At 42.4% G+C, this 57671-nt stretch carries 62 protein-coding genes, 3 pseudogenes and 1 riboswitch (1 of these 66 running past the window's edge); of the genes and pseudogenes, 52 read left to right on the top strand and 13 right to left on the bottom strand.

The genetic code is table 11. The annotated features are described in order from the left end of the window. On the bottom strand, positions 1–72 hold the start of the coding sequence (locus DP114_RS14830; RefSeq protein WP_169262923.1) for a hypothetical protein. The gene continues 78 nt to the left of window position 1, outside the view; 72 of the gene's 150 nt are visible here — the first part of the coding sequence; it begins with the start codon at positions 70–72; its stop codon lies off the left edge, out of view. Between the two features lie 299 nt (positions 73–371). Between DP114_RS14830 and DP114_RS14825 the strand changes: the two genes are divergently transcribed. The 4 genes and pseudogenes from DP114_RS14825 to DP114_RS14805 all read left to right on the top strand — a co-directional run bounded on the left by DP114_RS14825 (position 372) and on the right by DP114_RS14805 (position 5705). Continuing rightward, complete coding sequence (locus DP114_RS14825) at positions 372–2552, top strand: cation:proton antiporter (RefSeq protein WP_169262924.1); 2181 nt, start codon at positions 372–374, stop codon at positions 2550–2552. A gap of 109 nt (positions 2553–2661) precedes the next feature. Further along, positions 2662–3180: a hypothetical protein gene (locus DP114_RS14820; RefSeq protein ID WP_171976440.1), complete on the top strand. Its 519-nt coding sequence runs from the start codon at positions 2662–2664 to the stop codon at positions 3178–3180. 559 nt (positions 3181–3739) lie between these two features. After that, a pseudogene (locus DP114_RS34980) lies at positions 3740–4419 on the top strand (IS630 family transposase); the annotation flags it as partial. Positions 4420–4667: 248 nt separating this feature from the next. After that, complete coding sequence (locus DP114_RS14805) at positions 4668–5705, top strand: AMIN domain-containing protein (RefSeq protein ID WP_169265265.1); 1038 nt, start codon at positions 4668–4670, stop codon at positions 5703–5705. Positions 5706–5787: 82 nt separating this feature from the next. Here the strand turns inward: DP114_RS14805 and DP114_RS14800 are convergent, their stop codons facing one another. Further along, a complete protein-coding gene (locus tag DP114_RS14800) occupies positions 5788–6327 on the bottom strand; it encodes a DUF3172 domain-containing protein (protein WP_169265264.1) in 540 nt (179 codons plus the stop codon). A gap of 288 nt (positions 6328–6615) precedes the next feature. On the opposite strand from DP114_RS14800, the gene DP114_RS14795 reads away from it, so the two are divergent. After that, the gene (locus DP114_RS14795; RefSeq protein ID WP_171976439.1) at positions 6616–7443 is read left to right on the top strand and encodes an ABC transporter permease; all 828 of its coding nucleotides are present in this window, start codon (positions 6616–6618) and stop codon (positions 7441–7443) included. A gap of 50 nt (positions 7444–7493) precedes the next feature. Here the strand turns inward: DP114_RS14795 and ndhN are convergent, their stop codons facing one another. Next, positions 7494–7970 carry an NAD(P)H-quinone oxidoreductase subunit N gene (gene ndhN, locus DP114_RS14790; protein ID WP_169265262.1) on the bottom strand — a complete coding sequence of 159 codons (477 nt, stop codon included), beginning with the start codon at positions 7968–7970 and terminating at the stop codon, positions 7494–7496. An 853-nt stretch (positions 7971–8823) separates the two neighbouring features. Here ndhN and rplC point away from each other — a divergent pair. From rplC to rnc, 34 genes and pseudogenes are all read left to right on the top strand, one after another. Continuing rightward, a complete protein-coding gene (gene rplC / locus DP114_RS14785) occupies positions 8824–9468 on the top strand; it encodes a 50S ribosomal protein L3 (protein WP_169265261.1) in 645 nt (214 codons plus the stop codon). Between the two features lie 145 nt (positions 9469–9613). After that, the gene (gene rplD, locus DP114_RS14780; protein ID WP_169265260.1) at positions 9614–10246 is read left to right on the top strand and encodes a 50S ribosomal protein L4; all 633 of its coding nucleotides are present in this window, start codon (positions 9614–9616) and stop codon (positions 10244–10246) included. After that, the gene (locus DP114_RS14775) at positions 10239–10553 is read left to right on the top strand and encodes a 50S ribosomal protein L23 (protein ID WP_169265259.1); all 315 of its coding nucleotides are present in this window, start codon (positions 10239–10241) and stop codon (positions 10551–10553) included. Before rplD ends, DP114_RS14775 begins: the two co-directional genes overlap by 8 nt. A 4-nt stretch (positions 10554–10557) precedes the next feature. Continuing rightward, positions 10558–11421 carry a 50S ribosomal protein L2 gene (gene rplB / locus DP114_RS14770; RefSeq protein WP_169265258.1) on the top strand — a complete coding sequence of 288 codons (864 nt, stop codon included), beginning with the start codon at positions 10558–10560 and terminating at the stop codon, positions 11419–11421. Between the two features lie 120 nt (positions 11422–11541). Then, complete coding sequence (gene rpsS, locus DP114_RS14765) at positions 11542–11820, top strand: 30S ribosomal protein S19 (RefSeq protein ID WP_169265257.1); 279 nt, start codon at positions 11542–11544, stop codon at positions 11818–11820. Between the two features lie 64 nt (positions 11821–11884). Continuing rightward, entirely contained in the window at positions 11885–12247 is a 363-nt protein-coding gene (rplV, locus tag DP114_RS14760; RefSeq protein ID WP_169265256.1) for a 50S ribosomal protein L22, read from the top strand. A 54-nt stretch (positions 12248–12301) separates the two neighbouring features. After that, entirely contained in the window at positions 12302–13093 is a 792-nt protein-coding gene (gene rpsC / locus DP114_RS14755; RefSeq protein WP_169265255.1) for a 30S ribosomal protein S3, read from the top strand. Between the two features lie 68 nt (positions 13094–13161). Then, the gene (rplP, locus tag DP114_RS14750) at positions 13162–13587 is read left to right on the top strand and encodes a 50S ribosomal protein L16 (RefSeq protein WP_171976438.1); all 426 of its coding nucleotides are present in this window, start codon (positions 13162–13164) and stop codon (positions 13585–13587) included. Between the two features lie 3 nt (positions 13588–13590). After that, positions 13591–13821 carry a 50S ribosomal protein L29 gene (gene rpmC / locus DP114_RS14745; RefSeq protein ID WP_169265253.1) on the top strand — a complete coding sequence of 77 codons (231 nt, stop codon included), beginning with the start codon at positions 13591–13593 and terminating at the stop codon, positions 13819–13821. Positions 13822–13827: 6 nt separating this feature from the next. Next, positions 13828–14076 (top strand): 30S ribosomal protein S17, encoded by a 249-nt coding sequence (gene rpsQ / locus DP114_RS14740; protein ID WP_169265252.1) that lies wholly within the window; start codon positions 13828–13830, stop codon positions 14074–14076. 45 nt (positions 14077–14121) lie between these two features. Beyond that, complete coding sequence (rplN, locus tag DP114_RS14735) at positions 14122–14490, top strand: 50S ribosomal protein L14 (protein ID WP_171976437.1); 369 nt, start codon at positions 14122–14124, stop codon at positions 14488–14490. Then, a complete protein-coding gene (gene rplX / locus DP114_RS14730; RefSeq protein WP_169153392.1) occupies positions 14490–14843 on the top strand; it encodes a 50S ribosomal protein L24 in 354 nt (117 codons plus the stop codon). The genes rplN and rplX overlap by 1 nt, the downstream gene beginning before the upstream one ends. A 232-nt stretch (positions 14844–15075) precedes the next feature. After that, complete coding sequence (gene rplE, locus DP114_RS14725) at positions 15076–15624, top strand: 50S ribosomal protein L5 (RefSeq protein WP_171976436.1); 549 nt, start codon at positions 15076–15078, stop codon at positions 15622–15624. A 20-nt stretch (positions 15625–15644) separates the two neighbouring features. Then, positions 15645–16046 (top strand): 30S ribosomal protein S8, encoded by a 402-nt coding sequence (gene rpsH, locus DP114_RS14720; RefSeq protein ID WP_169265249.1) that lies wholly within the window; start codon positions 15645–15647, stop codon positions 16044–16046. A gap of 72 nt (positions 16047–16118) precedes the next feature. Continuing rightward, positions 16119–16667, top strand: a complete 549-nt coding sequence (gene rplF, locus DP114_RS14715; RefSeq protein WP_169265248.1) for a 50S ribosomal protein L6 — start codon at positions 16119–16121, stop codon at positions 16665–16667. A 2-nt stretch (positions 16668–16669) separates the two neighbouring features. Continuing rightward, positions 16670–17032: a 50S ribosomal protein L18 gene (gene rplR / locus DP114_RS14710; protein ID WP_169265247.1), complete on the top strand. Its 363-nt coding sequence runs from the start codon at positions 16670–16672 to the stop codon at positions 17030–17032. 80 nt (positions 17033–17112) lie between these two features. After that, entirely contained in the window at positions 17113–17637 is a 525-nt protein-coding gene (gene rpsE / locus DP114_RS14705) for a 30S ribosomal protein S5 (RefSeq protein ID WP_169265246.1), read from the top strand. 192 nt (positions 17638–17829) lie between these two features. Then, the gene (rplO, locus tag DP114_RS14700; protein ID WP_169265245.1) at positions 17830–18276 is read left to right on the top strand and encodes a 50S ribosomal protein L15; all 447 of its coding nucleotides are present in this window, start codon (positions 17830–17832) and stop codon (positions 18274–18276) included. A 71-nt stretch (positions 18277–18347) separates the two neighbouring features. After that, positions 18348–19655 carry a preprotein translocase subunit SecY gene (gene secY, locus DP114_RS14695; RefSeq protein ID WP_169265244.1) on the top strand — a complete coding sequence of 436 codons (1308 nt, stop codon included), beginning with the start codon at positions 18348–18350 and terminating at the stop codon, positions 19653–19655. Next, positions 19655–20209: an adenylate kinase gene (locus DP114_RS14690; RefSeq protein WP_169265243.1), complete on the top strand. Its 555-nt coding sequence runs from the start codon at positions 19655–19657 to the stop codon at positions 20207–20209. Before secY ends, DP114_RS14690 begins: the two co-directional genes overlap by 1 nt. A gap of 205 nt (positions 20210–20414) precedes the next feature. After that, entirely contained in the window at positions 20415–20639 is a 225-nt protein-coding gene (infA, locus tag DP114_RS14685) for a translation initiation factor IF-1 (protein WP_006276978.1), read from the top strand. Positions 20640–20780: 141 nt separating this feature from the next. Further along, a complete protein-coding gene (gene rpmJ, locus DP114_RS14680) occupies positions 20781–20894 on the top strand; it encodes a 50S ribosomal protein L36 (RefSeq protein ID WP_010998333.1) in 114 nt (37 codons plus the stop codon). 98 nt (positions 20895–20992) lie between these two features. After that, a complete protein-coding gene (gene rpsM / locus DP114_RS14675; protein ID WP_169265242.1) occupies positions 20993–21373 on the top strand; it encodes a 30S ribosomal protein S13 in 381 nt (126 codons plus the stop codon). A gap of 56 nt (positions 21374–21429) precedes the next feature. Continuing rightward, the gene (rpsK, locus tag DP114_RS14670; RefSeq protein ID WP_169265241.1) at positions 21430–21828 is read left to right on the top strand and encodes a 30S ribosomal protein S11; all 399 of its coding nucleotides are present in this window, start codon (positions 21430–21432) and stop codon (positions 21826–21828) included. A 1057-nt stretch (positions 21829–22885) separates the two neighbouring features. Beyond that, positions 22886–23833, top strand: coding sequence for a DNA-directed RNA polymerase subunit alpha (locus DP114_RS14665; RefSeq protein WP_169265240.1), 948 nt, complete (start codon positions 22886–22888; stop codon positions 23831–23833). A gap of 92 nt (positions 23834–23925) precedes the next feature. Next, entirely contained in the window at positions 23926–24276 is a 351-nt protein-coding gene (gene rplQ / locus DP114_RS14660; RefSeq protein WP_169265239.1) for a 50S ribosomal protein L17, read from the top strand. Between the two features lie 73 nt (positions 24277–24349). Then, positions 24350–25177 carry a tRNA pseudouridine(38-40) synthase TruA gene (gene truA / locus DP114_RS14655; RefSeq protein WP_171976435.1) on the top strand — a complete coding sequence of 276 codons (828 nt, stop codon included), beginning with the start codon at positions 24350–24352 and terminating at the stop codon, positions 25175–25177. Positions 25178–25232: 55 nt separating this feature from the next. Beyond that, positions 25233–25694 (top strand): 50S ribosomal protein L13, encoded by a 462-nt coding sequence (gene rplM, locus DP114_RS14650; RefSeq protein ID WP_169265237.1) that lies wholly within the window; start codon positions 25233–25235, stop codon positions 25692–25694. Continuing rightward, entirely contained in the window at positions 25694–26107 is a 414-nt protein-coding gene (gene rpsI, locus DP114_RS14645) for a 30S ribosomal protein S9 (RefSeq protein ID WP_169265236.1), read from the top strand. The genes rplM and rpsI overlap by 1 nt, the downstream gene beginning before the upstream one ends. A 171-nt stretch (positions 26108–26278) precedes the next feature. After that, positions 26279–26518 (top strand): 50S ribosomal protein L31, encoded by a 240-nt coding sequence (rpmE, locus tag DP114_RS14640; RefSeq protein WP_169265235.1) that lies wholly within the window; start codon positions 26279–26281, stop codon positions 26516–26518. 104 nt (positions 26519–26622) lie between these two features. Continuing rightward, positions 26623–27723 (top strand): peptide chain release factor 1, encoded by a 1101-nt coding sequence (gene prfA / locus DP114_RS14635; protein ID WP_169265234.1) that lies wholly within the window; start codon positions 26623–26625, stop codon positions 27721–27723. A gap of 826 nt (positions 27724–28549) precedes the next feature. Beyond that, the gene (locus DP114_RS14630) at positions 28550–29302 is read left to right on the top strand and encodes a phycobilisome rod-core linker polypeptide (RefSeq protein WP_169265233.1); all 753 of its coding nucleotides are present in this window, start codon (positions 28550–28552) and stop codon (positions 29300–29302) included. 393 nt (positions 29303–29695) lie between these two features. After that, a pseudogene (locus DP114_RS34975) lies at positions 29696–30052 on the top strand (Swt1 family HEPN domain-containing protein); the annotation flags it as partial. 114 nt (positions 30053–30166) lie between these two features. Beyond that, positions 30167–30844 carry a ribonuclease III gene (gene rnc / locus DP114_RS34970; protein ID WP_246163308.1) on the top strand — a complete coding sequence of 226 codons (678 nt, stop codon included), beginning with the start codon at positions 30167–30169 and terminating at the stop codon, positions 30842–30844. A 16-nt stretch (positions 30845–30860) separates the two neighbouring features. Here rnc and DP114_RS14620 read toward each other — a convergent pair whose 3' ends face one another. Next, positions 30861–32054: a sensor histidine kinase gene (locus tag DP114_RS14620; protein WP_169265232.1), complete on the bottom strand. Its 1194-nt coding sequence runs from the start codon at positions 32052–32054 to the stop codon at positions 30861–30863. A gap of 252 nt (positions 32055–32306) precedes the next feature. After that, positions 32307–32498, top strand: a riboswitch (cyclic di-AMP (ydaO/yuaA leader). A gap of 96 nt (positions 32499–32594) precedes the next feature. Here DP114_RS14620 and ntrB point away from each other — a divergent pair. The 4 genes from ntrB (at position 32595) to DP114_RS14600 (ending at position 36894) form a co-directional block, all read left to right on the top strand. Then, positions 32595–33446, top strand: a complete 852-nt coding sequence (gene ntrB, locus DP114_RS14615; RefSeq protein ID WP_169265231.1) for a nitrate ABC transporter permease — start codon at positions 32595–32597, stop codon at positions 33444–33446. A 276-nt stretch (positions 33447–33722) separates the two neighbouring features. Continuing rightward, positions 33723–35135, top strand: coding sequence for an ABC transporter substrate-binding protein (locus DP114_RS14610; RefSeq protein ID WP_169265230.1), 1413 nt, complete (start codon positions 33723–33725; stop codon positions 35133–35135). 120 nt (positions 35136–35255) lie between these two features. After that, positions 35256–36092, top strand: coding sequence for an ABC transporter ATP-binding protein (locus tag DP114_RS14605; protein ID WP_169265229.1), 837 nt, complete (start codon positions 35256–35258; stop codon positions 36090–36092). A gap of 115 nt (positions 36093–36207) precedes the next feature. Then, complete coding sequence (locus DP114_RS14600; protein ID WP_169265228.1) at positions 36208–36894, top strand: universal stress protein; 687 nt, start codon at positions 36208–36210, stop codon at positions 36892–36894. A 448-nt stretch (positions 36895–37342) separates the two neighbouring features. On the opposite strand, the gene DP114_RS36305 is transcribed toward DP114_RS14600, so the two are convergent. The 5 genes from DP114_RS36305 to DP114_RS14575 form a co-directional block, all read right to left on the bottom strand. Beyond that, positions 37343–37555 (bottom strand): transposase, encoded by a 213-nt coding sequence (locus DP114_RS36305; protein ID WP_370469284.1) that lies wholly within the window; start codon positions 37553–37555, stop codon positions 37343–37345. A 681-nt stretch (positions 37556–38236) separates the two neighbouring features. Beyond that, the gene (locus DP114_RS14590) at positions 38237–38449 is read right to left on the bottom strand and encodes a chlorophyll a/b-binding protein (protein WP_171976434.1); all 213 of its coding nucleotides are present in this window, start codon (positions 38447–38449) and stop codon (positions 38237–38239) included. Positions 38450–38522: 73 nt separating this feature from the next. Continuing rightward, positions 38523–38735 carry a chlorophyll a/b-binding protein gene (locus DP114_RS14585; protein WP_171976434.1) on the bottom strand — a complete coding sequence of 71 codons (213 nt, stop codon included), beginning with the start codon at positions 38733–38735 and terminating at the stop codon, positions 38523–38525. Positions 38736–38808: 73 nt separating this feature from the next. Then, positions 38809–39021, bottom strand: a complete 213-nt coding sequence (locus DP114_RS14580) for a chlorophyll a/b-binding protein (protein ID WP_171976434.1) — start codon at positions 39019–39021, stop codon at positions 38809–38811. A gap of 73 nt (positions 39022–39094) precedes the next feature. Further along, on the bottom strand, positions 39095–39298 hold the full coding sequence (locus DP114_RS14575; RefSeq protein ID WP_171978198.1) for a chlorophyll a/b-binding protein: 204 nt from the start codon (positions 39296–39298) through the stop codon (positions 39095–39097). 542 nt (positions 39299–39840) lie between these two features. Between DP114_RS14575 and DP114_RS14570 the strand changes: the two genes are divergently transcribed. The 3 genes from DP114_RS14570 (at position 39841) to DP114_RS14560 (ending at position 45962) form a co-directional block, all read left to right on the top strand. Next, positions 39841–42969: an MFS transporter gene (locus DP114_RS14570; protein ID WP_171976433.1), complete on the top strand. Its 3129-nt coding sequence runs from the start codon at positions 39841–39843 to the stop codon at positions 42967–42969. Positions 42970–43099: 130 nt separating this feature from the next. Then, positions 43100–44515, top strand: a complete 1416-nt coding sequence (locus DP114_RS14565; protein WP_216670000.1) for a DHA2 family efflux MFS transporter permease subunit — start codon at positions 43100–43102, stop codon at positions 44513–44515. A 103-nt stretch (positions 44516–44618) separates the two neighbouring features. Next, a complete protein-coding gene (locus DP114_RS14560; RefSeq protein WP_171976432.1) occupies positions 44619–45962 on the top strand; it encodes a flavin monoamine oxidase family protein in 1344 nt (447 codons plus the stop codon). 951 nt (positions 45963–46913) lie between these two features. Here DP114_RS14560 and DP114_RS14555 read toward each other — a convergent pair. Then, on the bottom strand, positions 46914–47750 hold the full coding sequence (locus DP114_RS14555) for a metallophosphoesterase family protein (RefSeq protein ID WP_169265223.1): 837 nt from the start codon (positions 47748–47750) through the stop codon (positions 46914–46916). 633 nt (positions 47751–48383) lie between these two features. Here DP114_RS14555 and DP114_RS14550 point away from each other — a divergent pair. After that, positions 48384–48752 carry a Lin0512 family protein gene (locus tag DP114_RS14550; RefSeq protein ID WP_169265269.1) on the top strand — a complete coding sequence of 123 codons (369 nt, stop codon included), beginning with the start codon at positions 48384–48386 and terminating at the stop codon, positions 48750–48752. A 112-nt stretch (positions 48753–48864) separates the two neighbouring features. Further along, positions 48865–49203, top strand: a complete 339-nt coding sequence (locus tag DP114_RS14545; RefSeq protein WP_171976431.1) for a hypothetical protein — start codon at positions 48865–48867, stop codon at positions 49201–49203. Positions 49204–49342: 139 nt separating this feature from the next. Here the strand turns inward: DP114_RS14545 and DP114_RS14540 are convergent, their stop codons facing one another. Further along, entirely contained in the window at positions 49343–49711 is a 369-nt protein-coding gene (locus DP114_RS14540) for a VOC family protein (protein WP_171976430.1), read from the bottom strand. 58 nt (positions 49712–49769) lie between these two features. On the opposite strand from DP114_RS14540, the gene DP114_RS14535 reads away from it, so the two are divergent. The 4 genes and pseudogenes from DP114_RS14535 (at position 49770) to DP114_RS14520 (ending at position 53482) form a co-directional block, all read left to right on the top strand. Further along, on the top strand, positions 49770–50078 hold the full coding sequence (locus tag DP114_RS14535) for a threonine dehydratase (RefSeq protein ID WP_169265220.1): 309 nt from the start codon (positions 49770–49772) through the stop codon (positions 50076–50078). 181 nt (positions 50079–50259) lie between these two features. After that, positions 50260–50459, top strand: a pseudogene (locus tag DP114_RS14530) (hypothetical protein); the annotation flags it as partial. Between the two features lie 468 nt (positions 50460–50927). Next, positions 50928–51794, top strand: coding sequence for an HIT family protein (locus DP114_RS14525; RefSeq protein WP_171976429.1), 867 nt, complete (start codon positions 50928–50930; stop codon positions 51792–51794). A 1412-nt stretch (positions 51795–53206) separates the two neighbouring features. Then, positions 53207–53482 carry a hypothetical protein gene (locus DP114_RS14520; protein ID WP_169265268.1) on the top strand — a complete coding sequence of 92 codons (276 nt, stop codon included), beginning with the start codon at positions 53207–53209 and terminating at the stop codon, positions 53480–53482. A gap of 857 nt (positions 53483–54339) precedes the next feature. Here DP114_RS14520 and DP114_RS14515 read toward each other — a convergent pair. Both DP114_RS14515 and DP114_RS14510 read right to left on the bottom strand, forming a co-directional pair. Next, complete coding sequence (locus tag DP114_RS14515) at positions 54340–55734, bottom strand: transposase (RefSeq protein ID WP_246162595.1); 1395 nt, start codon at positions 55732–55734, stop codon at positions 54340–54342. 242 nt (positions 55735–55976) lie between these two features. After that, positions 55977–57212, bottom strand: a complete 1236-nt coding sequence (locus DP114_RS14510; RefSeq protein WP_246163183.1) for an HhoA/HhoB/HtrA family serine endopeptidase — start codon at positions 57210–57212, stop codon at positions 55977–55979. Positions 57213–57671: the final 459 nt, after the last annotated feature.

Genomic DNA, 57671 nt, shown 5'->3' with positions numbered 1-57671 from the left:
CCGGTTGAAATTGCCTGCAATATCATTCAAGTTTGCTTTTATGACTCGGTTAACGCGTTCGCTTAATCCCATAGTTTTTCTTTCTTTTTGGCTTATTTAAGCTTTTCTAGCCCTGTCCTTAGTCAACCTTCATGCTCATATCTGATACTTACGCAAAGCGTATGCCACTTTGTTACTTGGTTCATTAGACATTTGATAGAAATAGGTAATGCATACTGATCCATAACGGGCTTTGCAAGCTATAACGGCGCTTGTTAACAACAATTAACACCACGAATTACTATAAGTAAACTAGATAACGTTGACTTGACATATTAAAGGGTTATAAAGAATCATCTTTAGACCACTGGATAGTCGATTGTGAGGAAAACATGCAGACAGTTATTCTCGTTCTCGTTGAAGTGCTAATTGTTATCGGACTGTCACGCCTAGTAGGACTCGCCTTCCGGTGGATTAACCAACCATTAGTCATTGGAGAGATTGTTGCTGGGATAATGCTCGGACCATCTCTTTTTGGTTTGGTTGCTCCAGGATTAGCATCTACCTTATTTCCACCCGAAACAATTCCCTTCCTGAATGTGTTGTCTCAGGTAGGGTTAATTTTCTTCATGTTTTTGATTGGGTTAGAGTTAAACCCGAAATACCTCAGCGGCAATTTAGAGGTAGCAATCTTAACTTCTCACGTCAGTATTTTAGTACCGTTTTCATTAGGAACGCTGCTAGCAGTTCTGCTGTATCCTCTAGTATCCAATGCTAGTGTGTCGTTTACCGCCTTCGCACTGTTTCTGGGAGCAGCAATGTCGATTACTGCTTTTCCAGTATTAGCACGGATTATTACTGAGAACAATTTGCAAAAAACACGTTTGGGAACTTTGGCGCTGACTTGTGCTGCAGTAGATGACGTCACTGCTTGGTGTTTGTTAGCAGTGGCTATTGCTGTTGCACATACTGGTAGTTTTGTCAAAGCTATTCCCACGATTTTATACTCCCTGATCTACATCGGCTTCATGATGACAGTAGGGCGAATTTTCTTGAAACGCCTTGCCAACTACTACCGTCGGACTGGACGCCTCAGCCAATTAGTTCTAGCTTTGATTTACATGGGAGTGGTTGCTTCTGCCCTAATAACTGAACTGATTGGTATTCACCTCATATTTGGGGCATTTTTACTAGGAGCAGCCATGCCAAAGAATGCAGGTTTAGTGCGGGAATTAGCAATAAAAACCGAAGATTTTGTGCTGATATTTCTGCTACCAGTGTTCTTTGCTTATAGTGGTTTGCGGACGGAAATTGGTTTGCTGAATAAACCAGAATTATGGGCACTATGCTTAGCTGTGCTCGCAGTGGCAATCATAGGTAAATACGTCGGAACTTATGTAGCAGCGCGTGTCAGTGGTATAGATAAGCGAGAAGCCTCAGCACTAGGTTGGTTGATGAATACTCGCGGCTTAACTGAGCTGATAGTGCTAAATATTGGTCTGAGTCTTGGAGTCATTTCGCCGCTACTATTTACCATGTTGGTGATAATGGCACTAGTCACAACATTTATGACTTCGCCACTGTTAGAGCTGACTTATCCGAAAAAGCTGATCAAGTTGGATGTGGTTGAGCAAGAACCAGAAGAAAAAGAAACAAGCACCTCTGGTGGTGAAGATTTTTACAATCGTCCTTACGGAATTTTGGTTCCAGTCGCAAATCCCAACAGCCAAAAAGGTTTGATGGAGTTGGCTGTTGCGATCGCAATCAACTATCGACAACCTGCCGTTGTTTACCCACTCAGTTTGATTGAACTGCAAGAAGACTATGGCTTTGAAAGTACTCCACAAGAAGCAGATCGAGTTATTACACAGCGTCGCCAACAGCTAGAAGAATTGATTTCACGTCTAGAACCATCAGAAGCACGCTCCTATATGCATCCTATTGTTTGCACATCGAGCAATGTTGCACGAGAAACAGCACGGATTGCCTTACTTGAGCAAGCTAACTTAATTTTAGTAGGATGGCATCGTCCAGCTTTTAGTAAGAATCGCTTAGGTGGACGAGTTGGTCAAATTCTCACCAATGCACCAGTAGATGTAGCGGTGTTTATAGATCGAGGACAAGAGCGTTTAGAAAGGTTGTTGGTTCCTTATTCTGCAAACATTCATGACGATTTAGCAATGATACTGGCTTTGAGACTGCTAATAAATCGTGATACCTGCCGATTACAGGTTTTACAGGTTGTAGCAGAGAATCAAGTCAGAAATGAACTGAGTTACGAGCTTCACAACGTGATGGAGCAATTGCCTCAAAGTGTACGCGATCGCATTGACATCAAAATAGTGGAAGCTATAGAGCCTATTCAAGCTGTAGTCGCAGCCTCTGAAGCAGTTGATCTGACTATTGCTGGTACGAGTCGCGCTTGGGGTATCGAACGTCAAACCCTGGGAAGATACACAGATCAACTAGCTATTGAGTGTCGCTCCTCACTACTGATTACTCGTCGCCACAGTCAAATTAGTTCTCATATTACTTCCATTCTTGCTAACGATAAATTAGAGATCATCAATTAGCTCAATAGTGAATTCTGAATGATTAATAGAAAAAATATAACGTTTCTTCTGACATCATTCAGGATTCATTATTCTCCTTTGTTTTCTATCACCCTTTATCTTCAGAACCATGAGTCATTTCAATCTTAAATCTTTGACTTTCTACGCTGTGGCAATAAGTTCAGTACTGCTTTTGTTTAAAGTAGTAACTGCTTATGGAGAAAGTAGTCTAAAAGCACCGCTTGAGATTGACAGCAACTATCGCCTCATGTTGAGTGAAAAATTACCCATCTGTGATAAATCGGGTTTTTTGCTCTTAAATCTTCAGCAATCAGGAATTTACTTAAATGGTTTATTAGTGCCAGACAACTCCATAAAAACTTCAAAAGTGTCTAAAAAATCTTCACTTATGGGTAAAATTAAAAATCAACAATTGAATTTATCTGGAACAATTCAAAAGCACATTCTATGTAATACTCCAAATGTTCCAAAACAAACAAACCTTATCCCAGTCAAACTACAAATTCAGTTGGTAAAGAAAGGAGATTTAATAGGCAAAATCAATGTCAGTGATAATTCCAAAACCATTGGATTAACAGCAATCCCACAAAAAACGAAAGAAAAATCTGAGGAGCCAAAGAATCATTGAACGGGAGCATCCCAAAGGTGTAAAATTATCTTATTTTGTAGTGTGGGCAAGATGCCTGCTTCAGTTATAAATTAGGGAGCAAGATGCTCCCAATAGCGTTTTTTGCAAAATTGGGATGCTTTCCATTGAACACCCCCTACTCCCTTAGGTGCAAGATTATCGATCCTCAGATCTTGCATCTAAGGGAGTAATAGCATTTCTATAAATCCGTCCAAAATATAAATGAGGCACAAAAAAGTGGTAGGCGGTGAGGTTATTTCTATGTATCTTCATACTGGAGTTTAGACTAAAGGCAGGCGATCGGTAAACAAAGGAAAGCATGTGTTGTTGGTATAAAATTTTGGGAAAGGCAGTCTGTGATTAACACAGACCCCCTTGGGCAGAAGATGAGAGAAGAACCACCAACTCTCACCTGCCAATATGAAACTTGTCAAACTTCAAGAATTTCGTCAAGCCGCTTACAAGCTTTTAGGCAAAGCCCATGATGCTATAGCAACCGCCAAGGCAGTTAGGACATAAACTAAAGGTGTTATCGTGACCTGCTATCGTCTGCTCAGCCATGGCTAAACCCTATAGTTACGACTTCCGTCAGAAAGTGATCCAAGGCATCGAGTTAGATGGACTCAAGAAACGCGAAGCGAGTGAACTGTTCAATATCAGCCGCAACACTATCAACCTGTGGTTGCAGCGCAAAGCTGAAACAGGAGATGTTCAAGCATTGCCCAACCGCCCCCCCGGTAATAACCACAAAATCACAGACTGGGAGCAGTTTCGGGCGTTTGCCAAGACTCATGGAGATAAAACCCAGGTGGAGATGGCGCAACTGTGGGACAGTGACATCAGCGATTGCCTACGGCAGAGCTGCGCTTAACGCACAATCTCACGGGCTTTGAAGAAAATTGGCTTTACTCGAAAAAAAAGACCTATGGCTACCGTGAGCGGGATGAAGCCAAACGACAGGCGTTCATAGATCAGTTGTCTACATTACCCCCAGATCAGCTCGTGTACTTAGATGAGTCTGGTATGGATAGTCGAGACGAGTATGATTATGGTTGGAATGAAAAAGGGGAGCGCTTCCATGCACTTAAGTCAGGCCGACGCTCTGGGCGGGTTAACATGATTGCCGCGCTATGTAACCAAAAGCTCATAGCTCCCTTTACTGTTGAGGGTGCATGTAATCGAACAATATTTGAAACTTGGCTGGAAACTTGTTTGCTTCCTGTACTCCAAGCAGGACAGGTTGTATAGCAGTCGCCAACTCTATTAGGACATATAGCAGGGAACAGTGAACGCTTAACGCTTAACAGGGTTGAAAATCTCATGATGTCCGTATTTTCTCATTAGTTCATGTCCTCATTTAGCTGGCAACAGCTATAACCCCACATTTGCTGCTCATACTACAATTTGACACCTTTACAAAAAGCAGGTAGTAAAAAAAACAATTGTCTATGACAATTATGGATAGACTTTGTGGAGTCATGAGGAGTATGAACAAGCAATTAAAGAATAAACAGTTTTTCTTATTTTGCAAGTATCTGTTTCGCGTTAGTTTGTTTGCTTTGTGTACAGGGGTGCTTTACAGTAAACCCCCTAGTGTCTATAGCTTTGATGTGGGCAATAGTAATAGCGTAGCCCCATTAGCGAGGCTTGAGGATTGGCGTTTTTACCCAGAAGGATCACAACTAGAAATTTCCCTCTCAGCAGCTGCACAACCTCGATACTTTTACCTTGCCCAACCGTCACGCATTGTTATAGATTTGCCTGGTACTAAATTAGGTAGAATTCCTACCAAACAAAATTTCTATGGAGCCATCCGAAGCATTCGCGTTTCTCAACTCAACGCAGATGTGACTCGTATTGTTATGGATTTAGCTCCAGGAATTTTCATGAATCCAAATCAAATGCAACTGCAACCCGTTTCTAGAGAAAACCCCACCCGTTGGGTTTTACGTCCTTCGCTCACCAGTAACGGTACCTCTTTACCTGGGAATTTTTCATCTACAACTATTTCCCCACCGCTACCAAGCAAAACACCGGGTATCTATACTCCCCCACAACCACCAAGCAACTTAGCACCTAGCGGATACAATAATTCCCCACAGCCGTTTAGTAACTCACCACTGGGTGTTTACAATTCTCCGCAACCTCCAAGCAACTTACCACCTGCGACATATAATGATCTTCCACAAGTTCCTGGCAACCCACCATCAACTACCTATAATCAACAACAAGTACCCGATTTTAGGGTACCGCCACCATTAACAACCCAACCTACAACAAATAACTTTCCACAAGCGCCATCTGTCCAAGTACCGCCTCTCGCGCCGAACAATTCCTCTCAACTCCCTGGTTCTGCTTTTAGCCCGCCCTCTTTTCCACGTCAAGGCAGTAGTTATCCGAACAATAACGCTCCTTCTTTGGGTACGTCGAATTTTCCAGTCCCAAATCTCCCCACTGGTTCACGCAGTTATCCTAATTCTAAAGTGATTGAGTTTGGTGAACCCTTTCCCAACTCTTCAAGATAAAAAGCACACAAAAGTAAAGAAGAACGAGAAAAGAAAGAACAAAGTAATTCTTTTTTCTTCCTTTTCTTGTCTTCGTTGTTTTCTAGAATCTTTGAGTTTCGATTCCTGGAGCTGTTGCTCCTGGTTGGTTAATGAAGAAGTTTTTCGCATCATCGTTCTCGTAAGTGCAGCTAATGTCAGGTTTATCACCGTTCAAGTCACCCGCATAGGCAAAGTTGTTCAAACGATTTTTGCATTCTCTGAGCTGCTCTGATGTTATCAGCTTCTTTTGTTCTAAAATTGTCATGTTACTCGAACGCAGAACACATCCAGGACGCATACTGGGCTGACCAACGTAGACTTTAAAAGGGTTGAGAGTCACAAACAGTCTGGTATCCATCACCATAGCGCTGGCTCCATACTGCACGCAAATATCAGCATTCGGTGCTTTGGTATCAATAAATTCTCGGCTAGCTACGTTATCTGGACTAAACGTAGCCGTGGAGCTAAAAGCAATACCAATCCCAATACCCAATACAAACACCCCTCCCAAGATTGCCATCGTGGTGAAATTAAACATCGGAGACTGGAAGATAGAAGGTTTAGGAGTGGTAGCTGTTCTACCAGTAGATTTTCGTCTCATTGTCGCTTAATCAACTTTACGCTTTGGACAGTAGGGAGTGCATTCAATAGCTCCCCTTATTTCAGTATGCCGATTCTTGAGTCTCATTGTCTGAAACTTTTTCTTTGATGTTCCTACCACCAGGCTAATTCAGCAAACTCGCTAAACATTCAGGTTTCATTTGAGGGATTTTTTGTTTTTAATTTTCTTTTGTGCACACGAAAACTTTTTACTACCAAAGGTTATAAAGGTGTCAAGAAATGTTAACTTAAAAATTAAGAAAAAATTAATACATTAAGTATAAAGAAAGTGGTAAGGTCACGTTCACTGCCATTTGGCAAGAATTTCAAATTTTCAGAATTTCAAACTCTCATAGCGGATAGTTTCACTATCTTCTGGGGAGATTGGCTAGAATTGCGTACAAAGCTTGTACAAATTATTTCTTCAGGATTAATATCTCCACTGATATACATTTTAGCTTTTGGCTTTGGTTTGGGTAGCTCCATCAAACCTGGCTCAGGACTCAGTGGTGACTATAATAACTATTTAGAATTTATTTTGCCAGGAATGGTAGCACTGTCATCTATGACAGTCAGCTTTGTCGGGACGACTTTTTCCATCTGCGGAGATAGACTTTTTACCAAAAATTTCGAGGAATTGTTACTCGTCCCTGTGCATCCCCTCGCGCTGCATATAGGAAAAATGCTGGCGGGAGTGATGCGAGGGTTGATGACTTCACTGGGTGTTATTTTAGTAGCGCTGGTTTTTACAAGAAACTGGAATTTCCTCAATCCATTGTTTCTGCTGATATTGGTATTAAGTTGTGCAGTTTTTGCTGGTTTGGGAGTGATTGTAGGGTTAAATGTGAAATCTCTTGAATCCGTGGGACTCTATAACAACTTTATTATTATCCCGATGTCGTTCTTAGGAGCAACGTTTTTTGATCCAGCTACATTACCCACAGCCTTAAAATTCGTAGTTTACTTGTTACCCCTGACTTACGCCAGCATCGGACTACGTGCTGCAGCTTGTTTGCCATTGTCTCAGTTTCCTTGGTATTGCTTGCCAATTTTACTTGTGATGGCGATCGCCCTTTCTCTATGGGGTGCTTACGTTTTTTCTCATCAACAGGATTAGTAGTTGGCAGGGGACAGAGATAGTTTTTCCCTGTCCTCTGTTGCTTCGTCCTAACTAGCTAGAAGGGTCTTTTGTAAAGGCGTCCAACGGAAGGCGCGATCGCCACCCCTTTCAATCACCACTTTCACTCGTGGTTCCAAGCTGGGTAAGGTCGTTAAGAACTCAATTTCCTGATTGGAAAGAATTTGCCCTTCAATAATCCACAACACCAACCCCTTTGATTTGGGTGGGAGCTGTTCGAGTTGAGAGCTAACAATCGGCGGTACATAGTAAACATAACCTACTGCCGCACCAGTGCTAGTACTTTTTTTCCCAAGATGAGGAGGTCTAACACCATGAACTGTTGTGAGATAGGCAGCTACATCGCCTAATCCCTTTGCACTCAGATCCAAAGTGGCATATCCTGCTGCACGCAGTCGGCGTCTGTACCGACCTTCAAAACCTCCTTCTAGAGGTACGTAAACACCAAGTGCGCCAAATTTCTCCAGATCCCGAATTAAAGCGTTGCCAGTGGTAATTAGTGCCATAAATTGATTTTTGTTCTATCCCACTTCGATATCTCTATTATTGACTGTTCAGTTCGAGAATCTGCTACGTTTAATAAGTCTCGCAAAATAATTCTAGAAACTGTCGCCAAAAAGACTTGAAAATTTCCTAGACAAATATTAGCAGATGAGTTATATTATTGGATCGTTACCATCTATTAAAATTAAGTTACAGTCTGACTGCTAATTGTAACTAGTGTTAGCATGAAAAGTTGATTGCTAAGTTCCACATGGAAGAAACTAGTAAAAATTGATAAAAGACTGGTAGACTAGAAAAACTGCAAAAACAAATTAGGAGTGGTTGGTAAGAAATAAATGCCAACCTTAAGAAGAAACTGCATTCACTCCTGAACCTCAAAATAATGAGGTAAAATCTTAAATAGTAGTTAAAATGACTGTTTGAGGTGGTTACTGAAGTAGGAGTTGAGCAGTCATGTTGGTTTGTAGGATTGTATAAATCTCAGCCAACGGATACTGGGCAGGTTGCTGCCTAAGTCCTACTACAACGCAGAATGTGCTAGATCAATCGCTTTTGATAAAAGCATTGCAGCACAAAGTGTAAAGCAACAAAAGCCTTGCACAAGGTTCAAGAGTTTTTCCTGATCAAAAGGAAAGGCTTTTGACTGTTCTGGTGACGAATACAAGGTAAATAAATTCATCAAATACTATGGACTCTTGGTGAAGACTCAAAGAAGTTGCAACTGTGATTACCTAAGCAGTTCGACATCAATAGGTCTGTCCAAAAAAGGGGAAATCGTCCTGAAGGGCGTTCACAAGCTTTGTCCTAAAAGATCTGATGGCAACAAAAAGAAAATAAGTAAGGAGTCCAGTAACTGTGTCTGTAGGTATTATCGGCACCAAACTGGGTATGACCCAAGTATTTGACGAGGCAGGAGTTGCGATTCCTGTGACCGTCATTCAGGCGGGACCATGCACCATTACCCAGGTTAAAACAAAACAGACCGACGGTTACTCCGCCATCCAAGTAGGTTATGGCGAGGTTAAGCCAAAGGCGCTGAATAAACCATTGTTGGGGCATCTTGCCAAATCATCAGCCCCAGCATTGCGTCATTTGCAGGAGTATCGCATAGATAATAGCGAGAGTGAATATACTCTAGGTCAACAAATTAAAGCGGATATTTTTAGTGCAGGTCAAACCGTAGATGTGATCGGTACAAGTATTGGTCGCGGTTTTGCAGGTAACCAGAAACGTAACAACTTCGGTCGAGGACCGATGTCGCACGGATCTAAGAACCATAGAGCACCAGGTTCAATTGGTGCTGGTACAACTCCCGGTCGTGTTTATCCAGGTAAGCGGATGGCAGGACGTTTGGGTGGTACCCGCGTCACAATCCGCCAACTGACTGTGGTACGAGTAGATCCAGAACGTAACTTAATACTTATCAAGGGAAGTGTTCCTGGTAAGCCAGGTAACTTAGTAGATATTGTCCCAGCAAAAGTAGTTGGTAAAAAGTCATAACTCATGAGTCATTTAACTCTAGTTATTTTTGTCCCCCTGTACAAATGACTAATGACCAATGAAGGGCAGATGCACTCAACGCAAAAGAAGCGTTGCACTGTCTGCTAATGACTAATTACCAATGACTAAGGACTAAGGATAAAAAATGTTTGAGTGTGTAGTCAAAAATTGGCAAGGAGAACAAGTCGGACAAAAAACGTTCGACTTCAAGGTTGCCAAAGAAGAAACGGCATCTCATGTCGTGCATCGAGCTTTGGTAAGACAAATGACCAATGCTCGTCAAGGAACAGCTAGTACCAAAACCCGTTCTGAAGTCAGAGGTGGCGGTCGCAAACCCTGGCGGCAAAAAGGGACTGGTCGTGCGCGTGCTGGTTCTATTCGTTCACCGTTGTGGCGTGGTGGTGGTGTCATATTTGGACCAAAACCGCGAGAGTATAACCTCAAGATGAACCGCAAAGAGCGGCGTTTAGCTTTGCGAACAGCTTTTGCCAGTCGAATTGACGATTTGATTGTGGTGGAAGAATTTAGCGAGGAAATGCAGCGTCCCAAGACTAAAGAATTAGTGGGAGCGATCGCCCGTTGGGGTTCAGAACCAGAAAACAAAACCTTATTAATTTTGTCTGAACGTACAGACAACGTCTTTTTATCAGCTCGTAACGTCGCAAATCTAAAACTGCTTGGATCTGACCAGTTAAATGTTTACGATTTGCTGCACGCCGACAAGATTGTTGTTACAGCATCAGCCTTAGAAAAAATTCAGGAGGTCTACAGTGACTAGATTTGACCCCCGGAACCTTCCTGACCTTGTGCGTCGCCCAATACTAACTGAAAAAGCGACTGTACTCATGGAGCAAAACAAATACACTTTTGAAGTAACTCCAAAAGCAACAAAGCCACAAATCAGAGCGGCGATTGAAGATTTATTTGAAGTAAAAGTTGAAAAAGTCAACACCGCAAGACCACCACGCAAAAAAAAGCGTGTTGGAAAATTTCTTGGTTACAAGCCCCAATATAAGAAAGCCATTGTTACAGTGGCGTCTGGGGATGTAGATAAGATTAGACAAGTTCTATTCCCAGAGGTTTAAAAAAATGGGTACTCGTTCTTATCGCCCTTACACCCCCAGTACTCGCCAAGTTACGATTTCTGACTTCTCAGAAATAACTAAAACCGAGCCAGAAAAATCGCTTACCGTATCGAAGCATCGCGCCAAAGGTAGAAATAATCAAGGACGGATTACTGTTCGCCACAGAGGTGGTGGACACAAACGTCTCTATCGCATTATCGACTTTAAAAGAGATAAGCGTGGTATTCCCGCCAAAGTGACAGCTATTGAATACGACCCCAACCGCAACGCGCGGATTGCCCTTGTGGAATACGAAGACGGCGAAAAGCGTTACATTATTCAACCCAACGGTTTAAAAGTAGGGACAACAATTATCGCCGGTCCTGATTCTCCTATTGAAAATGGCAATGCTTTACCTTTGTCTAACGTTCCTTTGGGAACCAGCGTTCACAACGTGGAATTGAAACCTGGTAAGGGCGGTCAAATTGTTCGCTCAGCTGGTGCGACTGCTCAAGTTGTGGCAAAAGAAGGTAGCTACGTAACACTCAAGTTGCCTTCTGGAGAAGTCCGGATGATCCGTCGCGAGTGCTATGCCACTATAGGACAAGTTGGTAATCTGGACGCCAGAAACCTGAGCGCAGGTAAAGCAGGTAGAACTCGCTGGAAAGGTCGCCGTCCTCAAGTTAGAGGTAGTGTGATGAACCCAGTTGACCACCCACACGGTGGTGGTGAAGGTAGGGCCCCAATCGGTAGATCTGGACCTGTTACACCTTGGGGTAAACCTGCTTTGGGTCTGAAAACACGCAAACCCAAGAAAGCCAGTAGCAAGTTTATTGTGCGCCGTCGCCGCAAATCTTCTAAGCGCGGTCGTGGCGGTCGTGAGTCATAGAATTTTAGATTTTAGATTTAGGATTTTAGATGATAAAGATAATCCAAAATCCTAAATCTACAATTGATAAATTCAAAATTCTAAATAGAAAATCCAAAATCTAAAATCCAAAATCCAACTATGGGTCGCTCACTAAAAAAAGGTCCTTTTGTTGCCGATCATCTTCTCACAAAAATTGAAAGGCTAAATGACGCCAATAAAAAGGAAGTTATTAAAACTTGGTCACGGGCTTCGACAATTTTGCCCCTCATGGTAGGTCATACCATCGCAGTTCATAACGGACGCCAACACGTCCCGATTTTTATCAGTGACCAGATGGTAGGACATAAACTGGGTGAGTTCGCCCCCACGCGCACTTATAAGGGTCACGCCAGAAGTGACAAAAAATCAGGTAGATAGTTATCAGTTATTAGTTACTAGTAGCTTAGTAGATGACTAATTACTCAAACGGACGGAGAAAACTATGGCAACAGATACGACAGAAGTAAAAGCGATCGCCCGTTATGTACGTATGTCTCCTTATAAAGTGCGTCGCGTACTTGACCAAATTCGAGGACGTTCATATCGAGAAGCGCTGATTATCCTAGAATTCATGCCCTATCGCTCCTGCGAGCCAGTATTGAAGGTTCTCAGAAGCGCTGCAGCCAATGCTGAACACAACGCTGGGCTGGACAGAGCAGAGCTTGTGATTACTAAAGCTCAAGCGGATCAAGGTCCTGTGCTCAAACGGTTCCAACCAAGGGCGCAAGGTCGTGCTTACCAAATTCGCAAGCCGACGTGTCATATTACTGTGGCTGTCGCTGCTGATGCTGCCGCAGCTAAATAAAGAAAAAATAGCGTACAGGTACACGAGAAGAATTTTTGTTTAGAGGAAGCATTTGTGGGACAGAAGATACATCCAGTAGGTTTTCGCTTGGGAGTCACCCAAGAGCATCAATCCCAGTGGTTTGCTGACCCTAGCCGCTATCCAGAACTTCTACAAGAAGACCACAAACTTCGTGAGTATATAGAACAAAAACTGGGTAGATACGCACAAAACAACGCTGGAATATCTGAGGTACGGATTGACCGTAAAGCAGATCAAATTGATTTAGAGGTACGTACAGCTCGACCCGGCGTTGTCGTAGGTCGAGGCGGACAAGGGATTGAATCTCTACGTACTGGTCTCCAGCAATTATTGGGAAGCAATCGCCAAATTCGCATCAACGTTGTTGAAGTCCAACGAGTTGATGCCGATGCTTACCTCATTTCTGAATATATCGCTCAACAACTGGAACGCCGCGTTTCCTTCCGGCGGGTCGTACGGCAAGCCATTCAACGTGCACAACGGGCTGGGATACAAGGAATCAAAATTCAAGTCAGTGGACGGCTCAACGGCGCAGAAATCGCGCGGACAGAGTGGACTCGTGAAGGTCGAGTACCTTTACACACGTTACGAGCTGACATTGATTACGCGTACTGTACAGCAAAAACTGTTTACGGAATTCTCGGCATTAAAGTGTGGGTGTTTAAAGGAGAAATTATTCCTGGACAGGAACCAACTCCTCTGCCACCAACGAATCGCGGTGATCGTGACCGTGGTGATCGTGACCGTGGCGACCGCGATCGCCCTTCATCTCGCCGTCAACAACGCCGTCGTCAGCAATTTGAAGACCGCTCAAATGAAGGATAGTCATAAGTTATTAGTCCATAGCATTTGACTTATTACCTTCAGTTTTGACTTTTAACTTTTGACACATCATGTTAAGTCCAAGAAGAACAAAATTCCGCAAACAACAACGCGGACGAATGAACGGTCTAGCCCATCGGGGTAGCGACCTGAACTTTGGGGATTTTGGTTTGCAAGCGTTGGAACCTGCTTGGATTACCTCTCGTCAAATAGAGGCTTCTCGTCGGGCAATGACTCGTTACATCCGCCGGGGTGGAAAAATCTGGATTCGGATTTTTCCTGATAAACCAGTGACTATGCGTCCTGCAGAAACCCGAATGGGTTCTGGTAAAGGTTCACCTGAGTTCTGGGTAGCAGTCGTAAAACCAGGACGAATTCTATTTGAAATTGCAGGCGTTTCCGAAGAAATTGCTCGCGAAGCAATGCGCTTGGCTGCTTTCAAATTACCCATCAAAACTAAGTTCATTTCACGCTCACAAGAGCAACAACAGGTGTAGGTTATGCCTCTTCCCAAAATTTCAGAAGCAAGAGAATTCAGTGACGAACAACTGGGGCAGGAGATTGTCGCTGTTAAAAAAGAACTCTTTCAATTGCGCTTGCAACAAGCAACTAGACAGCTAGACAAACCTCATCTGTTTAGACACGCTCGCCACCGTCTGGCCCAACTAATGACTGTAGAAGGAGAACGCAAACGCGCTTCCTCAAGTCAACAAGCTAAAGAATCAAATTAGAAGATTATGGCAGTAAAAGAACGAGTAGGCTTAGTCGTAAGCGACAAAATGCAAAAAACGGTGGTAGTCGCCATCGAAAACCGCGCTCCTCATCCGAAATACGGCAAAATAGTCGTGAAAACCCAGCGCTATAAGGTGCACGATGAAGAAAATCAGTGCAAAATAGGCGATCGCGTTCGCATTCAGGAAACGCGACCCCTGAGTAAAACTAAGCGCTGGAAAGTCACAGAAATCCTGACTACCAAAAATAGCTAAACCATATAGTTATTAAGTAGTAAAAAATAAAAAGGAAAAACGATCGTGATTCAGCCCCAAACTTACCTTAATGTTGCAGATAATAGCGGTGCCCGTAAACTTATGTGCATCCGCGTATTGGGAGCAGGTAACCGCCGTTACGGCTTCATAGGCGATCGGATCATCGCCGTCGTTAAAGACGCTCAGCCGAACATGGCTGTGAAAAAGTCTGATGTTGTAGAAGCAGTCATAGTCCGCACCCGTCATAATACCCATCGAGATAGCGGTATGAGTATTCGTTTTGACGATAATGCTGCAGTTATTATCAACAAAGATGGTAACCCCAGAGGAACACGGGTTTTCGGACCAGTCGCACGAGAACTGCGTGAGAAAAACTTTACTAAAATTGTTTCTCTGGCTCCGGAGGTGCTGTAATGGCAAATAAAAAGAAGGATCAACCTAGATTTTTCAAAATGCACGTAAAAACTGGGGATACGGTGCAAGTTATTGCCGGGAAAGATAAAGGCAAAGTTGGAGAAATTATCAAAGCAATTCCCCAAGAAAGTAAAGTGCTTGTTAAAGGTGTAAATATAAAAACGAAGCACGTCAAACCTCAGCAAGAAGGTGAATCTGGGCGTATTGTGACTCAGGAATACCCAATCCACAGTTCCAACGTTATGCTCTATTCCACCAAGCAAAATGTTGCCAGTCGCATCTCCTACACTTTCACTGCAGAAGGTAAGAAAGTTAGAATGCTTAAGAAAACTGGCGAAATCATAGATAAATAATGAGTCAGTGATCGAAAGGGGGCCTGTCGGCATATAAAAGCAAGTGCTAGGCTACAGTTTTCTGACTTGTAGATGCCTAGAGACTGGCTTCCGGTAGATTCCGGTAGATTAACATAGCCGCGTCTAACCAACCCGGAAAGTCATTGGTCATTAGTAAAAAAACAAAAGACAATAGACAAACAGTAAGGACAATAATCCCTGACCAAGACCAGGGATAAAAAGAACAAAAACTATGGCAAGCACAAGACTGAAAACTTTATACCAAGAAACAATTGTCCCGAAACTGATGCAACAGTTTCAGTACACCAACATTCATCAAGTGCCGAAGTTGGAAAAAGTGACTGTTAACCGGGGTTTGGGGGAAGCATCTCAAAATGCGAAAGCGTTGGAAGCGTCTTTGACCGAGATTGCCACAATTACTGGTCAAAAACCAGTCGTGACACGGGCTAAAAAAGCGATCGCGGGCTTCAAAATTCGTCAAGGTATGCCAGTTGGTATTATGGTCACCTTAAGAAGTGAAAGAATGTATGCCTTTCTCGATCGTCTCATTAGTTTAGCACTACCAAGAATCCGGGACTTTCGCGGTATTAGTCCTAAAAGCTTTGATGGTCGCGGTAATTATACTCTAGGTGTCAGAGAGCAACTCATTTTCCCAGAAATTGAGTATGACAGCATTGACCAAATTCGTGGTATGGATATTTCCATTATCACTACAGCAAAGACTGACGAAGAGGGTCGCGCCTTACTTAAAGAAATGGGAATGCCCTTTCGGGATCAATAAGTTCATCTAAAGAGGAAACGATGGCGGTTAACGACACAATTGCAGATATGCTCACGCGCATCCGCAATGCCAATATGGCGCGGCATCAAACAACACAAGTGCCATCCACTAAAATGACTCGTAGCATCGCAAAAGTGCTGCGCGAAGAAGGTTTTATTGGTGAGTTTGAAGATGCAGGAGAAGGAATTGGGCGCAATTTGGTGATTGCCTTGAAATACAAGGGTAAAAATCGCCAACCCCTGATCACCACCCTTAAGCGGGTGAGTAAACCAGGTTTGCGTGTTTACTCCAATAAAAAAGAACTACCAAGAGTACTAGGTGGTATCGGTATTGCCATTATTTCTACATCAAGTGGCATTATGACTGACCGAGAAGCACGGCGTCAAAACTTGGGTGGTGAAGTACTGTGCTACGTTTGGTAGTCATTAGTCATTTGTCATTCGTAAAAGACAACAGACAACAAACAAAGCACAAAGCACAAAGGACTAAAAGTTATGTCTCGAATTGGTAAACTTCCAATTACAATTCCGGCTAAGGTGCAAGTAAATATTGATGGCACAAAAGTGTTAGTCAAGGGTCCTAAAGGCGAACTATTTCGCGATTTGCCTCCTTATGTCATAGTCTCCCAAGAAGGAGAAATATTGCAGGTTAACCGTCGCGATGAATCTCGCACGTCCCGGCAAATGCATGGTTTATGCCGTACTTTGGTTGCCAATATGGTTGAGGGAGTTTCCAAAGGGTTTCAACGTCGTTTGGAAATTCAAGGGGTTGGCTACCGGGCGCAAGTTCAAGGTCGTAACTTGATTTTGAATATGGGCTATAGCCATCAAGTGCAAATCGTTCCACCAGAAGGAATTCAGTTTGCAGTTGAAAATAATACTAACGTTATTGTCAGCGGCTACGACAAAGAAGAAGTAGGCAATACAGCAGCTAAAATTCGTGCTGTGCGCCCACCTGAGCCTTACAAAGGCAAAGGTATTCGTTACGCGGGTGAAATGGTCAGACGTAAAGCTGGTAAGACTGGTGGTAAGGGCAAGAAGTAAAAATGAAACATACTCGTAAGGAATCAAGGGAACGTCGCCGTAGACGTATTCGTGGTAAAGTTGATGGTTCTTCTGAGCGTCCACGGTTAGCTATATTTCGCTCTCACCAACATATTTATGCTCAAGTGATTGATGATACGAATCATCACACCATAGTGGCAGCCTCAACTGTAGAACCAGACTTGAAATCAAAATTAGCTTCAGGTTCAAACTGTCAAGCTTCGGTGGAAGTCGGCAAATTGATCGCAGTTCGCTCCTTAGAAAAAGGTATTAGCAAAGTCGTATTTGATCGAGGTGGCAATCTTTACCACGGTCGCGTCAAAGCACTAGCAGAAGCAGCTCGCGAAGCTGGTTTGGTTTTTTAAATGAGTTATTGCTCATGAGTCATTAGTCGTTAGTTAAAGAAAGACAAATGACAATTGGCTCCTAAAACGAGGTAAATAAAATGGCAACTGGTCGTCGTAAAGCTAACCGTACAAAAAAAGAAGAAACCACATGGCAAGAGCGGGTTATCCAAATCCGACGGGTGAGTAAAGTCGTAAAAGGAGGTAAAAAACTTAGCTTCCGCGCGATCGTCGTTGTGGGAAATGAACGCGGTCAAGTTGGTGTGGGAGTAGGCAAAGCCTCAGATGTGATTGGTGCTGTGAAAAAAGGGGTCGCTGATGGGAAGAAGCATCTGATTGAAATTCCCATGACAAAATCCAACTCTATCCCTCATCCAATTGATGGGATTGGTGGTGGTGCTAAGGTGATTATGCGACCAGCAGCACCTGGTACTGGAGTAATTGCTGGTGGCGCTGTACGTACAGTACTAGAATTAGCAGGAGTTCGCAATATCCTAGCTAAGCAACTGGGTTCAAACAATCCTCTTAATAATGCTAGAGCCGCAGTTAATGCTCTATCTACCCTGCGAACTTTTCCAGAAGTCGCCGAAGACCGGGGTATTCCTGTTGAAAATCTTTATATTTAAGTCATTTGTCCTCAATCCTTTGTTTTTATAGAAATGACAAATGACCCTCAGGGTATACCTTTGGCGCGTGTATTTTTTGTAGCTCACTAGCACGGCTACGCCCCCAAGTCCTGCAGAAGCTTGCGCCAACAAAGCAGTGTCTGTAGTGGCTCACGAATGATAAATGACTAAATTTTACACAAGGTTTTCCTTATGAGACTAACCGATGTTCGTCCTCAAAAAGGCTCAAAGAAACGTCCCCGTCGTTTAGGTAGGGGTGTTTCAGCCGGTCAAGGTGCTAGTGCTGGTAAGGGTATGCGTGGTCAAAAAGCGCGTTCTGGCAGTAGTACACGACCCGGATTTGAAGGTGGTCAACAGCCATTGTACCGCCGCATACCCAAGTTAAAGGGCTTCCCTCTGGTTAATCGTAAGCAGTACACTACGATTAATGTAGAAAAGCTAGCTTCCCTCCCTGCAAATACAGAAGTTACACTCACCTCGTTAAAAGAAGCAGGTATCCTTACTGCTGCTCGAGGATCTTTGAAGATTTTAGGGGATGGGGAATTGAACGTTCCCCTCAAGGTGCAAGCGGCAGCTTTTACAGGTACAGCTCGTAGCAAAATTGAGGCAGCGGGTGGGAGTTGCGAAGTTTTAGAGTGAGTCAAAAAGCACGCACCTACGACAAGCCTACCCCAGCCAAGTGCCTCGCTTCACGATTCAGGTAGCCCTCTATGATCAGTCGAGACAAAGCTCCAACGGCTCAAGAAACTTTTATGCAGATGGCGCAAGCAGCAGGTCTGCGAGGTCGGCTGCTTCTGACATTAGGTATTTTAATGTTGATTCGTTTGGGCATACATTTGCCCATACCAGGTATTGATCGAGATCGATTTGCCCAAGCCCTTCAAGGGAATAACCAAATCTTAAGCTTTTTGGACATCTTTTCCGGAGGTGGACTTTCTGCTTTGGGAGTTTTTGCCTTAGGGATTTTGCCATACATCAACGCCTCGATTATCATCCAATTACTTACCGCTGCCATTCCGGCTTTAGAAAATTTACAGAAAAATGAGGGCGAAGCAGGACGGCGGAAGATTTCTCAAATGACACGGTATGTTTCTGCGGGTTGGGCAGTTATTCAAAGTGTCTTCTTGGCATCATTCTGGCTTAAGCCCTTTGCCTTTCACTACGGACCAATTTTCGTCATCGAGACAGCGTTAGCTCTCGTCGCAGGTTCGATGTTTGTGATGTGGGCATCAGAAGTGATTACAGAGCGTGGTGTAGGGAACGGGGCATCTTTGTTGATTTTTGTCAACATTGTGGCAACACTGCCAAAAGCTCTAGGTGACACAATCGATTTTGTACAAGCCGGAAACCCAGCGGGTCAAGTTATTGCCCTATTGCTGCTTTTCCTAGTGACAATTGTTGGTATTGTGTTTGTGCAGGAAGGAATCCGTCGTATTCCGATTATTTCAGCGCGTCGCCAAGTTGGAAAACGAATTTTTGCAGAGCAACGTAACTACTTACCCCTACGACTTAATCAAGGGGGCGTGATGCCAATTATTTTTGCGGCTGCAATTTTAAGTTTGCCAATGTTGGTAGGGAATTTTATCAAAAATCCAGAATACTCGAGAATTATTAACACCTATCTCGTACCTGGAGGTTCTGGGGCTTGGGTGTATGCTCTTGTCTACCTAGTTTCTATCGTCTTCTTCAGCTACTTTTATTCATCATTGATTGTCAACCCAGTTGATGTAGCACAGAACTTGAAGAAGATGGGTTCTAGTATTCCAGGTATTCGTCCAGGAAAAGCAACGACTGAGTACATTGAGCGCGTACTGAATCGATTAACTTTTTTAGGTGCTATCTTTCTGGGTTTGATTGCTATTATCCCTACTGCCGTTGAAAGTGCTTTAAATGTACGAACCTTTAGAGGGCTAGGTGCTACCTCTTTGTTAATCTTAGTTGGTGTAGCTATTGATACATCAAAGCAGATTCAAACTTACGTTATCTCTCAGCGCTATGAAGGGATGGTGAAACAGTAGTGACACGAGTAATCTTCTTGGGACCACCTGGAGCTGGTAAAGGAACTCAAGCTAAAACCTTAGCTGACAATTTGAATATTCCTCATATTTCTACTGGTGACATACTGCGTCAAGGTCTAAAAGACCAAACTCCTTTGGGTGTCAAGGCTCAAACTTATATGGATAAAGGTGAGTTGGTTCCCGATCAACTTGTGGAGGAAATGGTGCAGGAACGTCTCAAGCAGGATGATACGAAATCAGGCTGGATTCTTGATGGCTTTCCCCGCACTGTTAATCAAGCAGTTTTTTTAGGGGAGTTACTGCGAAAACTGAACCAAAATGGCGAAAAAGTCGTCAATTTGAATGTGCCAGATGACACAGTAATAGCACGGTTACTAGAGCGAGGCAGAAAAGATGACTCAGAAGAAGTCATCCGTCGTCGCTTAGAAGTTTACCGGTCTGAAACGGCACCTTTGATTGACTATTACAGTAGTCGTCAGAGTCTCCTCAGTATAAACGGTAATCAGTCCCTAGAAGAAGTCACTGCTGAATTAAAAAAGGTCATTGCGTCTTAAAAGGGGGGAGTGGGTGAGAGGTAAGAAGTGACAAATGTTTCCCAATTCTTTGTACCTAGCACCCTATTCCCTATATCCCAAGCAGATGTATGTAAATATTGGATAAAATATATTAATGAAGTGTTGATATATTCTCCGAAATATGTTTTTTGCAGACTATAAGTAGCTGTAACAAAGTAGGAGGCTGTTGAGTTGAGGAAAAAACTTGTCTAAACAAGATTTGATAGAGATGGAAGGCACGGTCACCGAATCCCTGCCAAATGCAATGTTTCGTGTTGATTTAGATAACGGCTTCAATGTATTAGCTCACATTTCTGGCAAGATTCGCCGTAACTATATCAAGATATTACCCGGCGATCGCGTCAAAGTAGAGTTAACGCCTTACGATCTGACAAAAGGCAGAATTACTTATCGATTACGTAAAAAATAGCTCATTTTTCAACTATTGTTCGGAATGAATTCTCACTTATGTAAAAAATAATACCATACCAACCTGAAAAAAAACAATGAATTTTACTGACTGATTAATCATAAAATGTTATAATTCAATATTTGGAGTCAACAAAAAGCCATGAAAGTCAGAGCGTCTGTCAAAAAAATCTGTGAAAAGTGTAACGTGATCAGGCGTCGTGGTCGCGTTATGGTGATTTGTGTCAATCCTAAGCATAAGCAGCGTCAAGGATAACACAAGGAAAAACTGAACACTCATCAGGGAAATTTATTCAAATAACTGCTGAGTGAAAAAAAACACTACTAGTTTGAAGGAATAGGGAGACACGAGTTGTGGCACGTATTGCCGGAGTAGACCTTCCACGTGATAAACGTGTTGAAATTGGTCTAACTTATATCTACGGAATTGGGTTATCTCTTTCAAAAGAGATATTAGCAGCCACGAGTGTCAACCCTGATACTCGTATTAAAGACCTGAGTGATGCTGACGTAGCAGCTCTGAGGGGAGAAATAGAAGAGAACTACCAAGTAGAAGGTGACCTAAGGCGCTTGGAAGCAATGAACATCAAGCGCCTAATTGAAATTGGTACTTATAGGGGTCGTCGCCACCGCATGGGCTTACCTGTGAGAGGACAAAGAACTCGAACTAACGCCAGAACTCGTCGAGGAAGACGACAGACAGTAGCTGGTAAGAAGAAAGCCCCATCCAAGTAATTGTTTTTGTGCTGAATTACAGCAATACTTAACCTTAATATTTAACCAAGTGCGATATGGCGCGACAACAAAGTGCAAAGAAATCCGGCAGCAAAAAGCTAAAACGTAATGTTCCAAACGGGATAGCTTACATTCAGTCTACTTTCAACAATAGCATTGTTACCATTAGCGATCAAAATGGAGATGTTATCTCCTGGGCAAGTGCTGGATCTAGTGGTTTTAAGGGAGCAAAAAAAGGTACTCCTTTTGCAGCCCAGACCGCAGCTGAAAGTGCAGCACGTCGAGCAATGGATCAAGGAATGCGCCAAATAGAAGTCATGGTCAGTGGTCCTGGGGCTGGTCGAGAAACAGCTATCCGGGCACTTCAAGGAGCCGGACTAGAAATTACATTAATTCGGGATATTACCCCGATTCCTCATAATGGTTGCCGCCCACCCAAGCGCCGCCGAGTATAAAGACAACTTATGAAGCGGTGACTCCAGCGCGCATGAGGAGTGTTTCCGCTCTCACGGCGACGGGCGTTCCCGATAGCCGTAAGGCGTGGCGTTAGCCATAGGGTGAAGGTGAGAAGTTTGAGAAAACGCTAGTTGCATAAGGATTCTACGAAAGGCACCGACTTGAGAGAGTTTCCTTTCGTCCTATTGAGCAACTTCCCCCTGAAAACTTGAAACTTCAAAAAACAAAACACCATCACTCTCCGTTGGCAATTCTTGGGATCAAACTTCACCATCATTGGACATACAGTTTGATAAACCTCGTCGTTTAAGAGGTCATTAAGTAAATTCGAGAGGGCAGAGCCGCATGGTGAGCGCAAGCTCCAAAAGGGTAACCCGAAGGCAAGCAACTAGCAAAAGGCTTTGCCGACTTGAAAGGACTACTTGTACAACTTCCTCTGAGTATGAAAACAACCGTTTCATCAAGGGTACTGGTGTGCAACTGTTTGTCCTTGCCACTGTGTTGTGGTTCGGCAGGTGCTCTGTGCCAGGTTTAGTGTACGTTTGTGACTGGTGTAAGCCCTATGCCTACGGCATAGGGCTTAGAACATAGGAGAAACCCGCATGCAGTTGGTGCTCGTTAGAATACAACTGGGATCATTCACAAACCTAGTGATACGTAGTGAATGTGAACCAAACCACCCTCAGCCTTAGCAGAAGGGTAGCTGAACTACGAAAAACTACGATATTCAGCGATGAGATCCATCGGCAAAACTACCCAAAAAACGTCTAAAAAGGAGCATACCGAACCACAGCCCAGGCTCGACTTGAAGAGGTTTCCCTTGGACGGGTTTGCTGACTCTGGCCAACTGGTGAAACCAGTGCGGCACCTATGTTTCCCTCCTGGCAGATCTGAGTCTTGTGTTGGGTTTACCCACATAGGACACTGGCGAATCCCTAAGAGCGTCGGACTGCCCCTTGAGAACGCTGGTAAAGACGGTTTTCACGACAATGAGAGTGTCACCCAAGACAATAAATTTATCTGCTAGCAAAACCTTATATGAAGGGAGGCGACCCTATGGCGCAGTTTCAAATTGAATGTGTAGAGTCAAGTACTGAAGACAATAGGAGTAATCACAGTAAATTTGTCTTAGAACCCTTAGAGCGCGGTCAAGGTACGACCGTTGGCAATGCCCTGAGACGGGTATTACTTTCTAACCTAGAGGGGACAGCTGTAACTGCAGTTCGGATTGCAGGCGTGTCACACGAGTTCGCCACCGTTCATGGTGTGCGAGAAGATGTGCTTGAAATGATGATGAAAATGAAAGAAGTTATTCTTAAAAGCTATTCCTCTCAACCCCAGATTGGTCGCTTACTCGTTACAGGTCCAACAACAGTCACTTCAGCACATTTTGATTTGCCTAGTGAAGTAGAAGTGATCGACCCAACCCAATATATAGCGACTGTCGCTGAAGGTGGCAAGCTAGAAATGGAGTTTCGGATTGAAAGAGGCAAAGGATATCGAACTGTAGAGCGGGGTCGTGAAGAAGCCACATCTTTGGACTTTCTCCAAATCGACTCAATATTTATGCCAGTGCGCAAAGTCAACTACAGCGTTGAAGAAACTCGTGGAGATAGTGGAATACCAAAAGACAGATTGTTACTGGAAATTTGGACAAATGGTAGTCTGACCCCTCAAGAAGCACTCTCCTCTGCCGCTACTATACTGGTGGATTTGTTTAACCCGTTGAAAGAGATCTCGCTCGACATACCAGATGTAGGCGCAGAAATCCCAGACGATCCAACTGCTCAGATTCCTATCGAAGAGTTGCAACTGTCAGTACGAGCTTATAACTGTCTCAAACGAGCACAAGTAAACTCGGTAGCTGATTTGTTGGATTACACTCAAGAAGACCTATTAGAAATAAAAAACTTTGGTCAAAAGTCAGCTGAAGAAGTTGTTGAAGCCTTACAGCGACGCTTGGGGATCACTTTACCAACAGAAAGAGCTAATAAACACGCCTAAAACTGGTTATTCGTTAGTAGTAAGTAATTAGTCAAACAACTAACTACCAACTAATAACTACCAACTACCAACTAACAACTAACACAAAGATTATGCGTCACCGTTGTGGAGTCAAAAAACTCAGCAAACCAGCTGACCAACGTCGCGCTCTGTTGCGAGCGCTCACCACTGAATTAATTCGTCATGGACGAATTACTACCACTTTAGCCCGAGCTAAGGTAGTACGCTCTGAAGTGGACAAAATGATTACTCTTGCGAAAGAGGGTTCTTTAGCAGCACGCCGTCAAGCCCTCGGTTATATATACGACAAACAACTGGTTCATGCTCTGTTTGAGCAAGTTCCCACACGGTATAGCGATCGCCAAGGAGGTTACACCCGTATCCTGCATACCGTACCACGTCGGGGTGATAATTCTAAGATGGCAATCATCGAACTCGTCTAAACAGATGAAGGCACTTATGCTGAAGGATCAGATGAAAATTTTATCCTTCTAACTTCCGCCTCAAGTTGATTTTATGTTAAGTAGCCACCAGCCTACACAAACTTGTCGAGTCGCCCTGGTCATTCAATACCTGGGCACTCATTTTCATGGCTGGCAACGCCAACCGCAACAACGCACTGTCCAAGAAGAGATAGAAACAGCTCTTTCTCATATCCTAGGTCATCCAGTCACGCTGTACGGCGCAGGGCGAACTGATGCTGGAGTTCACGCTGCTGCTCAAGTGGCACATTTTAATGTCACAAGTCCGATACCAGCTTACAAATGGGCAAACATTCTTAACAGCTATTTGCCCAAAGATATACTAATTCGAGCCTCCGCACAAGTAAATCACAATTGGCACGCTCGCTTTAGTGCTATTTATCGACGGTATCGTTACACGTTCTATACTGAAAAGTTACCGAACTTGTTTGCCAGCGCTTTTAGTTGGCATTATTATCACGAACCTTTGGATGAATCTCTCATTCAAGCAGCACTGGAACCTTTGATTGGAAAGCATCACCTAGCTGCTTTTCGTCGAGCAAACTCAGCACGCCAGCATTCTTGGGTAGAAGTACAAGCAGCAGAGTGTTATCGCACTGGACCATTTCTTTATATTGAAATTCAGGCTGATGGATTTTTGTATGGTATGGTGCGGCTATTAGTAGGAATGTTGGTACAAGTTGGTTGCAGACAACTCACCCTAACTAGTTTCACCGACGTTTGGAAAGATCAACGACGTCAAGAAGTGAAATATGCCGCACCTGCTCACGGGTTATGCTTGTTGCGAGTCGGCTATCCTGATTTCCCGTTTCCCCCAGAGATTTGGTTTGAGACCCAACCCAAATTAATCTTTGGTCAATAAGGACTAAAGACAAAGGACTAAAGACAAAGGACTAAAGACAAAGGACTAAAGACAAATGACAACAGACAAAACATATCTTCCTCCTCAGAAAACTATGGAGCATGATTGGTACGTCATAGACGCTACTAACCAACGCCTCGGTCGCTTAGCAAGCGAAATCGCTATGGTTCTCAGAGGGAAAAATAAACCCCACTATACCCCTCACATGGACACAGGTGATTTCGTCATCGTTGTCAATGCTGAGAAAATAGAAGTGACAGGTAAAAAACGCACACAAAAGCTTTACCGTCGTCATTCCGGTCGTCCTGGTGGAATGAAGACCGAAACCTTTGACAAGCTACAACAACGTTTGCCAGAAAGAATTGTGGAACATGCCATCAAAGGTATGCTACCAAAAAATAGCTTGGGACGTCAGTTGTTTACTAAGCTAAAAGTTTACGCTGGACCAACTCATCCCCATGCAGCACAACAACCAAAAGAGTTACAAATTCAGACCATTCCAGGAGTAGAAAATTAATGCAAGCAGCAGATAATAGCGGTCGTGCTATGTATTGGGGTACAGGTCGTCGTAAATCGGCGATCGCGCGGGTTCGCTTGGTTCCCGGTACTGGACAAATGATTGTCAATGGCAAACCAGGAGACCTTTACTTCCAATTCAACCCAAACTACATTTCCCTAGCCAAAGCACCTCTAGAAACTCTTGGCTTGGAAAACGAATACGACATTCTTGTCAAAGCTGAGGGTGGCGGTTTAACTGGACAATCAGATGCAGTTCGTTTGGGAGTTGCTCGTGCGCTTTGCCAACTCGATCCAGAAAACCGTCCGCCTTTAAAAATCGAAGGCTACCTGACTCGTGATCCACGAGCAAAAGAGCGCAAAAAATACGGTTTGCACAAAGCTCGTAAAGCACCTCAGTACTCTAAGCGTTAAGCAATTTTGGATTTTTCCTGCACCCTTGACGCAGATAAATGTTTGTGAGTTAGCGTGCACCAGCCTTGATCAGCGGTTGCTATGATCATCAAAAAAATCTAAAATCCAAAGTTCTACAACCCCTGAAAACCTGAAAGTTATAATTGGTATAGATAGACCACGGAAAGAAAAATGGCGAAACCAGAGATTCATCCCCAGTGGTATCCAGATGCAAAAGTTTACTGTAACGGTCAACTTGTGATGACTGTTGGCTCTACTAAGCCAGAATTGCACGTAGATGTTTGGTCTGGAAACCACCCCTTTTATACAGGTACTCAGAAGATAATTGACAGCGAAGGTCGCGTAGAACGCTTCCTGCGTAAATATGGCATGATGGAAGGTCAATCCAAAGGCGGAAGAAGGAAAAAGTAGCGGCTTGGCTTTAGCTGTTAACAACGACCCTGCATCAGCTGGGTCGATTGTTGTATTTAATGCTCAAGCAAATTTGCTATTTTTAAGGAGTGACTGTATCCGTCATGGCTGAAACATACCTGCTGGAGAAACTAAAATCCGTTGAACAAACTTTTCATGAATTGACTCGTCGCCTTGCCGACCCCGATACTGCCAAAAACCCTGATGAGTATCAAAAAATCGCAAAGGCACGCTCTTCTTTGGAAGAAGTGGTAGATACCTACGAAACCTGGAAAAACGCCCAGGAAGAATTCGTAGGGGCGCGTCAGGTGCTCAAAGAATCTCAAAGTGATCCAGAACTGCAAGAAATGGCAGCCCTGGAAGTTGAAGAACTTGAGCAAAAAATAGAACAGTTAGAAAATCGTTTGAAGATTTTGCTACTACCCCGTGATCCTAATGATGATAAAAACATCATGTTGGAAATTCGTGCGGGTACTGGTGGTGATGAAGCAAGCATTTGGGCTGGTGATTTAGTACGTTTGTACTCAAAGTATGCTGACAGCCAAAGTTGGCGTGTGAAGTTAGTCAGTGAGTCCTTGGCGGAAATGGGCGGCTTTAAAGAAGCCATTTTGGAAATTCAAGGCGATAGCGTATACAGCAAGCTAAAGTTTGAAGCTGGAGTGCATCGCGTGCAGCGTGTACCAGTCACTGAAGCTGGGGGACGGGTTCACACCTCAACAGCAACTGTGGCGATAATGCCAGAGGTGGATGATGTAGAAATCCACATTGATCCGAAGGATATTGAAATGAGCACAGCTCGTTCTGGTGGTGCTGGTGGACAAAACGTCAACAAAGTGGAAACAGCCGCTGACTTGTTCCACAAACCCACTGGTATCCGGATTTTCTGTACGGAAGAACGCAGCCAATTGCAGAACAAAGAACGGGCAATGCAGATCCTGCGGGCAAAACTGTATGAGATGAAGTTGCGAGAACAACAAGAAGCTGTGACTTCTATGCGGCGATCGCAAGTCGGTACAGGATCACGTTCTGAAAAGATTCGCACTTATAACTACAAAGATAACCGCGCCACCGACCACCGCTTAAATCAAAACTATTCGCTCAACGCAGTTCTAGAAGGGGAACTTGAACACATTATTCAAGCTTGTATTTCTCAAGATCAACAAGAACGCTTAGCAGAACTCGCTGCTTCCGGTGCTAATAGTTAATATTTAGGGTTGCTAGTTTTTTTTCCATTATAGAACTTATGCACAAGAGATCCTTCAACAGAGTTAAAATGGGGGCTTTTAAGATTCCCTCCTTTTGAAGCGGGAATCGGGGTTTCGGCTTTTGAGTGCGTAAGTGCTGCATTAATAACTAGCTACGGCCTTTTAAATATCATGAAAAACCGCTTTTGTGTCTTACATAAAGCAACACAACAAGCGGTTTTCTAATGCGTTGTTTGGAATCAATATATCAAGCAATATACTCGACATTACATTGGAACCGTATTTATAGCGCTTCTGGTTTGAGCCAGATACAATAGCTTTAGTGTATAAACCAAGCAATGCAGCAGATATACTCTATTTATCGTAATATATAATACAATAAATATACGCTTCAAACTCCCCATGCATATGCTGTTTTGACAATTTGTAGCCAATAAAGTCACATAGGAAAACTTTGTTATTTAACCATCAACACTTGTTGCACAGAATGAACTTTTTATTATTTGCGGGTTAGAGACCATGTTAATTCTTTGTTTCATGTACCAACTTGTGGCATTCTGTATTTAGAAGCTAAGATGCTTCTGAGCGAGAAGCTTTTGAACTTTGAACAGCTTGCAGCATCTTTGATACTCATCAAAATCGAGATGCACCCAAACAAAACGTGCCAAAGTGATGTCATCTCCATGAGATGAAAGCATTTAATTATAAGGCTTTCATCTAAATATTAAGGAGTGTAATGTTTTATCATATTCCTGAAAACTTTAGGTCACTTTACCCTTATGATGAGGAAAACTTGTAAAGTTTAGTGAGAAGGAAGTTATTAAACGTGGCTATTCCTCTGCTAGAGTATGCGCCTTTAAGTCAAAATAATCGTGTTACTGGCTACGAAATTCCGGGTGATGAACAGCCTAGAATCTTCTCCACTGACAATTTACTTTCTGCGACTGACCTAGATAACTTAATCGAGGCAGCCTACCGTCAGATATTTTTCCATGCTTTTGCCTCTGATCGGGAGCGTTTTTTGGAGTCGCAGCTCCGCAGTGGACAGATTACCGTCCGTGAGTTTATTCGTGGATTGTGCTTGTCCAAAACCTTCACTGGTAGCTTCTATAACCTCAACAGCAACTACCGCTTTGTTGAGCATTGTGTTCAACGGATTTTGGGACGTGATGTTTACAGCGAACGGGAAAAAATTGCTTGGTCAATCGTGGTAGCAACCAAAGGTCGGGCTGGCTTCATCAATGATCTGCTCAACAGCGACGAATACTTAGAGAACTTTGGTGACAGCATTGTTCCCTACCAACGTCGTCGGGTTCTGCCCTCAGGAGCCAGCCAATTGCCATTCAACATCAAGTCTCCGCGTTACGATGAATACCATCGTGCGCAACTCGGCTTCCCCCAAATAATCTGGCAAACCATTGTACGTCGCTACACTCCACCCGACAAGCAGGCTAAAGCCGGTGATCCAGCTCTGTTTGCATCAATGGCTCAGAGTATTAATCCAACAGGTAATCCTCCGCAACGGATCTCGCCTTATAACATTGATTACGAGAAAGCAGTGCCTTATCGCCGCCGGTAATTACGGCTGGTCATTTAGCAACCACGATACAACGTGACTGCAATCTTCCAAAATAGAGGAGTCAGAATTCAGGTGCTAGGGTTTAGAAAATGTATTTCTGAATCTTGAGTTCTTAAATCTGGCTCCTTATTTGCTCTAGATCATTTTTCGGCTCATTATTTTTTTGAAGAAGCGGCAATATTATCAATCAGGACTTACGCAACAATAAGGTAGTTGCACCCGTTGCGACGAGGAGTGCGCAATCTGATAGTCAAGTTCATTCGGAACTCATGCGTAAGTCCTATCAATGTATTCATAATTATTAAACTTTTTTACAGCACTAAATTATAAAAATTAAAGAAGATAAATTCAAGAAATCTCCTGAAAAATACTACTTGAAATACATAGATCGCTGTGACCAACCACGAACAAGTTAGCAAAAGTTTAACTCTTTTAAATCAAGGATTGTACCCTTATGTAAAAAGGGAGATGCAAAAAGTTTATGGTGAGCGCTGGCTAAGAATTATCTCATCATCTATGTCTGATAACTCATCCATAAAGCTTAGCCCAGAAGAGATTCTAGGTAATGATGTTTTTACTTTATTAAAAGTCATTATTGGACAGTGGAATCAGGTATTCAGCAAAAATTTAGGTTACGCTGAGGGAGCTTTAGTGAGTGAACTCATGGAAGTTACTAACAGTTGGGCGGATCAATATCATTTTTCAACTGAAGACACTTATCGCACTTTAGACACGATCGCTCGACTCCTGAAAGCTATCTCTGCACCAGAAACAAGTATTGTAGAACTTGACTTGCAAAAAGTCTTAAAAAGACTTTTTTCTAAACAAGCCGAAAAAGACTCCAACACAGAGAAATTGGCTGACATTGTCAAACACCAAAACTTTCAGAATACTTCTCTTTTAATCCGTGCGCTGACACACCGTTCCTATGTCCATGAAAACCCGCAAGAAGGTGAACACAACGAACGTCTGGAGTTTCTTGGTGATGCTTTGCTGACTTATTTAAGTGGCGAATACCTTTATCGTCGTTACCCAGAAAAGGGAGAAGATGAGTTAACTCGTCGGCGTTCTGCACTGGTTGATGAAAAGCAACTAGCAAAATTTGCAATTGAGGTTGGTTTAGATCGCAGAATGCGGTTAGGTAAAGGTGCAACTTTAGAAGGAGGTTACCAAAATCCTAATTTACTCAGCAGTACTTTTGAAGCAGTCATCGCCGCTTACTACTTAGACAACAATTATGATAGTGAAGCAGTACGTGCTGTTGTGGAACCGTTGTTTGACTCTGTTCCTGAGAGTATTGTGGAGTTTCGCTCAAATGTAGACTCTAAAAATCGCTTTCAAGAATGGGTGCAACGCAATATCACTCAAATACCACCCAAGTATGTCACAGTTCAAGTAGGTGGTTCTTCTCATGCTCCAGAGTTTGTAGCTAAAGTAGTTGTGGGAGAGAAAGAGTATGGACAAGGTAAAGGGCGCAGTAAGAAAGATGCTGAGAAGGCTGCAGCTGAGAACGCGCTAGCTAGGCTAGAAAAATCAAAGTAAATGTCAGATATACACCTCACACTTCTACTTTTAACGGTAAAGTCACAGTGAAAGTAGAACCTACTCCTATTTGGGAGACTAAGCTAATTTCACCTTGCAACAGTTTTATCAGCCGTGAAACGATTGCCAAGCCCAAGCCGGTACTATTGGGAAGGAAGGATTTACTACCAGAACCAATGCGAAAGTAAGGTTGAAAAATCTGTACTTGATCTTCTGGCTCAATTCCAATTCCAGTATCTGAAACTGCAACACTCCACTTGCTAATGTCTAAAGTTTCACACTTGATTTTTACCGTTCCTGACTCTGTGTAGCGAATCGCATTACTAACAAGATTTGTTACAATTTGCTGTAATCGTAACGGGTCTGTTACAACTTCGTCAGGAGCACGGTTGCAATCAATAACAATTTGTAATTTTTTTTGAGTAGCCAAAGGCTCCAGCATTTCGTAGACATTTATAATTAATTCATACACCTGAGTTGGTTCTGGTTCGAGTTTCATCTGCCCTGCATCATAGCGAGAAATCTCCAGTGCATCGTTAATCAGGTGAATTAATTGTCTCCCACTGCGTAACACGCGGTCAATGTGTTCTAGATGGCTAAAGGAATTTTTTTCCTCTGATTTTTGGCGTTGTAAGCGCAAAAACAAATCTGAGTAACCAATAATCGAAGTTAATGGGTTTTTGAGTTCGTGCGCGAGATACGATAAATTATCTTGATTTGCTCGCACTAAGCGAGTTAATTCCTGATTATTAAGGGTTAACTGATTGTGCAGCTGCTCTAGTTCTGTTAATCGCTGTTCTGTGTAACTTTGGAAACAATAGGCTATTGCTTCATCTAACACCATATCAATCAAATGCACGGCTCGCATCACTTCTTTTGCTGATGCTTTCAGGAATTCCGGTTCTAAAGTGACAAATATGGTGTTACGCAAAAGCCGATACTCTAGTGCAATTTCTGCTGCATCGAAACCTTGTTCAGCCCTAAGAATCCCATGCTCTAAACTTGCTTGAACTAGGGATTGAACTTCATCATCTTGATATTGAGAAAGCACAGTTGCTAGAGCCAAGAGGACATGATCAAGATGATTTTCAATAGCTGTACGGCTTAGATGATTGGTGCTGAAAATCTTTTTATCCCGACGAACAGCTTCCACCCATTGTTTCATAATCCTCTGAGTTTGATCCCGCAGCAATTGACTAAAATCTTTCATCACTTATGGGTGGATAGACATACAAATAGAGTAAATCATTCTATGATCTACATCCTAAGCATAGGAGTATTACATTGTCTTTACTAAAAAGATGTAATAATTAGAAATAAAAATACATAATATCCAAATCATCTTTATTCATCTAAAAATAAATGAATTTCCTTTCTAAGAATACTTGTTTTCTAGCCAAAAAAAGTATATCCTAGGGTTGCTTGACGCCATTGTTTGCTGGTGTTACATTTATCATAAATCAGAGTAAGTCAGCCTAATCCAATGAATTGCATTGCATAAGTTGGAGCGGAGGAACCAAAGTATGGGGCGTATCTTACTAGAAGAAACAAACAGTAGATGTATCTTTTCACTTGTTGTTTTTTCCTTCTATCAGAGGGGTATCTCTCAACCCTAGCCCGTCAGCTAACTTCGTAGGCAATGAGAGGAGACTGAAGAGACAGCATGATTGTAATGTTGTGATCTCATCAGTATCCTTGGCTGGTACTGCTCGGACTAATTGTACCTGCGTGAAGTCTGTTGAGGTCATCAATGGTGTTACAACTAAACGTAGCTGCCATTTTGGCGGTTGCTAGTCGAACAGCTTGGAAACGCGCTAAACCCGTTATTGTACGGGACGCTTTCTTGCTACCTTTGGTTGGTTTTTTGGGCGTTATTGTTGTCTGGTGGATTATTGCCCTTGCCAATCATGAGTTAATGCCCACGCCACCTGAAGCATTAGCAGCAAATTTAGATTACATCCTGAACCCATTTTTTCAAAGAGGACCAGGTAACTTAGGTATTGGCTGGCTATTAATCGCGAGTATTCGTCGGGTTTTATTAGGTTTTACTCTAGGTGCTTTAGTAGCTATTCCTGTTGGTTTTCTCATCGGGATGTCAAGAACGGCAATGATGATTCTCAATCCCGTTATCCAAATCTTCAAGCCAGTATCACCTCTAGCATGGCTTCCTATTGCTCTAGCAATCTTTAATTTGGCAGATCCATCGGCAATCTTTGTGATTTTCATTACTTCTCTGTGGCCAACAATTATTAACACTGCTTTGGGAGTTTCCAGTGTTTCCAAAGACTATATAGATGTAGCACGAGTTCTAGAAATGCCCGCTTGGCGAAGAATTACAAAAATCATTTGGCCTGCAAGTTTACCATACATTTTTACAGGTTTACGAATTAGTATAGGCATTGCCTGGTTAGTTATCGTTGCAGTAGAAATGCTCACAGGTGGTGTTGGAATTGGCTTTTTTGTCTGGGATGAGTGGAGTCGCTTGAACCTCAATTCCGTTTTTCTTGCTGTTCTAGTGATTGGCTTAACAGGACTGTTGCTTGATTATGCCATAGGCAGAATACAAGCTTTTGTCACTCGTCGCCCGGTAACTTCAAATTAGGTTTTCATCAGCGGTCAGTCATTGATTATATATGGTGCGTTCCACTGCATTATCGCACCACCATATTATTACCTTTGATGAAATCTGACCTTTTTCAATAGCTAATGAATTGTGTGGGGTCAGACAGATAAGCTATTTAAAATTTCAAGAACAAGCTGACTGTATAACAAGCAGCCTACCTGCTATTTGTATACACGAATCAAATATCTGACAGTCCAAACAAGAACTTTTGTCCCTAGTTAATATTCTGAGTCATTTCGCCGCAGGAGGTTGTTCATGAGCGACGATAACACAAATAACTGGAAGCGACGAGACTTTATCACAGGGCTAGGCGCTACAGCATTTGCAACTGGACTTTCTTCTTGTGCCATTAATGCTAATCGTGCCCCTAAAGGACTGTCACAAGCGGCGTCGGCGGTGGAACCAGTCGTAGATCCCAAGACACTAGAAAAACCTAATATTACAGTGGGATACGTACCGGTGAATGACTGCGCCCCCTTTGCTATAGCCTGGGAGAAAGGGTTTTTCCGCAAGTATGGTTTAAACGTCACCCTCAGCCGTGAAGCAAGCTGGGCGACGTCTCGTGATGGTATTATTTTTGGACGCCTTGATGCTTCACCAGTTGTGAGTGGTGCAGTGATCAACGCCAGAACTGGTGCAGAAGGCGCACGTCATGCCCCCCTGTGTGCAGCGATGACAATTCATCGTCATGGTAATGCGATGACGATGAATAAAGCAATGTGGGAGTCTGGGGTGCGTCCTTGGCGAGACTATAACGGCAATTTAGAAGAGTTTGGACGAGATTTTCGCAATTATTTTGAAAAATTACCAGCTGAAAAACGAGTTTGGGCTGTGGTGCTGAGTTCGGCTATTTATGAATACTTTGTCCGCTACTTAGCAGCAGCCGCTGGAGTTGCTCCTGATGAAGAATTTCGCATTATCATTGTCCCGCCTCCACAGATGGTGGTGAATATGAGAATTGGGGCGATGCAAGGCTACATGGTGGCTGAACCGTGGAATTCACGAGCAATTACTGGTAATGAAGGAATTGGCTTCACCTTCGCTCAAGGGAGAGAAATTTGGCAAGGACACCCAGATAGACTTTTAGGTGTCATGGAGTCTTTCATCAAAGATAATCCCAAAACTTATCGCTCTTTGGTTAAAGCAATGATAGAAGCTTGTCGGTATTGTAGTGACACAAAAAACCGGGAGGAAGTCGCTAAAATTCTCACGAGTAAATCGTATACGGGAGCAAAACTCAAATTAACAGAAGCGGCTATTGTCGGTAACTACAATTATGGTGGTTTTGATGATAAAAAACGAGTTTGGAAAGCTCCTGAAACAACAATTTTCTTTGAAAAACCTGCTAATCTTGTTAAAACACCAAATGACCATTCAACATTTCTCTGGCAATCTCAGAGTCTTTGGCTAATGACTCAGTCGGCTCGCTGGGGACAAATTAAAGAAATTCCCAAAAATGCTGAAGAAGTAGCGCGTAAAGGTTGGCGAACTGACTTATATCGAGAAATTGCTGCTGAAATGGGAATTGAATGTCCAAAAGAAGATTACAAGGTAGAGCAAGCTGAACTATTTATCGACAAAAAAGCTTTTGACCCCAGTGATCCAGTGGGGTATCTTAAGAGTTTTCAAATAAGAGCTAACGCTCCTAAATCTTTTTTTCTGTCTTAATCAATTGAGTTAGATCAATTAGATTGTATTGACTGTACTTTGCAATTAGTCCGTTGTTATTTACAAAGAACTCATGTCATTTTTAAATAATTCATAAATAGAGTCTTATAGGAGTGTTAAATGAAATCTACCTTTTTCTCGAAAGATGCTTATGATAAGCCTGTACCGCACACTGGATTTTTAGAAATTGAAAATCTATATAAATCATATCCAACACCTGATGGCAATCGATTTGTTGTTTTAGATAACGTTAATTTAACAATAGCCGAAGATGAATATATCTCTATAATTGGTCACTCTGGGTGCGGAAAATCTACACTTTTGAAAATTGTAGCAGGATTAGAAAAAGCGACTTCTGGCTCGGTACGGTTAGATGGCAAAGAAATTCATAAACCAGGAGCAGAGCGTATGATGGTGTTTCAACACTATTCGCTCTTACCTTGGTTAACTGTGCGGGAAAATATCCGGCTTGCTGTAGACGAAGTGCTAAAAGATGCTAATCGTTCGGAAAAAATTAGCATTGTGAACCAACACCTGGCAATGGTAAATTTAACAGCAGCAGCAGATAAATATCCTGATGAAATTTCTGGTGGTATGAAGCAGCGGGTGGGTATTGCCAGAGCATTGGCAATTCGCCCAAAAATGTTGCTGATGGATGAACCTTTTGGAGCCTTAGATGCACTAACTCGCGGAAAATTGCAGCGACAAGTATTAGATATTTGGGAACATCACCGACAAGCAGTGATGATGGTTACTCATGATGTGGATGAGGCTATTTATATGTCAGATCGCATTGTTCTGATGACGAATGGACCAGCAGCTAATATTGGGGAGATACTGGAAGTACCGTTTCCTCATCCACGCGATCGCAATGCTATGAGGAACTCACAAGAATACTATGAACTCCGCAACTATGCGCTCAACTTTCTAGATCGGTATTTTACCCAAGACGAGTAGTTTAAAAAATTGTAATTCATAATTTGCCATTCATCATTCTCTAGGCAATAACGGGTTACTAACGACAAACGAGTTATTTTCTTTGTAAATTTTTCTTTAGCGTGGTTAGAAAGTTATGAATCTTAAACCCATCTTGGTGCGTCTGCAAAACGCGATCGCAAGAGACGATTTAATTGATCAAATGGTACTTCTCTCCGTCCCAGAAACAGCTTTTTCTGCACAGGAGCAATCAGCAAAATCAATTAACTTAATCGTTGGTTATAACAGTTCTCCGAATAGTCATACCGCCTTAGATATTGCCTTATTAATAGCTCATCAAACACGTTTAGCCACAAAGGCGCAAGTAACAGTTCAAGTCGTCTATGTGATCGAGCAAAATCATAAAACTCATCCTGAAGATGTTTTACAAATAGAGAAATTTCCCAATCAGCATGTTACGGAACCAAATCCACCACACTGTTCAACTAGCTTTTCCTCACTTGCGTTTGACACAGGTGTGATAACTCAACCAAAAATGCAGGATAAAGCAGGCTATTGCCAAGAAATCTTGATAGATAAATTTACACAAGCAGATTGTATTCTTCGCCAAGCAAGTATTCTCGCTGTAGAATGGAGAAGTTCTTTTAAAGCTCATCTTCGCTTTGGTTCTATAGGCAAGGAACTTAGGAAAGTTGTTAAATCAGAAGATGCAAATTTACTACTACTTGGCTGTAATTCCGTTAATCATCCGATAGTTCAACAGCTTGGTTCTAACTTTCCTTGTTCAGTACTAGGTATACCTAATATTGTCCCCTTCGGATAATGTGATATCATGTCCGATTAAATAACCGTCCCAGCAACCGAAGCGAATACGAGTGCGTATCCATAATACTATTTCTTTGTAAAGCTTCAATATAAACGCACTCAAATTCATAAAGTAAAACCGCTGTACCCGTCTTTTGTACAGCGGTTATGGTTTGTTGGAAGTAGATGCTCCTGTTAGCTTGTATCTTTTTGGGCTAAGTCAGAGGAGAAAATCGTTTACTTTGTGGAATTGTTAGCTGGTTGCTATTCGTCTATTAACCTCGGCTAGAAAGCTTATTGATATATATTCTTAACTAGCAGAATCACTATACTAGGAAAATTAGTAATAAGCAACTACTGATTTATAAACAAATCTTATTAACTATTCTGAGGATATAGCTTTTGAGTATCAACAGAATAAATTGCTCAAAAGCAAACATCTTACTCCCCTCCCACCAGAAGATTACCTAAATTAAGCGGTAAATGTGTTCAATAGTATTTTGAATTTGCTCAGGGGTTTGAACATGTTTAATCATCAGGAAATTTTCTAGTTTTTGTTGAACAAGTTGTATTGTTGTATCTACAGGTTGATGATGTAAGACTTCAAGCCTTAAAAGATGAATAATATATTCGGCTAGATTAAAATCCGGAGAATAAGGAGGAGTATAAATAAACTCAATCTCAATTTGTTCTTGAATTTTACCTTCGTATAAGTATTTAATTGCTAACAGTCTTTGACGTATATATTGCTGTTGATGCTTGTAATACAGACTCTTCCACCGTTCTAAGTCCAGTAGGCGTTAAGCGTAGCTCTGCCGTAGGCAATCGCTTAACAGATGAGTTCGAGTAACCATACATTTTTTGACAATACACCCTACTTATCATTATAGGTAATCTTGTAGTGGGAGGGGAGTAGCCTTTGGCAACTACTCACGAGTCTCAGAAAATTGTGATAAGACCAGCTAAGGACTCTTAATTATATATAAAAATTATTAATAAATTATTCAAAACTCCTGCGGACTAATTGAACTATCATCATAAAGATTAAGCTCTGCTTAATCTAAAACTAAAAGTAATCCCAAATTAACTAACTAATTCTGGAGGGATAGGGGTGTCTGGTAGTACAGCATCGGCGAATAACTCTACTATTCAAGCGTGCAAATGCTAAAAGTAGAGTTGCTTAAAGCCGTGTGTAGTAGTCTGCCTATATTTGAGTATGTAAAACGGAGCTATACCAATCTGTTCAAAAGCTGTGAGAATAGAAAAACAAAGTCTCCGACTTTTCACAACAAGTCGGAGACTTTATTTCTCACGAATGATTTAAGACTGCTGTAGATACTACGTCTGTACAAAATTTCTGACTAGTACCCGATGAAGTGCAGAACATCACGCAGAACACTGTAGCCAGCCAAGTCCCAAACTAGATAGGCAAGAAAACCAATCATTGCTAAACGACCATTCCACAGTTCCGCTTGGGGGTTTAAACCAAATACAAATGCGTTACGATCTACACCGTTGTAAGCTTTAGCAACAGCTGCTACATCGGTAGAAGGGCGAGTTTCAGGAGTTTTCATCGTTTTTTCCTCTAAAATTCAGTTGATATTTGATGAATAGACGTAAAATTCTACGTTTCTACAAAATTTCTGACTAGTACCCGATGAAGTGCAGAACATCACGCAGAACACTGTAGCCAGCCAAGTCCCAAACTAGATAGGCAAGAAAACCAATCATTGCTAAACGACCATTCCACAGTTCCGCTTGGGGGTTTAAACCAAATACAAATGCGTTACGATCTACACCGTTGTAAGCTTTAGCAACAGCTGCTACATCGGTAGAAGGGCGAGTTTCAGGAGTTTTCATCGTTTTTTCCTCTAAAATTCAGTTGATATTTGATGAATAGACGTAAAATTCTACGTTTCTACAAAATTTCTGACTAGTACCCGATGAAGTGCAGAACATCACGCAGAACACTGTAGCCAGCCAAGTCCCAAACTAGATAGGCAAGAAAACCAATCATTGCTAAACGACCATTCCACAGTTCCGCTTGGGGGTTTAAACCAAATACAAAAGCGTTACGGTCTACGCCATTGTAAGCTTTAGCAACAGCTGCTACATCGGTAGAAGGGCGAGTTTCAGGAGTTTTCATTGTTTTTTCCTCTAAAATTAAGTTGATATTTGATTAATAGACGTAAAATTCTACGTCTAGCCAAAACTTATAACTAGTAACTAATCAAGTGGAGAACATTGCGCAGGACGCTGTAACCAGCTAAATCCCAAACTAGATAGGCAAGAAAACCAATCATTGCCAAACGACCATTCCATAGTTCGGCTTGGGGGTTTAAACCAAACACAAAAGCGTTACGGTCTTTGCCGTTATATTCTGTCGCGATTGGTGGTAAATCAGTGCTAGGACGAGATTGCATTTTTTTACTCATTCAAGTTGAATTTGTTTCTCAACTTAAATATAGCCATCCATACCTCTAGTGCTTTCTGTCATTGGGTACAAACTATCAGCACCTCTTGTGGAGGATTATCACAACAGTATTTTCTGGGAAAAATCCACCTTAAGAGGATGCCAAAAAAAATATTTGTAAATAAATGTAACAACACCAACAAAAAACTGAATTTTACTTCATCAATTTGTGGTAGCCCACGAAAAACAAAACCGTTTCTAATAAATTGAAAAAATCATACACAAAAGAGAAAAACTTTGAGAAGAAAGTGTAGGATGTTTGATTTTTCCTGGCAAGTAAAAAAAGATACTTTAGTTCCTTGAGTTATTAAGTCATTAAGTAGAAAAACTTCTGTCCCACGCTGTAGCAAACTTTCAAACTTTGGAGAGATGCCAAAAGTACTAGAATTGCAGCATTCTAAGCTCAGGAGTTGGGTATTATAACAGATACAATATTTACTATCACTTAACTTTTGATCCCCACTGATTTGAGCTACATAGGAAGGATGTTAGATGTTTCAGAGTACGCACATCATGCTGGCATTGTACAAGTCACTCTTTTGGGTGGCACAAGCGCCAGTAGATAACCAGTCAACAAATGCTAACCAGACATATGCTTCTGGATTAGGACCACACTTTTTTTTCGCTTTAATCTCTGGTGTGATCCTGGCTTTTGCCCTGCAATTAGTTCTGACCAACCTCTCCGTTGCTGCGGGTATTTCCTACTTAGGTCGTTCATCTGATTCAGATGGAGAGAATGGAGAAGTTGGGAGTTTAGGCGGAACTATTCGCAAAATAGGCACAGCAGTTGGACTGTGGACAGTAATCACTGTGACTATTGCGCTTGCCATTGCTTGTTTTTTAGCGGTAAGACTGAGTTTTTTTACAGGTTGGTCTCCAGTGCAGGGAGCAATTCTAGGGTTGGTGATTTGGGGAGCGTACTTCTTACTGCTAGTGTGGGTGAGTTCAACCACAGTGGGTTCTTTAGTTGGTTCGTTGGTCAACTCAGCAACCTCAGGCTTACAGGCGATTATGGGGACAGCGACCGCTGCGTTGGGAGCCAAAGCTATTAATAACCAAGTAGTAGCAACAGCAGAAGCAGCAGCCGCAGCTGTACGTAGGGAAATTGGCACTGCTGTAGACCCTGGAACGCTGCGAGACAAAGTAGAAGATTACTTAGAAATGGTCCGTCCACCAGAACTGGATATATCTAAGATTCGGGGTGAATTTGAAAAGTTACTGAATGATCCCCAACTCAAGGCGATCGCCGGAAGTGGAGATTTAAGCAACATAGACCGCCAGAAGTTTCTTGATTTAATCAGTAGTCGTACAGACCTTTCAAAGCGAGAAGTCAACCGTATTGCCGACACACTATATGGCGTTTGGCAACAGGTAGTCGGTCAACAACAACCAAAGCAAGACCGCTTGGCAGAGTTGATGAATTATCTCAAATCATTGCCACCCGGACAAACTAAGAATGATGAACTCAACGCCAAGCTGGATCAATTGATGGCAGAAATGCGTTCTGGAAAACAAGGTGACCAAAAAGGAACAACTCCAGGTCCTGTTCAGCAGACAATTCAGCAAGCAGTATCCGCATTGAGTGGTATTGTGTTGGGGCGAACTGATTTGTCAGACTTGGATGTTGAAAAAATCCTTGGTGCTGTCACAAATGCCAAAGATAAAGTCACCGAACAGGCAGATAAGTTGGGTCTTCCCGTGCCAAAACAAGCTTACAGCCCCATTCGTACGGATGTAGAAAACTACTTACTCAACACATATGCTTGGCAACTGAGTTCTGAAAAAGCTGCCCAAGAATTTCGCGACGTTCTTTACGACCCAGCCGCTGATCCTGGAACAGTACGGCAAGAGTTAGAGGGACTTTCTCGGAGTTATTTTGTCAGTATTCTCAAAACTAGGGGGCTGCTAACTCAAGCAGAAATTGAGCGCATTGCAAATCAGTTGGAACTGACCCGCAAAGACGTGCTAATTGCAGTGATTGCAGAGGAAGAAAAAGAAATAGTACAAGACTTGCAACGCCGAGTCGAAAGCTATCTACTCGTTACACCTAAGTCAGACTTAACAGCAGAAGGGATTCAGCGGGATTTCAAACCCCTGTTGGAAGATTCAGACGCAGATTACGAAACTCTTTCTCGGCGACTTGCTCAGTTTGACCGTCAAGAAATGCGGGAAATTCTGCTAGAGCGCAATGATATTTATCCTGAAGAAGCAGATACAATCCTTGAGGAGTTGGAAGAACAGCGTAATCAAGTCTTAGTCGAATCCCAAGGACTTGCAGAACAAGCGCAGTATCAAGCTGAGTCACTGTGGATAAATTTACAATCTTATCTGCGCAACACAGGTAAAGACGAACTCAATCCCGACGCCATCCGCGCTGATCTGAAAACACTTTTAGATGATCCACAAGCAGGAGTGGGTGCAATTAAGGCACGCTTATCTCGTTTTGATCGTGATACTTTAGTACAATTACTAAGTCAGCGGCAAGACTTGAGCGAAGACCAAGCCAATCAAATCCTCAACAGTGTTGAGGAAAACTGGAGTAATATTCGCCATGCACCAAAAATCGTAGCAGATAAAGCTAAGGAGCAGTACGATTCTGTAAGCACAACAATAGCAGACTACCTGCGAAATACTGGCAAACAAGAACTGAATCCTGAAGGAATTCAGCGGGATTTGAATACACTGTTCCAAAATCCAAGAGAAGGTGCTGTCGCACTCCGCCGTCGCTTGTCACAGGTTGATAGAGATACCTTAGTCCAGTTGCTCAGTCAACGTCAGGACTTGAGTGAAGAGCAAGTTAATCAAGTCATCGATTCGATGCAAACTTCGATTCGTGACATTGTGCGTACACCCCGTCGCCTCGCCACCAGAACTCAGCAAACAGTACAAAATTTCCAAACATATTTGGAAGAGTATTTACGGAGGAGTGGCAAAGACGAACTTAACCCAGAAGGTATCAAACGCGACCTTTCTCTGTTGCTGCGTGATCCACAAGTGGGAATTGAAAGTCTGGGCGATCGCCTATCTCAGTTTGACCGTTCCACTATTATCACTCTGCTAAAACTGCGGGAAGACTTGAGTGATGAGGAAGCCGCACGAATTGCAGATTCGATGATATCAGTGCGTGAGCAGTTCGTGGAACAAGTGCGGAATATCCAGCGGGGCATTCAAGATGTGGTTGATGGAGTTTTTGGCCGCATTCGCAACTACCTCAACTCTTTAGAGCGCGAGGAACTCAATTACGATGACATTAAGCGGGAAGTTCGCACATTGTTTGATGACCCACAAGCAGGGTTTGATGCATTGCGCGATCGCCTCTCTTCTTTCAACCGCGAGACTTTAGTAGCAGTTATGAGTTCTCGTGAGGATATCTCAGAGGAAGACGCCAACCGGATTATCGACCAAGTTGAACGGGCACGAAATAACGTACTGCAACGGGCAGAACGCATCCAGCAGGAAGCACAACGGCGCTTAGAAGAAGTGAAAATTCAAGCACAGCGTCAAGCCGAAGAAACACGCAAAGCAGCAGCATCAGCCGCTTGGTGGCTATTTACTACAGCACTTGTTTCCGGAATATTCTCTGCTGTAGGAGGAGCAATTGCTGTACTTTTCCTAGTGTAGTTTAATACTTTTTATTGACTGCTCTGTTTTAGCCTCTCGTATGAGAGGCTTTTTTGTGTCGTAGCACTAGATAATGTTACGTATACAAATAATTAATAAGCGTAAAGTTAGAGAATAAGGAGCCTCAAGAGTGCCAGACTTGCAAGCAAAACCCCAGACGAAAACTGCCTCCCAAAGATGGTTGGTAATGCTCGGTGTCGGTCTTGGGGTGTTCATGTCCACTCTCGACGTAGGCATTATTAACGTGGCTTTGCCTACCTTAGTTCAGTATTTTCAAAGCAGTTTTCCTGAGGCGCAGTGGGCGGTGTTAGGCTACCAACTCATCAGTTCCAGCTTAGTCTTGGGAGCGACTCGCCTAGGAGATATATGGGGTAAAAAATATCTCTACTTGGGGGGACTTATTGTGTTTACCTTGAGTTCTCTGTTGTGTGGAGTTGCATCTAGCATTCACTGGTTGATTGCTTTTCGAGCACTTCAGGGACTTGGTGGTGTGTTTATCTCTGGACTTGGTTTAGCAATCATTACAGAAGTTTTTCCTTCTTCACAGCGGGGACGAGCTGTTGGGATTATCGGTAGTGTCGTTTCCCTTGGTATCGCCCTTGGTCCTTCAGTAGGCGGACTGCTTCTGGGGTGGTTTGACTGGCGTATTCTATTCTTAATTAATGTTCCACTGGGCGTAGTAGCTAGTTTGCTTGTGATGTGGGTGGTACCTACAACTGAGCGCAAACAGGAAAAACAACGCTTCGACTTGCTCGGTGCTTTGTTAGCGCTGGTGACACTCAGCAGTTTTGCCCTGGGTATGACTTTTGGGCAAAGCGAGGGCTTTACAAGTGGTCGTGCATTGTGGTTACTATTGGTTGGGGCGATCGCACTAGTCAGTTTTCTAGCAGTTGAAGCTCGTTTGGAGGAACCACTGATAAAGTTGGATATGTTTAGCAATCCTCGCCTGAGTGTGGGTTTGCTAAACGGCACTTTAGTATTCATTGTCCTGACTGGTGGACTGCTGATAACCCCATTCTTTCTAGGGCAAGTCAAGCACTATCCAACCTCAAAAGTGGGGTTATTGCTGGCGGTGTCGCCTGTTGTCAGTGGGTTGATTGCCCCACTAGCAGGTACACTCTCAGATAAATTTGGTTCTCGCTCAATTGGCTTAATTGGGTTAGGAGTGATGATTGGTGGCTGTCTGGCTATTAGTACCTTAAATGCTCAAACTACTGAACAAGACTATATACTGCGCTACTTTATCTTTGGCACTGGGTTAGGTTTGTTCCGCTCGCCTAATGATAGTACTGTCATGGGATCAGTACCTCGGGAGCGTTTGGGAATTGCGTCTGGGTTACTGTCTTTATCCCGTACTTTGGGGGTTAACGTAGGAGTCTGTGTCATAGGGACTGTTTTTGGAGCATTGATTGCAAATTTGGCTCCAGGTACAGATGTCGCTGTAGCTCCACCTGAGGCAGTTGTTGCGGGCTTTGCTGGAAGCTATCGTTTCGCGGCGCTAATTCTTTGTGGCTCAGCAGTTATGACGGCTATAGTCAAAACTTAAAAAGTCTAGGTGCACTTTGTAACATTACAAATGACTTAGAACAAAGTAAAGTTGCAACTATGTAGTATAAATCAACTATATTGCATAAATAAAGTTTATCACCATGAGTTCTCACGTAGAAGTTGCTATTGTGGGTGCAGGCATTTCTGGTCTGAGTGCAGCCTGGGAATTGCACAACTTAGGTATCGAATCGCTGCTTGTACTGGAAGCCAATTCACGAGTAGGAGGACGAACTCTCAATCATCCGCTGGTGTCAGGGGGTTACGTTGAACAAGGTGGGACTTGGGCTGGTCCTACCCAAACAGCGTTGCTGAATCTGGCACAAGAAATGGGAGTTTATATCAAGAAAGGAAAGCTTGAAGGTCAGACATTGTATGGTTTCCGTCAAAAATGGACTATGCTAGATGCATCTCCAACGTCTGAATCGGACATAGCTCAAAAAGATTTCGCTCAGGCGATGACAACATTTGAGGCTTTGTGCCGTACTGTTCCACTAGAAACCCCTTGGCAAGCTCCTAATGCAAACATATTAGACTCTATGACAATGGGGGCTTGGATTGAGCAGAACACAACGACTGATGAAGCACGGGCTTGGTTCGAGGGGTGTGTGCGGCAAATCCTCAGTGGCGATCCAAACAAAGTTTCGCTATTATGGATGCTTCATTTTGTCCATACAGCAGGATTCAATGATTTGTTAGAGACTGCTGAGGATTTTTCCTTTGTAGGCGGAACACAACAGATTTGCTTAAATATTGTAGAACGCTTAGGGGAACGGGTCTTACTCAATGCTTGTGTGACTGAAATATCGGGTTATGATCACTCCCTAGTTCAACTTATTTGTGAAAGTGGGGTTGTGTATGCTCAACAAGTAATTGTGGCGATGATGCCCAAGACTGTTGCTCGTATCCAATTTCACCCCCCTCTTCCCCCAATTCACCGTCAATTGATTACACAGTGGGAGACGATGAGTTGGATTAAATTTCATGCTATCTATGAAAAACCTTGGTGGCAAGGTCAAATAATCAGTGGTCACTTTCTCAGTATCGATAGCAAAATTGAGGTGATTGATATCTCGCCGGAAGATGCAACTAGAGGTGTGATTGTTGGATTGTTAGCTCCCGATTACGCAACGTTACCTGAGTCAAAACGCCAAGAGTTATGCCTTGCATTTCTGGGAGAAACTTTTGGACAAGCAGCACAACAACCATTAGAGTGGGTGGAATTTGATTGGAATAATCAACCTTGGACAAGTGGATGCATTTCAGCATTACCACCTGGTTTACTCACTAGCGCTGGTTCTGCTCTCAATAGTCCAGTCGGTCGGATTCATTGGGCTGGTACGGAACGCTCTAGTATTTGGGCTAACTACATTGAAGGTGCTATTCGCGCTGGACAAAACGCTGCTCGTGATGTTGCAGGTAAGCTGAGGTCGGTCTCTACAACCTAGTGTTCAATTGCTTAAGCGCCCCCACATTAAAATACGTTTATACGCAAACAAGAACGGACGCTCCTCACCCAAGTACTTGATTAACTTCTGCGTATACCGTTTCACAAATCGCTCGTAAGTCTCACCATCTAGCCGCTGCTGGTATGTTGTGAGCAACGTCCCGCGATACCATTCTATGACTGCTTCTGGTGACCCAAAAGAATGGGATACAAGCCCCGTCCTTCTAGGACGGCTTTGTTTGTGGTAGAATATGTTTGGAGTTAACAAATCCCCCTCTAGGCTCAAGACGCGTTGAAACAGCTACGATGAGAGCAGGCGTAGAGAAAAACCAACGGGCAATGGTAGTAAGCATAAATCCACCCCAGAGGAAAAAGTCAAGATTTGATTTGTAGTCGGTTAGTCGCGGAAGGGCATTCCGAGACTTAAAACGGGCATGGAGAGAAGGTAAGACTGGCTTGCCAGCGCATCTCAACGAAGTGTCAACCCCATTCAGCGATCAGTTTTCCTGCTTTTAGTGGGTTGCTGACGCGGTGAGGAATCACCGCCCTAAAAGTGCGGTGAGGATGTCAAGGTAATACCAATTCAAAATTCAAAATATGCCCTCCGGGCACGCAACGCGAACGCGTAGCGTCTCCGCAATGGACGACTTCTTTGTGTTTGAAATTTTTCATAGAAGTTTGGATTCCAGGTATCTTGCATAAAAATTTATACTTATAGCTGTTGCCAGGTAGATTAGGACATGAAGTAATCAGAAAATACGGACATCACGAGACTTTCAACCCTGTTAAGCGTTAAGCGTTAGCTGCTATATGTCCTAATAGAGTTGGCGACTGCTATATTTGCTTGGATACGTATTGCTAAAATCACTACAGGAATTGTTGTCACGCGGATTTCTGTCTCAACCGTGAACAGCGATTAAACTTGTGGGATGACTTTCTAAGTGCTTGAACTCTAGGACTTCATCTTTGTCATGACAACAACCCGAGTGTCTACATTTAGCACTTGCACTCCTTTAGGCATAGTTGTCATTGGCACTCTCCAGTGCGAATGACCACAAATAACTAATAAATTACTTCCTGTAGTTAGTTCAGTACGAATTGACTGATTCCCTATCAATTTGGCTTCTGCATCGTTGGGGCCTTCGTGCAGAATTAAAATGTCTGGTGACTCGTCAAGAAGTTCGTGTATAAGTTCTCGAAAATCTTCTTCAGGACGACGCAAAGGCTTAGTTTTTTTACCAATAATCCCTGAAATTCCAGCAATGCGAATTCCATCTAGACAAGTGAGGTCGCCATCTAAATAATGTATACCTTGCCCATTTTGAAATGCTTGGATTTCTTGTGGAGTTTTGCCAATATTGTCGTGGTTTCCTCCTACCCCAGCAACCCAACGAAAACGACGACTAAAAGCTTGCCAAACTTCACGAACATCTCCTACACCACCACGCTTATCTATTTTTGCGTAAAGGTCTCCGGCTAAAATAACGCCCGTTCTTTGTGGAGATGGAATTTTTCCTAACTCTGCCAACTTTTCTAGTTCTTCACTGACAAGATGACCCAGAAGGCGGTAATTGACTGGGTCAACTCCCTGTAGATCGCTTGTGGCAATGATCGCTTCTAAGCCATCTGGTAGTGAGTCAACTTTTGCTAACAAAACAGGCAGAACTCTGTGAACTATACCAGTACCATTGGGTGAATGGGTAATAAATGGTATTTGGTGAATGGGTCGCTCAGAAATAGAAGTTATGACAGTTCTTGTTCGGATATGGTACAAAGAATCATGGGACATGGTATGATTTACGAAATGCCTATCCGGGCTTGGCTAATTGGGTAGAAAAGTCATTTATAAATCTCTATTATGATCTAAATAGAGACAATTTATCCCAATAGTTACAATTACAATATTGCAAGCACATAATTTTAACTATTCGCCTAAGAAACTCAGGATTTTTTGCTATTTTGTTATCTAGTATACCTTTTTATAGTCATCGCTTATTTCTGCTAAAAACAGGAAACTCAAGTTCAGTGAAAGCACAAAAGGCAGCTCTGTTATATCAGTATAGTACCGATAGGTTACTATCTACCAGTTTACCAGTCTATCTCTTGCCTTTGCCAATGCGATCTGCCACAATCCAGAGCGCGTAAGCGCAGCGTCTCGTAGAGAAACTATCGCCTCTTATTGCACTTGCTTATTACTCAGACTTTCATAAAAATGTAGTATAATAAAGCACGAATTATAAAATATATTGAGAACTGGTTCTTGGTAAAGGTGGAGATAGAACGATAAAAGATTTGTACAAATTCAGCAATGTGTGGAATGAACCAGCATAAACTTCCTCCCTGTTTCCACTTACTGCAAAACATGAATCAAAAAATCTTGTAGGCTGAATTGAAGAACAAAACTTTACAAACAGAGGTGACTGTGGCACGCAAACGCTTAATTATTGAAATGGGGATGGGAGTGGATCAGCATGGACAGGAACCCACAGTTGCAGCAGCTAGGGCTGTGAGAAATGCGATCGCACACAATGCTTTACCCGGTGTTTGGGAAGTTGCCGGTTTGAATGATCCAAATGAGATGATAGTTGAGGTCAAGGTAGCTGTCCCTTACCCAGAACAAGTACGAGAAGACGAGGTTTTGGCTGTATTGCCTTTCGGTCGCAAAACTCTCACAGTTGAGTCTGGTGGAATGGTCGTTCAGGGTAAAGCAATTCCAGCGCTGAATGATAAAAATGACGAAATGTTGATAGCTGTGGCTGCAGTTACAGTTCTGATTGAAAATGATAACTGACTAAATCAATTATCATTTCATCTGATACTTTGCGCTAAACTAGAGACATCGAGGTGAATATCTCTGGCGGTAAGTCCAATGAACAACTTACTTTTCACCAACGTTAGTGACGATGTCTCAAAAAGATAACGAATCACTCCAAATTCAAGAGATAAATAACCTCAAGCCAGTACACTTTGCTGACTTAATTAGGGCTGCCCAGTTAATTTCCGATCCTGCTAAGGGAGTATCTGGAATATACACAGAAATTGACTGGAAAGATTTCGGTATTCCTGATGATGTTGCGCCAAATTTGAAAGCGCTAGGTCAAGAGTATCAGTATTCATCTCCCCACGTACCCATCGAAGAAATTTGGAGCAAATTAACTCCAAAGACCCGTACTTGGTTCATTCAAAATAAAAATGAGTTGTGGCGGTTTGAGGAAGCTTTCCCCGCTCTTGATGAAGACTAAAAATCCACCAGAGGGGAAATTGACAAACTTTGTGTTATCCAGTGTTGATATCTTCGACTTGGTTTAAACTTGGTTTGTCAACCCACCCAGACAATTTCCCACTTGTTTTGCTTGCATCAATTCAACACATAGGTTTGGGTTACACCAATATCAAACCTTGCATACCAAAAAGATTGCCAAACGGATCCCACATCTGACAAATAGCTTGGTTCTCCTCAATTGTCAACGGACCTCGATAAAGTTTAGCCCCGTGCTTTTGAGCATGATCTACTGCTTGATAAAAGTCGTTTACACGCCAGTATGCTACTTGTCCGGCGTTTCCAGGACGCATTTTTTCATCTGCGACATGAAAAAACATATCTATGCTACCGACTTCTATGAGCGCTCCTCGTATTTCGTTATCAGTGTGAAAATACTTAAGTGGTGCATTTAGAAGTTTACTATACCAAGTTGCTGCTGCAACAACGTCATCTACAAAAAAAAAGATGGCTTGAATACCCTTAAACATCAACAGATTTCTATCTCGTAAGTCAAAATAATAGTATGTAGTTACGGGATACACTACCATGTCTAGTTTAAAACAAGTTTTTCAAAATTTTTTTCTTCGCATTGGAGGCTTTTTCTCTGTTGTTTTTGGAAGTATCTCTAATTTTATCGGAAAGATCTTTGGTGTCTTCGGTAAGCTTTTTGGGGTTTCCGATGCTGGATATTTTCTAGAAGCTGACCAAATACAGGGTATAAAACGAGAAACAACACAACAATCAATTAAAACTGAGCCTTCAAAAGCCAGTGAAACTCCAGCGACTTCTAATCCTCGTCCCAATCCTCAAATGGACTACTACCGAAAAATGGCTCAGGATATGAAAAAGAAGTAAGGTAAATCTGTTGACTAGGTTTAGCTAGAAGTGTGGGGGCGATCGCTTGTCGTCCCCACAATTTTTGTATGAAAGATCATCCTATTTATGTCTTCGCGCAGCCTACCGTAAGCATAAATGAGGTAAGCGCAATGTTTTCATGAGCCTAGGATCGTCAATCACCCTGGTAATTCACTAATTCATCCCCAATTTGCAGCAAGAAGCAAGCCATGAGATTATGGCTGACTACCTGGCGGGACTAAAACTTTATCAGCGGGGTTAGTTATGGCGGCGGTTGATTGTGGGATTTCCCTTTACCTCACGATTGCTGCGAGGGATAACTTGGTGAAGGTAGAACTGGGAGAAGTTACCCAAAGAGTAGACACGAGTTTTCGCCACTAAATGTTTGAATCACTGGGAGTCACAAAACAGAGATAGATTCTTTCTTGCGAGAAATCTAGATTTGCTTGTTCTAAAGAAATTACTGTAAACAGTATCCTTACTTGCGACTGCTTTTGAGTATATAAAGCATAAGTGTTAGTGCTGGTTTCATCTGCGGATTAAAAAGTATAAAATAGCACTATGTCAATGAAAACCGTATAACAATAGCTAATACTCTTACCAATGAGGGTAAACGCGACGCCAATCGCCTCGACAGAACGCGCTTGTTGCATGCACACTCAAGGGCTTTGCTGTTTCCTAGCAAGTGTCTCTAAATAAGATACTTGCTAGTTAATTTGTGCAAACTAGCTTGAAAAGGGCAGAGGGTAGCTATCCAGAAGCAAAAAATAAACTATTATCTTTTATTCTTTCCTTCAGGTGACGAATTCGTCATGTCGGCTACTTAATTAAAAGAAAATTTATGTTTCCATGAAAAAGCAAAAAAATCTATTCAGCCACCTTACAGCAATAGAAAGAATTCATCTATCAGTACCTGCACAGTTTTTGTTAGATAAGAATCTACTTCAAGATAAAGTCAAAATTCTAGATTTTGGCTGCGGCTTGGGCAATGATGTTAAATTATTGCGAAAAAAAGGATTTGATGTTACCGGTTATGATCCTTATTATTTTCCAGAATATCCTCATGAGAAATTTGACACAATAATTTGCTTTTATGTTTTAAATGTTTTATTTCCTGAAGAACAAGCGGATGTTCTCATGAGAATATCGAACCTATTGAAGCCTGGAGGAAAAGCATATTATGCAGTTAGAAGGGATTTAAGAAGAGAAGGCTTTCGAGAACATTATATCCACAAAAAACCTACATATCAGTGCATTGTCAAACTTCCTTTTAAATCCATCTACTTAGATGAGTCTTGCGAGATATATGAGTATATGCATTATAACTTACAAGCAAACACATCTAATAATTGTAATTGTATATTTTGTAATCCTTATAAAAATTTAACTATTCTAACCGAATCAGCAACTGCTTATGCTATGTTTGATGGCTATCCCGTGAGTAAAGGTCATGTTCTGGTTGTTCCAAAACGTCACGTGAGTAATTATTTTGAGCTACCGTTTAAAGAGCAATCTGCTTGTTGGTTTATGGTTAACAGAGTGCAAGAAATTCTCGGCAAAGAATTTGAACCGGATGGTTTCAATGTGGGAATGAACATCAATCGAGATGCAGGTCAAAATATGATGCACGCCAGTATTCATATTATCCCTCGTTACAAGGGTGATACTGTTGGTGTTAAAGGTGGGATAAGATATGTGATTCCTAAAAGAAAATAGTTTGTAATTTGTCGGTTGGGCAGAACCGCAAGAATGTTATCAATAGATAAACTTCCAAAAGAAGTAGTCACGAGGAAACAGTGCCGGAGTTCGCCAGCGCTGCTTTGATGTTAACCAAAGGTAGACAACTGTCTCTCCCGCTGGGGTAGGAGATTTTTCAGTTTTTTAATGACGTAGGATTTCAAGCAGTGCAATCTTTAAATTGAGCATGAGGTTAATCATTTTATTGCACTAAATATACAAGCTATTGACACAGTGGGGTCATACCTGTGTCATATCCACTTGGTACTTTAAAAGTAGTCAACACTAAGGTTTCTGCCAAGAATACTGACTGATTGGTTCAGAATTTATCAGGTAAACCTTAGTTAATAACACTGAAATTTGGTGATTATTATGTTTTCTTATTTCTTTGCAGCCTTTTTAGTAAGTTTACTTACTCTATTTGGTGGAGCTGCTATAGCTTACCTATTTCCACAGAATAACTCTCAAGATTAAAGCATACTCCATAAATAATTCAAAATCGCTTAGCGTTGCGTCAGCGTTGCGACGCAATCTCAAAATTCAAAAATTGAAAAATTTAGAACTGGAAACTACTCTATTTCCTTTTAATCAAGCAAATAAGCATATAAAAGCCAGTTTTTTGATGGTAGATCTGTATAGGAATCGTATTGGCGACGCATAACCTGCTCAGTTACAGCCTCAGAATCACTATAATCCATCACCACCTGTTTCGGTTTAGCTTAAGCACTATTGACCCATTATCCAAGTCTTTGTGTAGCATAAATTTCTCTTTGCCTGTGTTGTATTAATAACGCAGGGTTTCTTTTTTCTTGGGATATGTAGTATTAATCTCAAGAAATCTTCAATTTTATAATAATGAAATATTGGTATAAAAAGACATAAATAACGTCTACTATTGTCAAACTACTCTTTTAAATAATACTTTTTTATTTTTATATCTCTGTAAATGTATTGATGTAAGTGTATTGATATTGAAAACTGTGACTTTACTTATGAATTAGTATAAAGTTTCTTGGTAGAAGCTTCCTTAAAGTTATTTTTTGATATATGAATTATATTTTTGTCAATTTTCACATTTATACTATACAAAGGATAAAATAATTATAATAAATCAGTAATTTTTCTAATTTGTGGAGACACAAAAGTAAGATGGTTAAAACATCTCCGTAAGATTTCTATTTTATTCAATTTTTTATTAAGTAAGTGTATGTACTGATTGGGAATTTTTTACGGTTAGATTAACATTTAGCTAAATTCTAGAAGAGTTTTATGCATCTGCTTCACCAATAGACAGCCGTTTGAAAATTCTCTTGGTTGTACTGATGAACTGGTGTCATAAATGAATCTAAACTATGTTTTCTAAACCTTTGATAACTAAAGGAGTCGCTACCGTGAATAAAGTGCAATTGGCTTTTATTATTAACTACCTACTGATGACTGGCTATTTTTTGATTAATTGGTTAAGATTCTTTCTCCGTCACCCTAGTTATTCGCCAGAAGAAAAATTTTTGTCTACTGTGATACTTTTCATTACTACAGTTTTATGGCCCATCATTGTTCCTATGTCTTTTGTAAAAATATTGACAACACGGAAAGTAGAGTTTAGTACTATGATGCCTGTCATAGTCGCAGTCTTTGCCTTCAGTGTTGCACTTTACATGGGTTAGCTAGTTTTATAGGACTGGACTGTATTTTTGCGTGTCATAATTGTTATCAATAAAATCAACTGAGATTTTGCATCTACCATTACATCTCAACAAAAAATACAGTCTGCGAACTATAATGCTTGCTATTCACGTTAAGAAAAATAAGAACTCTTGAGGTATTTTCTAGTAACTTGTGGTTTGATTACTAGCTAAAACTGATCACAACTATACTGATATAGCAATCCATGCAGGAGTTGTGAAATTACTCGTTGAGGCGCTTAACGCTTAACAGGGTTCGCCGAACGTCCGAACGGGAACGCTTAAGAGGGAAGAAGAATGTACAAATGTACCTTGTTTTTAAGCGCACAGCGCAGGCTACGCCAACGCAAATGAAATAGAACTGCTCAACAAAAGTCAAAAGTATTGTAGGGTGGGCAGTGCCAGCCCTTTCAACGCGAACAAATGAACTAGTGAGTCATTCCAATGACACAAGTTGCAGATGAGTAGGAAAATAGATATTTTCGACCAATTTTAGCGTGTGTTAACTCTGAGAGTTATGAGTGGAGTTGAGACTAAAAATCGGCGATCGCCATCGACAGTAGAAACTTCGCTTAGGCGTGAGCAAAAGGTGTGATGAGCGAACAAGCGGAAATGCTCGAGTTGTCTCCAGGAGGCACGAGGGGGGCTGCGCCCTCCCTCAGGACTCCCCCCGTTGCCTGTCGCTGAGCGACCGCCGCTATCAAAATAGCGAGTGAAGCGGCATCGCCTGTCGTGGCGGTCACTCACCCTTCGGGTTCGCAGTCGCTACAACGGGGGGAACCCCCGCAACGCGCTGCGAACCGCTTCGCTGCGACAGGCTCAAAAAAAGATTACTTATCTCAATAGATATCTAAAAGGCGTGCAGTCGAAACATGACGATGTCTATGATCAACAATTAAAGGTTGGCGTTTTTTCTTCGGACTTCTTATGGCTTTGAGAAAACGTTTGAGATTCACGCCAGTCGCCAGCTGTTGTAAAAGTTGTCCCATTTGGTCTAAAGAATATGTCCTGAATATTTCCCACTGCTGGGATGGAATAGCAATCATCATCCCGCGATATGTGCCTTGAATTTCATCTACTAAGTAGAAATCAGACAAACCTGCATCAATTTTGGCGATGCCATGTACGCTTCCTAAGGCGGCTTTTAGAGTGGCGAGAATGTTGTATGTTACTAACGCCATCGAAAACGAGAACAGGGCAGCTTTAGGATAGGCTAACGTTTGAATTTCGGCGTTAAAATTTTCAGTTACGGTTTGAAAAAGGGTTTCTAGACTCCAACGATTACGATATAACTCGGCTATTTTTGCCGCATCAGCGTGGCTTAAGGGTAAGTTTGTCAAAATCGCTATTTCCCATTCTTTGTCTCGTGTTGGCACAAACAACTTCAGCACAACTCGTCGGCATTTTAAACGATTTCCCTCGTAACAAATTTCGATGCACTGCTCAAAAAGATTTCCTGTATCGGTTTGACCCAAAGCTCTTAAGGTGCTCAGTTCTGTCCAACCTAAAGACCCATGTTGCCGAATCACAAAGAAAGCTTTTTGCTGTGCAATCGTCCACAGAAACTTGGCTGTGCAAAAATTCCGGTCTCCAGTCCAAACATCGTTTGGTTGTACACCAGACAGCACATTATCAAATAAACTCCGCTCATTTGCATGACCATCTTGACAAAGAATAATATCTATTACCAGTTTTGATAGTGGATCTAATACAACTATTGCTTTACCTGGCAAAGCTTTAGCTGCAAATAAACGAATTGCATCTAATCGATGGTCTGTAGCAGCCAAACAAGTCCCATCTACAATTTTATGCCGATATCCTGGTAGTGGATTTGGCTGTTCTCCACCCATGATTTCAATTAGCACTCGCAAATCGCTCGCTGTTTCTCTTACCAATGCTTGACTCACACTCAGTTCTACACCGCAGAGCTTTTTATATAGTGCTGTGGTGCTCACAATCAGGTTTGTTGCTCTGGCTTTATAGGCGGCATGAACCGATTTTTGAATTCCACACACCACCAAACTCATCAAATCTACTTGGCTGGAAAATAGTAATTCTTGCTGGTGCTGTACTTTCGCGTGAGTTTCAAATAATTTATCCATCCGTTCCGGGGCAAATACACGCTCCATTAATCCTCGTGCCATTACACTTACTGGACTTTCTTGGACAAATTGTTCAAAAATGGAGCGTAGCATCTTGACACCCAAACTCGCCCTTATATCTTGAGGATACATCGAAGTTGTACCTCAGATTCCTGACTGGCACAGGGTTTTAGATTTCAAAATCCTAGTTCATTTGTTCGCGTTGAAAGGGCTGGGTGGGCAGTGCTTACCGTATTTTGCTGACTACATCCGGGTTTTGCTAAGCACTGCCCACCTTACGTGTCGTTCAAAAATCTGCGGAGGAGTCTTATAGATAAAAAATAGGGATGAGCAAGATGCTCATCCCGTACATAAGTTATTTGAAAGCAAAAGGCTTATTGCGCTTGAATTGGAAAAGCACCGGGACGCACAGCCAAATTGAGATTTTGCCCATTGCGATGCAATTCCATGCTTACATTTGCTCCAACTTGGCTATTTTCGACTGCATTTTGAACAGAGGTTGCGTCTGTCACTGCTTTACCGTCAAGTTTTTGGATAACATCACCAGCACGTATCCCTGCTCTGGCTGCTGGTGAGTTGGGCATAACTTTGACAACTAATACGCCATGATCTTGATCAACACTCAAACCGCTGTTGGGGTCAGAGTTGATGTTTTGTTTCAACTCGGGCGTTAATCCTACCATCTGAATTCCTAAATAAGGATGTTGTACTTTGCCCGTCGCTATCAGTTGATTAGAAATTCGTTGCGCTGTATTGATAGGAATCGCAAAGCCCAGTCCTTGTGCTCCTTGGATGATGGCTGTGTTCATCCCTATAACTTGCCCTTGGGCATTAATTAGAGGCCCGCCAGAGTTACCAGGGTTAATTGCTGCGTCTGTTTGAAGATATTCTACTCTTCTGTCGGGAGAACCAATCTGATTGCTAGTGCGACCTGTTGCACTAATGATTCCAGTAGTGACGGTGTTACCCAAACCAAGGGGGTTACCAATAGCGATCGCCCAGTCTCCGGGTTGTAGCTGGTTTGAGTTACCCAATGCCACCGTTGGCAGTTTATCTGCTTGAATTTTAACAACAGCCACATCTGTCAGTTCATCTTTGCCCAGCACTTTACCTTTATAAGTGCGTCCATCCTTGAGCGTTACTGTTACTGTGTCTGCACCATCCACTACGTGAGCATTGGTCAGAATCCGACCGTCAGCACCAATTATAAAACCTGAACCAGTCCCCCGTTCCTGCCTTCTTTGTTGCTGTGGTAGTGCAGATCCAAAGAATTGACGGAAAAACGGATCGTTAAATTGCTCTGGTAACTGGGTTTTGACTGTTCGCGAAGAATCAATCCGCACGACAGCTGGTCCTACCCTTTGCACAACCTTTGTAACAAAGCTAGTACCGTCTGAATTCGGTGGTATTGGCAGAGCAGCATTTGCTGGACTCACAGCAAGGTTAGATGCATTTTCACTTACTTGTTGTGAGTGAGATGCTAAGTAGCCGCCCGCAAACGTCATCCCAGAGCCGAGTAAAACTAACGATAAATGAAAAGCTGTTTTTCTCCAACCAGCAGTATTATGGTTTAAAGAATTGTGACTGTCATCACTGGGTTTCTTATACATTTTGTTTCTGTAAGATTTTCTAGATACCATTCCAATTTAAAAAAACTTTGTGACGATACTGTTACACAGATATGACACCATTGTGAAAAGTCTTACTGTATAAGTCCTATGTCTATTGAAGTTGGGTTTATGTTCCAAAGGCCAGAGCCTTTGTGGAAAAACCCTTGAATAAAAAGTAGAAGCAATAGTAAGACATTCAAAGGAAAAGTCAGCCAACAGGAACAATCAAATTGATGGCAACAGTCGAGACAATACTGAAATTATATCTATTGAAGTTGGGTTTGTGTTGATCGGCAAGAGCCTTTCCTTAGATCTTGCACCTCCCCCTGAGTACGCCTTGAACTAAAGTACCCTGCACCGAAGCCCTCCGGGTTCGCCAGTTGACGCCAGACGCATCAAGTCGGGAAACCCTTTCGGCAGTCGCTCATGGGGGAAACCACGGCAGGTGCTACAACGGGG

Origin of the sequence: Brasilonema sennae CENA114 (assembly GCF_006968745.1) — a bacterium.
GTDB lineage: Bacteria > Cyanobacteriota > Cyanobacteriia > Cyanobacteriales > Nostocaceae > Brasilonema > Brasilonema sennae.
The sequence above is the reverse complement of the archived record's forward strand: the minus strand, read 5'-3'. Positions and strand labels throughout refer to the sequence as shown.

What these genes read in the sequence shown, in the direction of transcription:
- DP114_RS14610 (WP_169265230.1), top strand. Translation starts at nt 33,723, where the DNA reads ATGAGCGACGATAACACAAATAACTGGAAGCGACGAGACTTTATCACA.
- rplF (WP_169265248.1), top strand. Translation starts at nt 16,119, where the DNA reads ATGTCTCGAATTGGTAAACTTCCAATTACAATTCCGGCTAAGGTGCAA.
- DP114_RS14560 (WP_171976432.1), top strand. Translation starts at nt 44,619, where the DNA reads ATGAGTTCTCACGTAGAAGTTGCTATTGTGGGTGCAGGCATTTCTGGT.
- ndhN (WP_169265262.1), bottom strand. Translation starts at nt 7,970, where the DNA reads ATGGCACTAATTACCACTGGCAACGCTTTAATTCGGGATCTGGAGAAA.
- DP114_RS14570 (WP_171976433.1), top strand. Translation starts at nt 39,841, where the DNA reads ATGTTTCAGAGTACGCACATCATGCTGGCATTGTACAAGTCACTCTTT.
- rplX (WP_169153392.1), top strand. Translation starts at nt 14,490, where the DNA reads ATGGCAAATAAAAAGAAGGATCAACCTAGATTTTTCAAAATGCACGTA.
- rpmC (WP_169265253.1), top strand. Translation starts at nt 13,591, where the DNA reads ATGCCTCTTCCCAAAATTTCAGAAGCAAGAGAATTCAGTGACGAACAA.
- rpsH (WP_169265249.1), top strand. Translation starts at nt 15,645, where the DNA reads ATGGCGGTTAACGACACAATTGCAGATATGCTCACGCGCATCCGCAAT.
- DP114_RS14825 (WP_169262924.1), top strand. Translation starts at nt 372, where the DNA reads ATGCAGACAGTTATTCTCGTTCTCGTTGAAGTGCTAATTGTTATCGGA.
- DP114_RS14535 (WP_169265220.1), top strand. Translation starts at nt 49,770, where the DNA reads ATGTCTAGTTTAAAACAAGTTTTTCAAAATTTTTTTCTTCGCATTGGA.
- rplM (WP_169265237.1), top strand. Translation starts at nt 25,233, where the DNA reads ATGACAACAGACAAAACATATCTTCCTCCTCAGAAAACTATGGAGCAT.
- rpmE (WP_169265235.1), top strand. Translation starts at nt 26,279, where the DNA reads ATGGCGAAACCAGAGATTCATCCCCAGTGGTATCCAGATGCAAAAGTT.
- DP114_RS14820 (WP_171976440.1), top strand. Translation starts at nt 2,662, where the DNA reads ATGAGTCATTTCAATCTTAAATCTTTGACTTTCTACGCTGTGGCAATA.
- DP114_RS14620 (WP_169265232.1), bottom strand. Translation starts at nt 32,054, where the DNA reads ATGAAAGATTTTAGTCAATTGCTGCGGGATCAAACTCAGAGGATTATG.
- rpsE (WP_169265246.1), top strand. Translation starts at nt 17,113, where the DNA reads ATGGCAACTGGTCGTCGTAAAGCTAACCGTACAAAAAAAGAAGAAACC.
- rplV (WP_169265256.1), top strand. Translation starts at nt 11,885, where the DNA reads ATGGCAACAGATACGACAGAAGTAAAAGCGATCGCCCGTTATGTACGT.
- rplQ (WP_169265239.1), top strand. Translation starts at nt 23,926, where the DNA reads ATGCGTCACCGTTGTGGAGTCAAAAAACTCAGCAAACCAGCTGACCAA.
- DP114_RS14600 (WP_169265228.1), top strand. Translation starts at nt 36,208, where the DNA reads ATGAATCTTAAACCCATCTTGGTGCGTCTGCAAAACGCGATCGCAAGA.
- DP114_RS14590 (WP_171976434.1), bottom strand. Translation starts at nt 38,449, where the DNA reads ATGAAAACTCCTGAAACTCGCCCTTCTACCGATGTAGCAGCTGTTGCT.
- rplB (WP_169265258.1), top strand. Translation starts at nt 10,558, where the DNA reads ATGGGTACTCGTTCTTATCGCCCTTACACCCCCAGTACTCGCCAAGTT.
- DP114_RS14805 (WP_169265265.1), top strand. Translation starts at nt 4,668, where the DNA reads ATGAACAAGCAATTAAAGAATAAACAGTTTTTCTTATTTTGCAAGTAT.
- rpmJ (WP_010998333.1), top strand. Translation starts at nt 20,781, where the DNA reads ATGAAAGTCAGAGCGTCTGTCAAAAAAATCTGTGAAAAGTGTAACGTG.
- rplP (WP_171976438.1), top strand. Translation starts at nt 13,162, where the DNA reads ATGTTAAGTCCAAGAAGAACAAAATTCCGCAAACAACAACGCGGACGA.
- prfA (WP_169265234.1), top strand. Translation starts at nt 26,623, where the DNA reads ATGGCTGAAACATACCTGCTGGAGAAACTAAAATCCGTTGAACAAACT.
- rplR (WP_169265247.1), top strand. Translation starts at nt 16,670, where the DNA reads ATGAAACATACTCGTAAGGAATCAAGGGAACGTCGCCGTAGACGTATT.
- DP114_RS14580 (WP_171976434.1), bottom strand. Translation starts at nt 39,021, where the DNA reads ATGAAAACTCCTGAAACTCGCCCTTCTACCGATGTAGCAGCTGTTGCT.
- DP114_RS14540 (WP_171976430.1), bottom strand. Translation starts at nt 49,711, where the DNA reads ATGTTTAAGGGTATTCAAGCCATCTTTTTTTTTGTAGATGACGTTGTT.
- DP114_RS14585 (WP_171976434.1), bottom strand. Translation starts at nt 38,735, where the DNA reads ATGAAAACTCCTGAAACTCGCCCTTCTACCGATGTAGCAGCTGTTGCT.
- rpsK (WP_169265241.1), top strand. Translation starts at nt 21,430, where the DNA reads ATGGCGCGACAACAAAGTGCAAAGAAATCCGGCAGCAAAAAGCTAAAA.
- DP114_RS14515 (WP_246162595.1), bottom strand. Translation starts at nt 55,734, where the DNA reads ATGTATCCTCAAGATATAAGGGCGAGTTTGGGTGTCAAGATGCTACGC.
- DP114_RS14575 (WP_171978198.1), bottom strand. Translation starts at nt 39,298, where the DNA reads ATGCAATCTCGTCCTAGCACTGATTTACCACCAATCGCGACAGAATAT.
- DP114_RS14545 (WP_171976431.1), top strand. Translation starts at nt 48,865, where the DNA reads ATGTCTCAAAAAGATAACGAATCACTCCAAATTCAAGAGATAAATAAC.
- ntrB (WP_169265231.1), top strand. Translation starts at nt 32,595, where the DNA reads ATGGTGTTACAACTAAACGTAGCTGCCATTTTGGCGGTTGCTAGTCGA.
- rpsI (WP_169265236.1), top strand. Translation starts at nt 25,694, where the DNA reads ATGCAAGCAGCAGATAATAGCGGTCGTGCTATGTATTGGGGTACAGGT.
- DP114_RS14605 (WP_169265229.1), top strand. Translation starts at nt 35,256, where the DNA reads ATGAAATCTACCTTTTTCTCGAAAGATGCTTATGATAAGCCTGTACCG.
- DP114_RS14510 (WP_246163183.1), bottom strand. Translation starts at nt 57,212, where the DNA reads ATGTATAAGAAACCCAGTGATGACAGTCACAATTCTTTAAACCATAAT.
- secY (WP_169265244.1), top strand. Translation starts at nt 18,348, where the DNA reads ATGATCAGTCGAGACAAAGCTCCAACGGCTCAAGAAACTTTTATGCAG.
- rplD (WP_169265260.1), top strand. Translation starts at nt 9,614, where the DNA reads ATGTTTGAGTGTGTAGTCAAAAATTGGCAAGGAGAACAAGTCGGACAA.
- DP114_RS14665 (WP_169265240.1), top strand. Translation starts at nt 22,886, where the DNA reads ATGGCGCAGTTTCAAATTGAATGTGTAGAGTCAAGTACTGAAGACAAT.
- rplE (WP_171976436.1), top strand. Translation starts at nt 15,076, where the DNA reads ATGGCAAGCACAAGACTGAAAACTTTATACCAAGAAACAATTGTCCCG.
- DP114_RS14800 (WP_169265264.1), bottom strand. Translation starts at nt 6,327, where the DNA reads ATGAGACGAAAATCTACTGGTAGAACAGCTACCACTCCTAAACCTTCT.
- rpsS (WP_169265257.1), top strand. Translation starts at nt 11,542, where the DNA reads ATGGGTCGCTCACTAAAAAAAGGTCCTTTTGTTGCCGATCATCTTCTC.
- truA (WP_171976435.1), top strand. Translation starts at nt 24,350, where the DNA reads ATGTTAAGTAGCCACCAGCCTACACAAACTTGTCGAGTCGCCCTGGTC.
- DP114_RS14525 (WP_171976429.1), top strand. Translation starts at nt 50,928, where the DNA reads ATGAAAAAGCAAAAAAATCTATTCAGCCACCTTACAGCAATAGAAAGA.
- rplO (WP_169265245.1), top strand. Translation starts at nt 17,830, where the DNA reads ATGAGACTAACCGATGTTCGTCCTCAAAAAGGCTCAAAGAAACGTCCC.
- DP114_RS14555 (WP_169265223.1), bottom strand. Translation starts at nt 47,750, where the DNA reads ATGTCCCATGATTCTTTGTACCATATCCGAACAAGAACTGTCATAACT.
- rpsQ (WP_169265252.1), top strand. Translation starts at nt 13,828, where the DNA reads ATGGCAGTAAAAGAACGAGTAGGCTTAGTCGTAAGCGACAAAATGCAA.